Origin of the sequence: Allostigmatella hybrida (assembly GCF_020103775.1) — a bacterium.
GTDB classification, from domain to species: domain Bacteria; phylum Myxococcota; class Myxococcia; order Myxococcales; family Myxococcaceae; genus Hyalangium; species Hyalangium aurantiaca.
On the sequence record NZ_JAHXBH010000001.1, the window covers coordinates 230,687 to 286,910 of the forward strand.

Below are 56,224 nucleotides of genomic sequence, written 5' to 3' on the forward strand. Positions count from 1 at the left end.
GGTGCGCGACATCGCCCGGCTGCGCGACATCCTCGCCCACGAGAGCAGCCTGCTGAACGTCATCAAGACGGAGCTGCACGACATCCGCGCCCGCTACAGCGACAAGCGCCGCACGGAAATCACCGGCGCGGTGTCGGAGATCACCAGCGAGGACCTCATCGCCGAGGAGGACATGGTCGTCACCCTGTCCCACACCGGCTACGTGAAGCGCTCGCCGCTCACCGAGTACCGGGCGCAGAAGCGCGGCGGACGCGGCAAGACGGGGGCGACGACGAAGGAAGACGACTTCGTCACCGACCTGTTCGTGGCCAGCACCCACGCGTACCTCATGCCCATCACCACCAAGGGCAAGCTGTACTCGCTCAAGGTGCACCAGATTCCCCAGGCCAGCCGCACCTCGCGCGGCAAGGCCATCGTCAACCTGGTGAAGTTCGAGGAGGACGAGAAGCTCGCGCAGGTGCTGGTGACGCGGGACTTCCCGGAGAACCGCTTCGTCTTCTTCGTCACCAAGAAGGGCGTGGTGAAGCGCACCGACCTGAGCGCGTTCGCCAACGTGCGCGTCAGCGGCATCATCGCGCTGGGCATCGAGGAGGGCGACGAGCTGGTGGCGGTGAAAATCACCGACGGCAGCAAGGACATCCTCCTGTCCACCGCCCAGGGCATGAGCATCCGCTTCCCCGAGGAGGAGGTGCGCTCCATGGGCCGCCAGGCCTACGGCGTGAAGGGCATCACCCTGGTGGACGGCGACGAGGTGGTGGGCGCCGACGTGGTGGAGAAGGACGCCACCATCCTCACGGTGACGGAGAACGGCTACGGCAAGCGCACCCAGGAGACCGAGTACCGGGTGCAGGGCCGCGGCGGCAAGGGCATCATCGACATCAAGACCACCGAGCGGAACGGCAAGGTGGTGGGCCTGGTGCAGGTGAAGGATGCGGACGAGGTGCTGCTCGTCACCAACGGCGGCATGCTCATCCGGATGCGGGCCCGGGAGATCTCCGTCATCGGCCGCAACACGCAGGGCGTGCGGCTCATCGCCCTGGAGAACGGCTCCGAGAAGGTCACGGGCATCTCCAAGCTGCCCGAGTCCAGCACCGACTCCGAGGAGGTCCTGGAGGGCGAGGGCGAGGGCGAGGCCCCGGTGGCCGGCGAGCCCGAGGCGCAGGCCCCTGGAGCGCCCTCCGAGGAGGCTTCCGAGGAGCCCTCCGGCGGCTCCGAGCCCGAGGGGGGAACGTCCCAAGAAGAGTGAGCCACTCCCAGTCTCTGCTCTCCAAGACGGAGAGCAGAGACCTCGGTTGGGAGGGCGTCTGCCGGGCCCTGGCCAGCCCAGAAGGGCTCCGAAGCAGCACCGGGACGCGAGGTGAGGCAAGATAAGAGCACTCCCATGGGTGACTCCGCTGGCCGGGGGGCTGGCACGCCCCCCCCTGAAGATGACGCAGCCAAGCGCGCGCTGGAGGCCGCCGAGCAGCGGCTTCGCCAGGTGCTGGGCAGCACCGATGGCATCGTCATCGAACTGGGCCTCGATGGACTCTGCCTGGCGGTCTGGACCCGCGACGACGAGCTGCTGGCTGCCCCCCAGGCCACCGTGGTGGGCCGCACGCTGGTGGACATCCTCGGCCCCGAGGTGGGCCCGCCCATGGTGGAGCGCGTTCAGCGCGTGGTGTCCACCGGGCAGTTCGAGCGCTTCGAGTATGCGATGGAGGTGGCCGGGGGGCGCCGGTGGTTCTGCGCCGAGACCTTGAGCCTCTCGCCGCGCCCCAGCGCGACGTTTCTGATCCGCGACATCACCCTGCAGAAGACCCTGGAGCTGCGGTTGATTCAGGCCGACCGGCTGGCGTCGCTGGGGACGCTGGCCGCCAGCGTGGCCCACGAGGTGAGCAACCCGCTGGGCTACATCTCTGCCAACCTCAACTTCGCCCTCAGCGGCATGGCGGAGATGCGCAAGGCGCTGCTCGGCGCCAACGGCGCGGCGCCGGACCTCTCCTTCCTGGCATTGACCCTGGAGGAGTGCCGCGAGGCGCTCGACGAGGCGCGCGAGGGCACCGTGCGGCTGCTCCACGTCACCGGGGACCTGAAGATGTACGCGCGGGGCGAGGACTCCATCGAGGGGTGGGCGAACGTTCAGCAGGCCTTCGAGAGCTCGCTCAACATGGCCCAGGGGACCCTTCAGCTCCGGGCCCGGATCCTCAACCACCTGCAGCCGGTGCCCCCGGTGCGCGGCAGCGAGGCCCGCCTGGGCCAGGTGTTCCTCAACCTGCTGCTCAACGCGGCCCAGGCCATCCCCGAAGGGGCGCCCGAGCAGCACGCCGTGGAGGTGCGCCTGGGCGTGGAGGCGCAGTGGGTGGTGGCCGAGGTGCGCGACACCGGGGTGGGCATTGCCCCCGAGCACCTCAAGCGCATCTTCGATCCGTTCTTCACCACCAAGCCCGTGGGCGTGGGCACGGGGCTGGGGCTCTCCATCTGCTACAGCATCGTCAAGGGGCTCGGCGGGGAGATCTCCGTGGAGAGCACCGTGGGCAAGGGGACGTGCTTTCGAGTGGTGTTACCCTTGCGGGACGGGGCCACGCCGCTGCCCGAGCCCATCTGAACGTCCCCCTCGCTCCGGGCAGGGGATTGGTGTACGCGCGGGGGCGCGATGCCGTTGCTCTCCCTGGACCAGCTCACCTTCCGTTACGCCGCCGGCGGCCCCGCCGTGGTGGACGGGCTCTGCCTCGAGCTGGCGCCGGGCGAGACGCTGGCGCTGACGGGCCCCTCGGGCTGCGGCAAGACGGCGGCGCTGCGGCTCGTGGCCGGCTTCGAGCGGCCCCAGGCTGGCACCGTCACCCTGGAGGGCCGCCTGCTCTCGGGGCCGGGCGTGCGCGTGCCCTCGCCCCAGCGCCGCATGGGCATGGTGTTCCAGGACTTCGTCCTCTTTCCCCACCTGTCCGTGCTGGAGAACGTCACCTTCGGGCTTGATGCGCTGCCGCGCCCGGAGCAGGTGGCGCGTGCCCGGGGGCTGCTGGAGCTGTTCGGGCTGGAGCGCTTCGAGGCGCGCAAGCCCCCGGCGCTCTCGGGCGGCCAGCGGCAGCGGGTGGCGCTGGCCCGGGCGCTGGCCCTTCAGCCCCGGGTGCTGCTGCTCGATGAGCCCTTTGCTCAGCTCGACGCGGCGCTGCGGGCCGTGGCCCGGGGCGAGCTGCGCCGGGTGCTCCAGGCCCAGGGGACGGCGGTGCTGCTGGCCACGAAGGATCCGGCGGAGGCGCTGGCCCTCGCGGACCGGATGGCGGTGATGTGGTCGGGGAAGGTGGCGCAGGCCGGGCCGCCCGAGGCCGTCTATACGGCGCCGCGCAACGCCTCCGTGGCGTGGTTCCTGGGCGGCACCAACCTCGTGCCGGGCACGGGCTTCGGCAAGGGGGCGCGGACGGCGCTGGGGATTCTCCCGCTGCGCTCCGAGGCGCGGGGGCCCGTGCTGCTGTCCCTGCGGCCCGAGAGCCTGCGGCTCGTGCCGGACACGGACACGGTGGCGGTGGGGGGCGCCCTGCGCGCGGAGGTGCTCGCGCGCGAGTTCCAGGGGCACGGGGTGGAGTTCACCGTGGGGTGCGCGGGCATGGAGCTGACGGTGCGCGGGCCCTCGGACTCGCCGCTGCGGCCCGGGGACCGGGCCCGCCTGGAAGTCGTGGGCAAGGCCGCGGTGCTAGAGGATGCGCCGCCCCATGCCCGCCCGCCCTCCTAGGGGCGAGGCACGGCCGGTGCAAGATGCAATGGGCCGGCCCCTCCTGCGTAGAGAGGAGCATGAACGTGATTGGGCTTCGAGGAATGGGTACCCGTTTCTTCGGATACCTTCGGGATGACCGCGTGCCGCTGTGGAAGAAGCTCACCGGCGTGCTGGCGGTGCTGTACTTCCTGTCCCCCGTGGATGTGATTCCGGACGTGCTGCCGCTGCTGGGCTGGCTGGATGACCTGGGCGTGCTGTCCGCGGCGGCCTTCTACATGGTCCGCCAGGTGCAGCAGCACCGCCCGGGGGTGGACGCCCCGGGCGTGCCCAAGGGCGCGTTCTGACCCCCGAGTCCTGAGCGCCTCACCGGGTGGCGAGGGCATCCACGTGCTGGCGCAGCGCCGCCTCGTCGCCCATGCGGGTGCTGAGCCCCGCGAGCGGCTGGGCCGCCTGGGCGATCCGCCCGCGCGTCCGGGGCCCGGCGGCCACCAGCCAGGCCACGCCCAGGGCGAGCTCCACCACCGCGGGCGCGTGGCCCAGGCCCGGGGTCAACTGGAGCAGCGCCTCCACCGCCTTCTTCACCTGCGCGCCATGGAGCGGGTGCTGGCTGGTGATGCCCTGGCGCAGCAACTCCAAGAGGGCGAGCGCGGTGGCGCGGGCCTGGCGCTCGGCCTCCGTGCCCGGCCCCGCGCCGTCCCACAGCCCGCTGGCGAGCTGGCGGGACAGCAGCGTGGTGACGTCCTCGGGGCCCTGCGGCTCCGGCGCGGCGGCCGGCTGCTCGCGGCGGGAGGACTCCTTCACCAGGACGGGGGCTTCGGCCTTTCCAAAGAGGCCGTCGAGGAGGCCCTTCTTCTTGGCGGGCGCGGGCGCCGGGGCCGCGGGGGGGGGCGGCACGGGGAATCCCCCGGAGCCCTCATGGAGCGCCAGCTCGGGCGCCTCCGAGGCATCCAGCGTGGGGAACGAGCCCGTGGTTTCCTCTTCCCGCTGAGCCCGCGAGCGCGAGGCCGCCATGGCCGGGGCCGGGGCGGGGATGCCTCGGGGGGCGCCTCCCCGGGCCACGGGGCTGGGCTTGCGGAGCGGCTTGGGCGCGGCGCCGGGCGGGGGCACCGCCATGGCTCCGTCCTGCTGTCCTTGAGCATGGGCCGTTCCGAGCATGGCCCAGCCCGCGGGCGCATGGACGGGAACCACCCGGGTCTCGGGCTGGCCGGACGCGCGGCGCTCCCCGGTGCGCTCCTCCACCACCACGAAGGAGGTATGGCGCGTGACGAGCTGGTGCTCCACGGCGAGCTGGACGATGCGCTCCTTCATGCGCTGGGCGCGGCGGCTGTCGAGCTCGGCGGCCTCCCAGCCCCGGATGCGCTCGGCGGCCCACCACTTCTCCACCGCGGGCCGGTCCGAGACGGCGGGAAAGTCCACCGGCACGGTGAGGACGAAGGGCTCCGTGCCCGAGCGGCCCCGGAGCGTCACCTTGCCCTGGCCTGGCGTGGGATAGCGGCCCAGCAGCGTCCAGGGCACGGCATCCACCAGCGGGGGCAGCTCGGCGGGGGCCAGCTCCACGCCCTCCACGCCCTCGAACTGCGCTTGCAGCCCGGTGATGCGCGGCGCGAGCGCCCGGGAGAACTGCGCCACGACCTTGTCGTCGATGCGCTCGCCGGGGTGGATGAACTCCACCGCGCCGCCCGTCTGCTGGGCCAAGTCTCGCAGCAGCGCATCGCTCACGTTGGTGCCAATGCCAAACGAGTAGATGCGCGCCGTCTTCCGCGCGCCGAGCACAGCCTGGAGGATCTCCGCTTCGTTGCCCACCTGCCCATCCGTGAGCAGCACCACGACGCCGTCGGGCACGCCCTGCACGGCGGCGAGCATCGGCTGGAGCAGCTCCGTGCCCCCGGCGGCGCTCAGCGCGGCCACCCACCGGTCCGCCTGCTCCAGGGTCTTCTGCGTGAAGACGGCCGGCTCCGGGGCGAAGGTCTGGAAGGAGGTGTCGAAGGCGATGATGTTGAAGCGGTCCCCCTCGCGCAGGTGGCGCAGGCACAGCCGGAGCGCGCCCTGGGCCTGGGGCAGGCTCTCTCCGTCCATGGAGCCCGAGGTGTCCACCACGAACACCACCTCCTGGCGCTTGGGCCCCGCCGCCAGGCCCAAGAGGTCCGGCACCACGGTGAGGGCGAAGGTGCCCGGCTTCTCGCCCTGGCGGTGCGTCACCAGCGGGGTGAGCTGCGTGCTCGTGTCCGGGCTGCGCACGGTGAGGACGAAGTCCCGGTCCAGCGCCACCTCGTCCCGGGCGAACTTCACGCGCACCCGCGTGCCCTCCTTCTCCAGGCTCAGCGCATGGGAGGGGCTCTCCACCACCACCTCCCGGCCCAGGTCCACCTTCAGGTCCAGCTTCAGCCCGTAGCCCACGTTTCCCATGGGAGGCGTGATGCGGTCCGCGTCCGGAACGCGCGGGGTGGGCGAGGCCGTGCCGTGGGCGGTGCGGTCCCCCTGGGGCGCCCCGGGGATGTAGCGCGGGGCCACCAGCGTGGGCAGCATCCACCGCACGCTGCCCTCCTCCACCTGGATGGCCTGGAGGAACTCCACCTCCACGTACGTCTCCTCGTCCGGCAGCAGGTTGCCCACCTGCGCGGTGAAGACGTTGGCGCGCTCCTGGTCGAGCAGCGCGGCGCCGTGGCCCGCGGTGATGGCGTCGTCATACGTGCGGAAGGCCTCCTCGCGCTCCTTCACCACGCCCTGGAGGCGGCGGCCGTTGCACTCCAGGCTGAAGCCGGTGAGCGTCCCGTCCGAGGGCAGGGGGAAGACGTAGACGGCCTCCACGGGCCGGCGCTCGGTGTTGAGGTAGCGCTGGCGGACACGCACCCGCGCGTGGCTTCCGAGCAGCTCGCCCGTCACCTCCACCCCTTGCAGGGGGACCTTCGCCCCGTCGCGGGTGTACAGCCCACAGCCTGGCAGCGCAGTGTTCATCTGGCCTTACCTTCCTTCCGCTTGTTCGATGAGGGCGCGCATGCGTTCCGCCAGCGCGCGGGTCTTCTCGTCCGCCGAATCCGACAGGTGCAGCTCCAACCCCGGGGCCAGCTCCCACCGCTGGTAGCCCTTCGCCGCCGTCCGCCCACCCGAGGCGCCCGGGAGGGACACCGCCGGGGGGGCTTCCGGTTCCGGGGCCACCGGCGGCGGCAGGAGGGCCGTGGGCAGCTCGGCATCGGCCAGCTCCCGTAGCGCCTCGGGGCTCAGGCGGGCCAGCTCCGCCTGGATGGCATCCAGCGGGAGAAACCGCGCCTGGAGCACGCGGATGGCCTTGAGCCGCACCCGATGCTCCTCGCCGTACACCGTGTCCGGTCCCCGGAACGGTGGGGCGGGGAGCAGCCCGCGCTGGACGTAGTAGCGCACCGTGCGGGGCGAGACGCCCACCGCGGCGGCCAGCTCCGCCAGCTTCCACTCGGTCTGTGCGTTCGTCGTGCTCACAGCCCTGACAGTAAGACTCGACAGTTCGAGTGTCAAGATGACAGTGGCTGGAATCTGCCACTGGCGGGTCGGCTTGCCGCGAGGGGCGGGGGAGTGGGAGACAGGGGCATGGACGCACCCCTGGACGTCGACCTCTCCTCCATCCGGGTCATCGGCGCGGCGGTGACCCCCGCGGTGATGGTGTCCGGGTGCGGCATCCTGGCGACGGGCCTGGACAACCAGGTGGCGCGCATCACCACGCGGATTCGGGACATGGTGCGCGAGTGGCGGACGCTGCCCGAGGGGCACCGGCGGCGCGGGGTGCTGCGCCAGGAGGTGGCCATCATGGACCGGCGGCATGCGCTGCTGGCCCGGGCGCTCATGCTGGACTACGCGGCGATCCTGTCCTTCGTGGTGACGTCGCTGCTGTACCTGCTGCAGCGGCGCTTCGGGGTGCCCGAGGTGGCCCCGGTGGTGTCGTTCTCCCTGGGCGTCGTCCTCCTGGGCGGCATCGCCGTGTTCGCCCTGGCCTCGCTGCGGCTCAGCCGCCGGGCCCTCATGCTGGAGAAGCAGGAGCTCTTCGAGGAGCCCTCCCACCCCGAGCCGCCGTGAGGCCACCCCCGGGGGGCATTCGCTGGCGAACGGATGCGGAGCGGGCCGGTTGCCGGGCCTGGGGGCGCTCTCTAGGGTCCTCCCTCTCTCTCTAAGGAGAACCATGCGCCGCCTCGTGCTCATCGCTGCCGCCCTGGCCGTCACCGTCTTCGCCTGCCGTACCACCCAGCCGCCCGGAACGGAGAACCAGGTCCCCATCGACGCGGTGGGCCCCGAGCCGATCCAGACGGTGCCCTCGGAGCCCGCGGGGCCCGCGGGGCCCATCACCGCGCCCGGAGAAGACGGCGGCACCCGGTAAGGGGCAGACTGCGCCCCGTGAAAACGACCATCTACGTCGCGGAGCGGGTGCGGACCCTGGATGCGGCCCGGCCGTTGGCCGAGGCCCTGGCGGTGCGCGGAGACAAGGTGCTCGCGGTGGGCTCGCGCGCCGAGGTGCAGGCGGCCGCGGGGGCGGGGGCCCGGGAGGTGGATCTGGGCGCCGCCATCCTCGTGCCCGGCCTGGTGGATGCCCACGCGCACATCGCGGGCCTGGGGCTCAGCCTGACGACGGCGCGGCTGGAGGGGGCGGGCTCGGTGGAAGAAGGGGTGCGCCGGTTGGGGGCCGCGCCGGACACCTGCTTCCAGGGAGACTGGCTGCTGGGCAAGGGCTGGGACCAGAACGCCTGGCCGGGGCGGGTGTTTCCGGGCCGGGCGGAGCTGGACGCGCGCTTTCCCTCCACGCCCGTGTGCCTCATGCGGGTGGACCACCATGCCTTCTGGGTGAATGGTGAGGCGCTGCGGCGCGCGGGCATCGGCCGGGGGACGGTGGATCCGGACGGCGGGCGCATTGTCCGGGACGCGGCGGGCGAGCCCACCGGGGTGCTCATCGACAACGCGATGGACCTGGTGAGCGCGGTGCTCCCCGAGCCTACGGATGCGCAGCGGGAGATGCGGCTGCGCGTGGCGCTGGAGCGCTGTGCGCAGGTGGGGCTGACGGGGGTGCACGACGCGGGGATGGACTGGGAGTCCTTCCGGAAGCTGCGGGAGTGGGACGCGGCGGGGCACCTGCCGCTGCGGGTGTACGCGATGGCGGCGGGCCAGGGCCCGGAGCGCCACGCGTACCTGGAGAACGGCCCCCACGAGGGGCGGATGCTGACGATGCGCGGGGCGAAGCTGCTGGCGGACGGGGCGCTCGGCTCGCGCGGGGCGGCGCTGCACGAGGATTACAGCGACGAGCCGGGGCAGCGGGGCCTGCTGCTGCTCTCCCCCGAGGAGCTGGAAGCGCGGGCGCGGGCCTTCATGTCGCGGGGCTTCCAGGTGTGCATCCACGCCATCGGCGACCGGGCGAACACGCTGGTGGTGGACGTGCTGATCAAGTGCGCGCAGGAGACGGGGACGCGGGGGCTGCGCCACCGGGTGGAGCACGCACAGATTCTCCGGCGGGAGGACATCCAGCGGCTGGGGGCGGCGGGGCTGGTGGCCAGCGTGCAGCCCACGCACGCCACGAGCGACATGGGCTGGGCGGAGACGCGGCTCGGGCGGGAGCGGCTCGCGGGGGCCTACGCCTGGCGGAGCCTGAAGGACGCGGGGGCGTGCCTGGCGTTGGGTAGCGACTTTCCCATCGAGAACCCGGACGTACTGGCGGGGCTGTACGCGGCGCGGACGCGGCAGGACGCGGCGGGCCAGCCCGAGGGCGGCTGGTGGCCCCACGAGCGGCTCACGGCCGAGGAGGCCCTGGAGGGCTTCACGGTGGGGCCCGCGTGGGCCTCGTTCGCGGAAGGGCGGCGCGGCCGGTTGATGCCGGGGATGGACGCGGACTTCGTGGCGCTCTCGGTGGATCCGGTGGAGGGGCCCGCGGCGGCGCTGTGGGAGGCGAAGGTGCTGGCCACCGTGGTGGCGGGGGCCGAGGTCTTCCGGGCCTGAGGGCTCAAGTGCCGAAGAGGCTGGAGCGGGCGGCCTCGGCAATGGCGACGACGGCGGGGTGGCGCAGCTTGCGCTCGACGGTGATGGCGTAGAAGCAGGTCTCCACCTCCTGGGTACGGCCGACGACGGACACGTCGAACTGGCGGACCACCTCGGCCTCGATGACGGAGGGCATGGCGAAGACGCCGAGCCCCCGCTGGCCGAAGGCCATGAGCAGGGCGCTGTCGTCGAAGTCCCCGGCGACGGCGGGGTGGACCCCCTGGACTTCGAACCACCGGTCCAGGGCCTGGCGGATGGAGCTGGTCTCCGAGGAGAGGAGCACGGGGGCGCCCTCCAGGGAGCGGGGGAAGTCCTTGCGCAGATAGGCGTGGGGGGCGGCCGCGAAGAAGGAGACGCCGCACTTGCCCAGCAGGTGGTTGAAGGTCCGGACGCTGACGGGGTCGGTGCTGGGGGCGTCGGCGAGCACGACATCCAGCTCGTGCAGGGCGAGCGCGGAGAGGAGCTGGGGCAGGGGGCCCTCGCGGCACACGAGGCGCAGGGGGCCGGCGTCGAGGGCGGGCTGGAGGAGGCGCTCGGCGACGACCTTGGGGAGGACGTCGGCGACGCCGACCTGGAGGCGGAGCTGCTGGCCGGGGGGGAGGCCACCGACGACGTTCTTCAGCTCGTTGCCGAGCCGGAAGATTTCATCGGCGTAGCGCATGACGGTGCGGCCCACGTCGGTGAGGACGAGCTTGCGGCCCTGGCGCTCGAAGAGCTTGTGGCCGAGGGACTCCTCGAGGAGCTTGATCTGGCTGCTGATGGTGGGCTGGGCGAGGTGGAGTTCCTCACCGGCCTTGGCGAGGGAGCCCGCGCGGGCCACGGTCCAGAAATAGAGGAGGTGGTGGTAGTTGAGCCAGCTCACACGAACCTCGCCAAAGGGGGCTCCCTGTTATGTCCGGAGAGGGGGCCGGACACCCGGGAGTATGCGGCTTCCGCCCGGGCAGGGGTGGAGAGCAGGCGGGCAGGCGGAAAAAGGGGGGCGGGCGCAGAAGCGCGAGAACGGGCTTGACGGGACCGAGGAGTCCTCGTAAATCGGCGCTGCTTCTCGCAGCGGCCGTTCGCCCAGGTAGCTCAGTCGGTAGAGCAGGGGACTGAAAATCCCCGTGTCGGTGGTTCGATTCCGCCCCTGGGCACAGAAAGTCGAAGAGATTTCAGGGCCTTGGACTCCGGTTCAAGGCCCTTTCTTTTTGCCCGCAGAGCGCCGTGAGCAAAACAACGGCGTGCCCTTCAACTCTCGCCTGTCTCAAGCTGCCCTCGAAGCAGCCAGTCCCCACGTGCGCTCCTTCTGGTTCAGAGCACGGTCTATTGGAATGGTCAGGTCGAGACGCCAATGCGTGACGCGAACAAGCCGAACTTCTTGCTGTGACCCTCGCGCCGGCACCAGTCCTCGATGACGTTCAGGTCCACCTCATGGGCCCGTGCGTGGAAGACGGCGATCGCCTGTTCCAGGCCGCTGAAGTCGTTCCAGAAGAGAAAGGACGCGAGCCGGTCACGGCATGAGTCGGTGGGCGACAGGACGTACAGCACCTCGCCGTCGCGGCGAACGGTGCTCCAGTTCTTGATCAAGTCGTCACCCACCGCCAGCGGCCCGTTCGGAAACTCCAAAAGGAAGTGTGAGAGTGGGTGACGGTAGAAGTCTCCCTTCCTGGTGAAGCCGAGCGCAGCCAGCGCCGCTTCGCCTCCCGTTCCTTTGAGGGTGATCACGAAGTCGAGGTCTCCTGATTGGTACGCCTCCGGCGCATAGTAGGTCGCCGCGCTTCCGCCAGTGAGCACTGCGTGGAAGCCTTGGCGATCCAGTGCTGTGCACACGGCGAAGGCAACGTCCGTGAGCGACGACGTAGGCCCGATCACAAGAGCCCCGGCTTGCCAGCGCGGCGGGGGCGACGCCGTCGCGCGGCGAGTTTGGCCTGAAGGTCCATGTCGTGCGTTCCGAGTTTCCAAAGCAGCGCGCTGAGTTCAGCGTGCGCGAAGTACCGAGGGTTCAGGGAGACCGTACGGGTTCGTCCCATCAACCGGCTGACGATGATCGCCTCCGGCTCGAGCGACGCCAGAATGGATTGGACGGTGTAAGGGCGTACTCCAAGCAGAGCCGCCAACTCGCTGGGATAGGTCTCTTCGAGCAGACGGATGGCTACGAGCACCGCCGTCCGGGTGGAAGTACCGAAGATCCGAGAACCCTCTTCGAGCATGACACAAGTCTACCAATTTTCTTGGCGATATTGCCAAGACTGTTGGCGAAATCGCCAAGTATCTTGGTGATACGGCGCTGATGTCACGAGCGGAGCGGGCAGGGCTGCGACTCAGGACGTTCCCCGAAGACAGCCCCGTGAGCTTCGTTAGGTAGGGCCACAGGTTGCCTACCTAACGGGAAGGAGGGAGCCTCGCTTGGCCGGCGCCTAGATTCTGGCACGGTGCGACCCGATGCATTAGGTTGGATGCCAGAGACCCAACGTCATGGGGTAGGTCATGGAGCCAAAGGTCATCACCATGTTGGAGCGGGCGGGCATCGATACCGCCTCCCCGGAACTGCTCCGGGTGGCCATCGTGCTGGGCGAGCAGGGGCGCATCCTCCCGCTGTCGCAGGATTGGCCCGTGCCCATCCTGGACGGGGAGGATCAGGCGGTCTGGGTCCCCCTGCGCACCATTTCCCAGCTCTGGAAAGGCTCCCGGGTGCCGCCGGACTTCTCCTTCGCGCCTCCCCCCGAGTACGAGCCCTTCTTCACCCTTCTGGAGGCCACCGCCGCGGACTACTGCAGTGCGTTGGGGCGGCCGGAGCGGGACAAGGAGTTCGAGCGGATCTACCGGCGGCTCCGGCGCAAGCCGGACGGCGAAGATGCCCATCCGCTGTTCTCCTATCTCCAGGCCGCCTCGCGCCTCTACCTGTCCTTGTGTGAGGTGAGCCAGGCCGAGTTCGAGGCGGTGGTCAGCCGCCTTCGCCGTTCAGCGAGAACCTTCGCCTTTTCCCTCTTCAGCACGAACTACCACCGGCTCGTGCTGGAGGACATCTACCACGCCTGAGCACCGCATGAGCGAGTACCAATACTACGAGTTCCGGGCCGTGGATCGCCCGCTCACGCCTCAAGAGCAGCGCGAGTTGCGGAAGCTCTCGACGCGCGCGGAGATCACCGAATATCAGTTCACCAATGTCTACCATTGGGGAAACTTCAAGGGCTCTCCAGCCCGGATGATGGAGCAGTACTTCGACGCCCACCTGTACATGGCGAACTGGGGCAGAACCCTGATGCTGCGCTTGCCCCGGAAGGGTTTCGAGCTGGGGGACGCCCTCCCCTACCTGACGGACAAGAGTCTGTCCCTGAGGAAGAAGGGCCCGTGGGTCATCGTGACTTTCAAGGCCGATGACGAAAACGGCGAGGATGTGGAGGGCGAGAAATGGCTCGCGTCCTTGTTGCCTTTGCGCGAGGAGCTACTCTCTGGGGACTTGCGCTGTCTTTACCTCGGGTGGCTGGCGGGCATCCGGGACGAGGAGGCCCCCGAGGAGGCAGAGGCTCCGCCCATTCCCCCAGGTCTGCGCTCCTTGAGCAGCGCACAGGCCGCGCTGGCGGATTTCCTGCTCATTCCTCCGGACGTGCTTGAAGCGGCGGCTCAAGCCAGTCCGCCGTTGGCGCCCCGCGCGCCGAGGCAGGCGCTGGAAGTCTGGGTGAAGGATCTGCCCCTCGCCGAGAAGAACACGCTGTTGGTGCGAGCCATGGAAGGGCAGGAGCCGCATCTGGGGCGGGAATTGCTCCGGCGGTTCCAGAAGGCCACTCGCGGTACCGCGCCGGCCCAGGAACCCGGGGCCCGGAGAACGGTGGAGGCGTTGCGGCGGGAGGCCGAGGTCCTCGGAGGACGGCGGCGGCGGCGTGTGGAGCAGGCGCACGCCGCGGCTTGGACGCGGCGGCTGGAGGCGCTCGCGGCGCGCGAAGAGGACGCCTGGAAGCAGGTGGCTCAGCGGTTCTCCTCCCGGAGTCATACGGAGCACGGCGCTGGGGTTCAGCTCCTCGCGGACCTGAAGGAGGTGGCCCGCCGCCGTGGAACCGAAGAGGCGTTCACCCGCAGGATCCAGCTCTTGCGAGAGCAGAACGCCCGGAGGCGCGGCCTCCTGGCCCAGATGGATCAGGCGGGTCTCTTCCGTTCTTGAGGCTGCTGGCCGCGCCGGGCCGCCTTCGGTGTTCATCGCCCTCTTTCCAGAAATCACATCATGTCCGTTTCATCCTCTTCGCCTGAGAAGACCTCGACACCCCCGTTGGATTGGTTGACCCATGGAATGCTGCAGGAGGCCGCGGGGCCCCGCACGTTCAAGCGCGGGGAGCTCTGCCTCGCCCAGCGGCGCGTTGTCTCGTACGAGGCCGCCGGGGAGGAACTGCACGGCAAGGTCTTGAACCGGCACGGCAAGCCGCAGGAGGTGATCCTCTCCACCGATGCGGATGGCCTCTCCTGCGAGTGTGAATGCACGGCGTTCTGGAGCCACGGCATCTGCAAGCACATCGTGGCGCTGGGGCTCGCCTTCCTGTCGTCCCGGCAGCCTCCGGCAGAGGCCGCCGAGGCGCCTCCCGCGAAGACCGGGCGGCCTCGCACCCCCAAGGCCATCGAGGCCTGGCTGGAGACCCATCAGGTCACCCACGCCCGCCGCGAGTCCGTGTCTGGGGTGTTGCCCCTGCTCCCCTCGAACTTTCGCGGTCCACAGTGGCTCTTGGAACTGGGGCACCTGCCCATCACGGCGGTCCTGGATGGCACGTTGGACTTGAGCCGCCGCGCTCAGGGGAGCCTGCAGCAGGCGCTCCTGGTGGAGGCCGCCTGGAAGTGGCTGGACCTGGAAGCCCGCCGCGTCCGCCTGGGCCTGGAGCATGAGCGGGAGCAGGCCGGTGCGCCTCCTCCGCCCCTCACGGATGCGCGGTTGGAGCCGTGGCGGCAAGTCCTGGCGCAGGAGCGTGCGCGCGTGCGCGCACAGGCCGTTCCGCGTCTTCTGTCGAATCCTTCTACCGTGACCTTTCATGAGCGGCCCCTCCGGCTCTATGTGGAAGAGCCTCGCCGTGTCCCAGAGGCTTCCTGGAGTTCGATGGGGTTTGTCCCCAAGATGCGTGTCTCCGTGGATCCGCGCGCCCTGCTCGAAGGCCGGGCGGGCCTCACCTGCTGGTGCATGCCGGATCAGGCGGCGGCGTGCTGTGTCCATGCCCTCTCGGCCCTGGACGCCTTGCTGGGCTCGCTCTCGGATCCGGAAGCGGCGGCGCGCAACACGCGGCTGGCGGAGCTGCTCTTCGTCGAGCCGGCCCGCCAGCTCCTGGGAGCCATCGAGAAGGTCTCCGCGGAGCCTTCCTTCGAAACGGCCGGGCAGACCCACCGCATCGCCTTCCGGCTGGAAGGGCTCAAGCTGGGCGAGCCCCGATTGCAGCCCTACCTCCAGCGCCGCCTCAAGAAGGGCGGCTTCTCCTCGGGGACCTCCGTGAAGTGGGCGGATGCGCCCGAGGTGCGCGCGGCCCTCTCCTCTCCCGAGGAGGGGGAAGCCCTGGAGTTGTGCGGGGTGCTCTCCCGGCTGCCCCGCTTCACCGAAGGGTATGCGCTCTTGCTGCGCGCGATCCGGTTGCTGGCCCCCGGTGAGCATCTGTTCCTTCCGCCCCGGCTCGATGCGCCCCTGGTGGTGCGCGAGGCCCCCCTGGGCTTCACCTTCGCGGAGGCCGAAGAGGGGTTCTCCGTTCACCCCGCCATCGAGGGCACCGTCATCAACGCCCAGGAGCTGTTGCCGCCGCCCGCGGGCCATGAGGGCCAGTGGCCCTGGATGCTGGCCGAGCCCCTCGTGCCGCGCCTCACCCTGGTGTCCATTCTGCCCGGCGCGCAGGGCCTGCTCGCCACGCTGCGGGAGTATGGCACCCGGCTTCCCGCCCAGGCGCGGCCGGAGCTCTTGCGTCACCTCTCCCGGTTCGAGGCCGCTTTCCCCGTGAGCCTCCCCGAGTCCCTGGAAGCCCGCGCCGTGCCGCCCACGCCCGGGTTCCTGCTGCGGCTCGCGGCCGGGAAAGAGGATCAGCTGGAGGGCAAGCTCCTCGTGCGGCCCTTGCCCGAGGCGCCCCCGTGGCCTCCGGGGGAAGGTCCTCCGGTGATCCGGGGGCTGCGGGCCGGGGAGCGGGTGATGACTCACCGGGACCTGGAGGCGGAGCACGCGGAGGCCCGGGGGCTGCGGGAGCGTCTCGGGCTTCCGGTGGACGGGGCTGCCCCCGGGTTCGTGCTGGAGGGCTCGGAGGCGGCGCTGGACTTCCTGGAGCGCCTGGAGCCGCTCACGGGCTCCTCGCTCCGGCTCGAGTGGGCACATACGCCTTGGAAGGTGTCGAACGCCCCGGATGCCGAGGGGCTGAAAGTCGAGGTGCGGAAGAAGCGCCATTGGTTTGGGCTGGAGGGCTCCGTGAACGTGGAGGGGCTGGCGGTGGAGCTGGCGCCGTTGCTGGAGGCCGTGCTGAACCACCGGCGCTTCGTGCCCTTGGGCAAGGGGCGCTTCCTGCGGCTCTCCCAGTCCTTGCGCGACCGGCTGGCCCCCCTGGCGGATCTCGTCCACCCCACCCGCGAGGGCCTGGAGGTCAGCGCGGCCGCCGCGCCCGTGCTGGACGCTCTGGCCGAGGCAGGGGTGGAGGTGCACGCGCCCCTCGACTGGCGCAAGCTCGCCACGCGGGTTCGCAGGGCCCAGGAGATGGAGTTCCCCGTTCCCCCGGCCTTGAAGGCGGAGCTGCGGGACTACCAGCGCGAGGGCTTCACGTGGATGGCGCGGCTCGCGGAGTGGGGCGGGGGCGGGTGCCTCGCCGACGACATGGGGCTCGGAAAGACTTTGCAGACGCTCACCCTGCTGCTGCACCGCGCCAAGGAGGGCCCGGCGCTGGTGGTGGCCCCCACGTCGGTGTGTTTCAACTGGGCCCGGGAGGCGGAGCGCTTCGCCCCCTCCCTGCGGGTGAAGTCCTACCGGGATGCGGACCGCGAGCGGCTGCTCACGGGTCTGAAGGCGGGGGATGTGCTGCTCGTCAGCTATGGGCTGCTCGTGCGCGACGCCGAGCGCTTCGCCGGCGTGCCCTTTGCCACCCTCGTGGTGGACGAGGCCCAGGCCGCGAAGAATCCGGACTCCGCCCGGGCCCAGGCGCTCCAAGAGCTCCAGGCGGACGCGAGGATCGCGCTCTCCGGCACGCCCGTGGAGAACCGGCTCTCGGAGCTGTGGAGCCTGTTCCGCATCGTCTTTCCCGGGCTCCTCGGCGGCCGGGAGGTGTTCCGCAAGCGCTTCGCGGCGCCCATCGAGCGGGAGGGAAACCGGGAGGCCCGGGCCGCGCTCTCGCGCATCATCCGCCCCTTCCTGCTGCGCCGCACCAAGGCGGAGGTGGCGCGCGAGCTGCCCCCGCGCATCGAGACCGTGGTGTCCGTCGTCCTGTCCGAGGGGGAGCGCCAGCTCTACGAGGCCGCCCGCGTGGCGGCGCTCCTGCAACTGGAGTCCCGCACGGAGAAGGACAAGCGCTTCATGGTGCTGGCGGCGCTCACCCGGCTGCGGCTGCTCGCGTGCCACCCGAAGCTCTGGGACGAGGACTCGCCGCTGTCCTCCTCGAAGCTGGAGCGCATGGTGGAGCGCGTGGAGGTGCTGCGCGCCGAGGGCAGCCGGGCGCTCATCTTCAGCCAGTTCGTCCGGCTCCTGGAGTTCGCCCGCGAGGCGCTGGAGGCCCGGGGCATCACGTGCAAATACCTGGATGGACAGACGCCCGAGTCCGAGCGCCAGGCGCAGGTGGAGGCGTTCCAGCGCGGCGAGGGGGATGTCTTCCTCATCTCGCTCAAGGCGGGGGGGACGGGGCTGAACCTCACCGCGGCCGACCATGTCCTCCACCTGGACCCCTGGTGGAACCCCGCCGTGGAGGACCAGGCCACGGACCGGGCGTACCGCATCGGGCAGACGCGGCCGGTGACGGTGTCGCGGCTGGTGTCCGAGGGCACCATCGAGGAGGCCATCCTCGCGCTGCACGCGGAGAAGCGGGAGCTGGCCCTGAGCCTGCTGTCCGAGGCGGATGGGGCCGCCGCGCTCAGCCCGGAGCAGCTCATGGACCTGCTGCGCTTCACGCCCGGCGCCTGAAGCCCAAGACAGGCGCCCCCCTTTCCGGGAAGATGTGCCCTGTCCGCCATCGAGAGCGCGGGCACGTGGAGGCAGGGCGGATGTGGGCTCAGAAGTGGCTTGGGGTGGGAGCGGCAGTGCTCCTGGCCGGAACGGCCGGAGCGCAGCCCCGGAAGGGCAAGGCGGAAGCGGCCCGGCCGGGCGCTGAAGTCGAGGCGCGGACGTTGAAGAACGGGCTGAAGGTCATCGTCTGGCCGGATCCGGATCTGCCCACGGTGGCGCTCTTCAACTGGTTCCGGGTGGGCAGCCGCAACGAGCACCCCGGCATCACCGGCCTGTCCCACTTCTTCGAGCACATGATGTTCAACGGCGCGAAGAAGTACGGGCCCGGTGAGTTCGACCGCGTCATGGAGGCCGCGGGCGGCAGCAACAACGCCTACACCTCCGAGGACGTCACCGTGTACCAGGACTGGTTTCCCCGCACCGCGCTGGAGACCATCTTCGACCTGGAGGCGGACCGGCTGGCCCACCTCGCCTTCGACCCCAAGGTCATCGAGAGCGAGCGCGGCGTCGTCTACTCGGAGCGGCGCTCGTCGGTGGACAATGACCACACGGGCTCGCTCGCGGAGCAGGTGCAGGCCACCGCCTTCGTGGCGCACCCGTACCAGTTCCCCGTCATCGGCTGGCCCTCGGACATCGAGTCCTGGCGGATGGAGGACCTGCGGCGCTACTTCCAGACGTACTACGCCCCCAACAACGCCACGCTCGTGGCGGTGGGCGCCGTCACCCCGGCGGAAGTGTTCGCCCTGGCGGAGAAGTTCCTCGGGCCCCTCCCCTCGCAGCCCGCGCCCGAGCCGGTGCGCACGAAGGAGCCCGTGCAGCAGGGCGAGCGCCGGGTGACGGTGCGCCGGATGGCCCAGGCGCCGCTGCTCCAGATGGCCTGGCACGGGCTGGCCGCGGCCGATCCGGATGCGCCCGCCCTGGAGATGCTGGTGAGCCTGCTCACGGAAGGGGACTCCTCGCGGCTCCACCGCAAGCTGGTGGAGGAGGAGCAGGTGGCGCTCCACGTGGCGAGCCACTTCGGCCCCTCGGTGGATCCGTCGCTCGTCTGGATTCTGGTGGACCTGCCGCCGGGCGGGGACGTGGCGCGCGTGGAGGCGCTGCTGGACGCGGAGCTGGCGAAGCTCGTCCAGCAGGGCGTCACCGAGGCGGAGCTGCGCAAGGCGAAGAACAAGACCGTCGCGGACTTCTGGCGGGGCCTGGAGACCAACAGCTCGCGGGCCCAGCTCCTGGGCAGCTACGAGGTGTTCCAGGGCGACTGGCGCAAGCTCTTCGAGGCGCCCGCCCGCTACGAGCAGGTGACGCGCGAGCAGGTGCGCAAGCTGGCCGCGCGCCTCTTCGTCCGGGACCACCGCACGGTGGGGGTGCTCGTGCCCACGGACGGCGCGGCGGAGCAGGCGGGTTCAGAGCAGCAGGGGGCAACACCATGAGGACGTGGCTGGGCAGGGTCGTGCTGGCGGTGCTGCTCGTGGCCACCCCGGCGCTGGGGCAGGGCGTGAAGCTGCCGAAGGCGACGGTGCTGGAGCTGAAGAACGGCGCCCGGGTGCTCCTCGTCGAGAAGCGCGGGATTCCCCTCATCTCCTTCAGCGCCTGGCTGCGCGGCGGAAGCCTGGGAGACCCCGTGGGCAAGGAGGGGCTGGCGGCGCTCACCGGCGAGCTGCTCCAGAAGGGCGCGGGCGCGCGCGACGCCCAGGCCTTCGCGGAGGCGGTGGACGGGGCGGGCGGGCTGCTCACCGTCACCTCGGCGCGCGAGGCCTTGCAGGTGGATGGCCAGTTCCTGGCGAAGGACTCCGCGCTGATGGTGGAGCTGCTGTCGGACCTGCTGATGCGCCCGCGCTTCGAGGCCGCCGAGTTCGACAAGGCGCGGGAGCGGATGGCGAGCGAGCTGGCCGCCGCGAAGGACGGGGATCCGCGCCTGCTTATCGGCTCGTACTTCCACGCCTTCCACTTCGCGGGCCACCCCTACGCGCGGCCGCCGAACGGCAGCGAGGCCTCGGTGGCCACGCTCCGGCGCGAGGACGTGCTGGCGTACGCCAAGGCCCAGCTCGGCGGGGACCGCCTCCTCCTCGCGGTGGTGGGCGACTTCGACACGAAGCAGCTCTCCGCCCGGCTGAAGGCCGCGCTGGGTGGGTGGGCCCGGGCGGGCACCGCGGCGCCGGTGGCCCCCGCCTCCCCGGCGGCGAAGGGCCGGCGCGTGCTGCTCGTCGACAAGCCGGACGCCACGCAGACGTACTTCTGGCTCGGCAACACGGGCATTGCCCGGAGTGATCCGGCCCGCGTGGACGTGGGGCTGGCCAACACGGTGCTGGGCGGGCGCTTCACCTCGCTGCTCAACACGGAGCTGCGCGTCAAGTCCGGGCTGACCTACGGCGCCAACTCCCTGGTGCTGCGCGACACGCAGCCCGGCGCGGTGGTGCTCAGCTCCTACACGAAGAGCGAGTCCACGGCCCAGGCCATCGACCTGTCGCTCCAGATTCTCGGCCGGTACCGCGAGGGCGGCATGGACGCGGCGATGCTGGCCTCCGCCAAGGCCTACGCCCTGGGCCAGTTCCCGCCCACGCTGGAGACGGGGGGCCGCGTGGCCTCGAAGCTCGCGGAGCTGGCCTTCTACGGGCTCGACGCGAGCGACGTGGATGGCTACGCGGACGCGGTGCAGGGCGCCACCCGGGAGCGCGTGCTCGCGGCCATCCAGCGCGTGCTCCCCCGGCCGGAGGACCTGACCGTGGTGCTCATCGGCAAGGCCTCCGCCATCCGGGAGGTGGCGCGCAAGTACGGGCCGGTGACGGAGATGAAGCTCTCCGACAAGGGCTTCTCGCCGCCCGCCGCCAAGCCCTGACGGCCGGCGCGGCCCGCTACGGCCCCGGGGTGCGGTGGTGGGCCAGGCAGCGCTGGTAGCGCCGGTCCACGGACTGGGCGAACCACGCCGTGGTGCGCTCCCGGCTCAGCTTCGGGCTCTGGAGCGTCACCTGGGGCAGGCGCGCGTAGGCGGGCGTCTCGCCCGTCACCCGCGCGTAGGTGCTCTTGAGGGCGCGCCACGTCTCGGTCTTCTCGAAGGCGGCCTCCTTCTCCTTGCGCACGTCCTTGCGGAGCTGGCGCTCGCTCAGCTTGGGCGCGTGGCGCTTGCGGAACAGGAGCAGCGCGGAGAGCGTCTGGCTGTCCTCGTCCCGGGGCTCGCCCTGGTCATTATAAAGGAGGAGGTCTCCGTCCAGGACGAGCTTCTTGCCGGTGAGCCGGCCGAGCTGCGCCTGGAGCGCCGCGTTGCGCGAGGCGTAGAAGCCCGCGTTGTAGTCCGCGAAGCGGTAGAGCGGCTGCGCATAGCCGGCGCTGTAGCCGAGCAGCCGTGAGGTGCCGTGGCGCACCCCGCCGCCGCGGGTGTACAGCGAGGCGCGCACCTCCTGCTCGGAGTGCTCGCCGTCGTCCTGCTCCACCGCGTAGCGCACGCTCACCTGCATGGAGCCGGCGGTGGTGATGGGGTTGAGCTCCGCGAGCCGCTTCGAGGTGAACAGCTCGCTGGCCAGGTCCGCCGCGCTGTAGAGCGCCGGGTAGTGGCGCTCGTAGGCCTCCAGCAGCTCGTGGAAGAACTGGTCCAGGTCCTTCTCCGTCTTCAGCGTCTTCAGGCGCTTCTCGAAGGAGAGCTTCTGGCCGGGCGCCTTGAGCGCGAGCAGCGCTCCCAGCGCGCTCCGGCCCACCATGCCCAGCTTCCCGGCGTACGCGTCCAGGCGCCGGCGGATGATGCGCGGCAAGTCTTTCACCGTGGGGTTGGCCAGGAAGCCGGACTCCTGCTCGATGACGGCGAGCACCTGGCACGTGGGCTCCACGGTGGGGGGCACCTTCTGCGCCTCCAGCGCCTCCAGCACGGCCTGGGCCCAGGCGGGCCGGTCCTTCACATGGCTGGGAATGAGCCGCGCCACGCGGGGCGCGGTGAGCAGCTCGGGCTGCGGCGCCGGGGGCTCCGAGGGGCGCACGGCCGGGCCACTGCAGGACTCCAATGTCAGCAGGGCTCCCACCAGGAGGGCCCCTCGCACCGCCCAGGCTTTCATGCCGCCTCGAAACGCGGTGCCCCCCAGGGCGAATTCCGGTGGGCAGTTCCAGAAAGCGTAAGCGCCCGGAAGCCTTCGGCAATCCCGGGACTGTTCTCTGGCGGCTTGCCATGAGGGTGAAATTTTACTGTTCACTGGTAGGGGTAATTGCCCGTGTCTTCGCTCACGTGTCACAACCATCGCGCGGTTCCTGGGGGGAGGTTGCACGGTGAGAAGGAAGATTCTGAGTGCATTCTGCATGGCGTGGTTGGGCGTGGTGTCCGGAGCGTGTGGGGACGGGGAGCGGGGAGCGGCGGTAACGGCCTCTCCCGGAGAGAAGGACACGCGGGCGGATGTCCAGGCCGCGATGCAGGCGCTGAAGCGGGTGCGGGTGCTCGCCACGCACGAGGACCGGGTGCCCGCGTTCATCCAGGGCGACTTCGGCCAGGCCTCGCGCGCGGGGAAGGCCCTGAGCCTTCAGGAGGCCCACGAGGGCGTCCAGGAGGTGCTGCGCCAGGTGGCCCCGGTGTTCCGCCTGAGCCCGGAGGCGCTCTCCCTCCGGCGCATCTCGCGGGACGGGCAGGGCCACCAGTACCTGCGCTATGGCCAGCGGCTGAATGGCCGCGAGGTGGTGGGCGCGGAGCTCCTCCTCTTCCTGGATGCGGAAGGGAAGGCCTACGCGGTCCACAGCTCGGCGCGGGGAGGCTCCCGGGAGCTGGCGGCCGCGCAGCCCAGCCTCGCGGAGGAGGCGGCGGTGGTGGCGGCGCGGCGGGCCACGGGGGCGCGGCGGATGGACGCGCGGAGCGGGGGGCTCGTCTACGCGCGGGGCGAGGACGGGCAGCTCGTGCTGGCGTACGCGGTGCGGGTGACGGGCGTGAAGGACGGGCTGCCGGTGGATGACCGGGTCTACGTGAACGCGATGACGGGGGACATCGCCCTGCGGGATGCGCGCGTCCACACGGCGCTCAGCCGCGCGGTGTACAGCGCCAACAACGGCTACCAGCTGCCGGGCACGCTCAAGCGCGCCGAGGGGGGCACGGCCACGCAGGATGCCCACGTGGACATGAACTACGAGCAGCTGGGGAAGACCTACCAGTGCTACCAGGAGAACTTCGGCCGGGACTCCCATGACGGCGAGGGCGCCCCGCTCAAGAGCTCCGTCCACTACTCCGAGGACGGGAACGGGTACGTCAACGCGTACTGGAACGGCAGCCAGATGGTGTACGGGGACGGGGATGGGGAGATGTCCACCGAGCTGGGCAAGGACCTGGACGTCACCGTGCACGAGCTGACCCACGCGGTGACCGAGGCCGACTCGAACCTCATCTACTCCAACGAGCCCGGCGCGCTGAATGAGGGCTGGAGCGACATCTTCTCCGCCTACTGCGAGAGCTGGACGCGCGGCTGGGCCACCGACGCGGACGTGTGGCTCATCGGCGAGGACGTCTGGACGCCGGCCACCCCGGGCGATGCGCTCCGGTACATGGGCAACCCCACGCAGGATGGCTCCTCGAAGGACTACTACCCCGAGCGCTACCGGGGCTCGGCGGACTACGGCGGGGTGCACTCGAACTCGGGCATCGCCAACCTGGCCTTCAAGCTGCTGGCCACCGGCGGCGCGCACCCGCGCGGCAAGACGTCCGTTCAGGTCGCGGGCATCGGCGTGCAGAAGGCGGGGAAGCTCTTCTACGAGGCCAACGCGAACTGCATGACCGCCTCCTCCAACTTCGCCGCGGCGAAGCTCTGCACGGAGCAGAAGGCGGAGCAGTTCTATCCTGAGGACAAGGGCGCGGTGACGGATGCGTGGGCGGCGGTGGGGGTGAGCGGCGTGGTGGAGCCTCCCCCGGAGGCGGTGGTGCTCAGCAACGGCATCCCCGTGAGTGGCGTGGCCACGGCCGAGGGCTCGAGCCGGTTCTACAAGCTGACGGTGCCCCCGGGGCAGGCGAGCCTGTCGTTCGTGACGAGCGGCGGCTCGGGGGACCTGGACCTGTATGTGAAGCGGGGCGCGGCGGGGGACATGGGCAGCTATGACTGCAAGTCCGAAGGCCCCTCCACCGCGGAGGAGTGCGTCATCGCGGAGCCGGCGGCGGGGGACTGGTACGTGACGGTGTTCGCCTACTCGAGCTTCACGGGCGTGACGGTGACGGGCCGCTACAGCAACTTCCAGGGGGGCACGAATGTGCTGCTCAATGGGGTGAGCTCGGTGGCCTATGGCGGCGCGGCCCGGACGTGGACGTGTTGGACGCTCCAGGTTCCGGATTCCCTGCCGCGGGTGGTGTTCTCGCAGACGGGCGGCGCCCGCACCTCGGGCGACGCGGATCTCTACATCCAATACCAGGAGCAGCCGACGACGCACCGCTACCTGTGCAAGTCGTCGAACAAGGGCAACCACGATGCGTGCACGCTCCCCCGGCCGGTGGGAGGCCTCTACCTGGCCTGCTCGTTCAGCTACAGCGCGTACACCAACGTGACGATGAAGGGCACGTACTGACGGCGTCCTGAAGTGCGCAGGGCACGGGTTCCGGTGAAGGCGTTCAAGCAAACGCCCTTGCCGGAGCCCTTGCCTTTTTCCCCGGCGGGTTATGACTGAACCATATGTTTCAGTGTTCTTCGGGCCTCGACGCGGCCTTTGCCGCGCTGTCGGACGCTACCCGCCGGGGAATCCTCGAACGGCTCGGGCGGCAGGACGGGTCGATCAGCGAGCTGGCCGAGGCCTTCTCGATTGGCGCTTCGTCGAGCACGCCGCCGATGGCGCGCATGGCTTCGAGGGCCGGTTCCGCGAGGTGACGGCCCCCGAGCGCATCGTCCGGACCTTCGAGTGGGACGGCATGCCCGGCCACGTGTGCGTCGAGACGACGACGCTGGAAGACCTGGGCAACGGCCAGACGCGGATCGTCTCGGTGTCGCTGTTTCATACCCAGGAGGATCGCGACGGGATGCTAGGCTCGGACATGGAGACGGGCCTCAGCCAGAACTACGCGGCGCTGGACCAGGTGCTCGCCACGCTGACGGTGTCCTCGATGTCCCGATGATAGCTCGGATGAAAAACACGCGGTGGACGCTCCTTCTCTGGTTGCTGGTGCTCGCAGGCCTCACTACGGGGTGCGCCTCAGGGGCGCATTCCACCGCGGGCCAGTTCGCTGACCCAGGCCAGCCCATCTACCTGGCTCAAATCTCATGCTGGGACACAGAGAGCTGCTGTATTTTGAGGGATCCTCTGTCCGCAGCCAACCGCTGTATGGTCAGCCCAACGAGAATTGCTGAAGTCCTCAACAGCGTGAAGACGGTCTATGGGACGACGCAAGCCGGAACGGCGAGGCTTAAAGAAGAAGCCCAAGCAAAAGAGGACGCCGAGTTTGCCGAAGCTGCCGAAGCCATAGGAGAAGCCACGCCTGAGCCCCCCAACTGCGAGGGGCAAAATCATCACGTCATCTCCAGGCCTATCGCCGAGAAGCTGAAGGATCATGAAACCCTCAGCGGACTTTACGAGCCAAGGGATGAGCGCTACGTGGCCAAGGCGAAGAACAAAGAGTCACACTGCGGCTACCAGCACTGGCACCGCGATGTGGACCTGGAGGTCATCAAGTGGCTCAGGGCCAACAACAAGGCGAAGCCAGAACAGTTTGAAGCGTTCTTACGCGAGATCTACAAACGCCCAGACATGATCAAGAGGTTCCCCCGTGGCTTCGGACCTGCCATCTGATCCGCGCTTCTTCGTGCTTGAGGCTGATGTAGGGGGAGTTCATGACACTCAGTTTGACAGGGTTGAGCCCATCAACCGTGGCAATGCCCCCCATTGCCCCAAATGTGGCGATCCCATCGGCATGAAGGAGTGGTTGCCACCCTACCGTGTCACCCTGGAATTGTATGGCAAAGACCTGGGGGACTTCGCCGATGGAGCGGGTGGTAACAGCTTCCTCCTCTCTGAACGAATGGTGGAAGCATTCCGGACGGAAGGGCTGACTGGGCTTTTGGGGTTCGCCCCCGTCGAGGTTGTGGGAGTCCGCAGGAAACGCAAGGGCTCCCATCCGGCTGTCGTGCCTCGCTACTTTGCTGTCACTGCCTGCCTCGGCCAGGGTGCCGTGGATGAGGCGCGCAGTCGCATCCGCCGATCAGGACCGGTGACATGTCCCGAGTGCCTCTCTACCGGGATGGACTCTGTTCATGGCTTCGCCCTGGATGTGGGAACTTGGCAGGGCGAGGACGTGTTCCGCCCTCGTGGCAAGCAGGGCAGCATTCTCATTTCCGAGCGCTGCGCTGAGTTCGTCAAGCAGCACGGCTTCACAAACGTGAAACTCATCCCCACGGAAGAGTACGTCTGGGACCCGCTCCGCAAGGGTCCACCGGCCTCTCCTTAGCACTTCCCCCCTGACCTCCACACGCAGGAGCGTGCCAAGCCCCTGCGCGCCCAATGTCTCAGGGGAGTGCTAGCGGCGGACCTCAATGTCGCGGGCGATGCTGCCGCCCCCGACGAGATCAAACGAGGCGCGCACCGGCGTGCCCTCGTCCAGCTCCTTCAGGGGCACGCGCTGGCCCTGGCGCAGGCCCCGGCTCTTCTTGTCGATGCGCAGCTGGTACACGTTGCCCTCCGGGTCGCGCACGTGCACGGTGCCCTGGCTCACGCGGCTGATCTTCCCGTCCACGCTGCCCGTGGCGATGACGACCTGCTCCAGCGGCTGGGAGTTGTTCTCCTGGAAGGCCTGCGCCGCGCGGGCCGCGCCCTTGTACCAGTCCTCATCCTCGTTCGCCTGGATGGCCTCCGAGCCGATCATCACCCGGCCCTCTTGGGCCTCGGGGGCCGCCTGGGTTCCCGGGGCCGGTGCGGCCCGCGGGGCCGTGGACGTCACCAGGCCCGGCGCCGCGCCGGGCACCGTCGTGCGGCCCACCGTGGAGGCCGGTGGCTGAGCCACGACCACTGGGTTGGACGGGCTGGCCGTCTGCTCCGAGGACGGCGTGGCCGCCGGCCGGGTGGGGGCCGGGGTCCTCGCGGAGGCCGTGGCGGCCGGTTCCGCGCGATCGCGCCCCTGGCAGCCCGTCAGCAATGCGCACACGCCAATCACTCCCATCCACGCCCGACGCCCCATGCTTGCTCTCCCTGTGTGAAATGCCGTGATCGCGGCAAGGAGCAAGCAGCGTGCCTGGGCCGCTCCCGTCCCGGGTGCCGGGAGAGTGCGGACTGGTGGACAGCCGGTGGGAAGGGTTTTTCCCTCCTGTGGGAGGTAGGGCGCCCTGCTGGAGAATTCAGCCCTCCGGAGTGGGCGGAACGGGCTCCGGCGCCCGCCAGCGGCGAAGCAGGGAGGCGGCGCTTCCGCCCCGGTCCAGCCGGGCGGTGCTCAGCGCGCCCTGGGCATCCAACTCCAGGATGAACTGGAGCGTGGGCTCCCCGCCCAGGTGGTAGCGCAAGTCACCGATGCGCAGCTCCGTGCCGCCCCCGGGCCGGCGCAGGGTGGAGACGAGGGGAAAGCGGGCCCAGGCCAGCGCCTCGCGCACGGTGGCGAGGTTCCGCGCGGACTCGGGCACGGCCCCAGGGCCGGGCCTCGGCCAGCGGCGCTGCTCGTGCGGCGGCTCGCCCAGGGCGACGGTGCCGGTGACGTACTCGCCGGGCAGCACCACCACGTAGCGCCAGGTGGTGAGCGACAGCCAGGCGGGGAAGACCTGCACCTGCTCCGCGCCGGGCCAGGTGCCGCGCACCCGGTGGCCCAGGGCGGCCTGGAACGAGACGCGCAGGCCCAGGTACGCCGCCGCGCCCACCAGCCCCAGCACCAGGGCCCGCCGCCACTGGGCCCGCCGGCGCCACGCCCAGAGCGCCCCCGCGAGCAGCGGCAGCGTCACCCACGGGTCCACCACCATCGACCAGTCGAGCGTCCAGCGCTCCCGGGAGAAGGGCAACAGCACGCGCGTGCCCCAGCCCGTCCACAGGTCGGCCAGCAGGTGCGCGAACAGCACCGAGCCCAGGCTGTAGAGGAACACGGGGCCCACGCGGGCCGGGCGGAAGACGGCCTTGGCCACGAGCGTGGCCGCCGCGGCGATGACGGGGGTGAACACCAGGGCGTGCGAGAGCCCCCGGTGCGCCTGGAGCGCGTGCACGACGGAGTTCTCCGAGGGCAGCAGGTTGTCCAGGTCCGGCAGCTCCGCGGCCAGCACGCACCCGAGCAGCACGGCCTTGTCCGTGGCGGACAGCGGCGCGCCGTTCGCGTCCGGCCGCCGCAGGGCCCCGAGGGCCAGCCCCATCAATCCGTGCGTGAGGTTGTCCACGCGTCAGTCCGAGAGCGCGCGGGACACGGCCCGGACGTGGAGCCGCACGCGCTCGCGCGCCGCGGTGAGCTCCTGGGCATCGGCCGGCATGTAGCCCAGGCACAGCACCACATCGTCCTCGGGCGAGGCCCGCACGCCCAGGCGGGCGTAGTTGAGCGTGCGGGAGGTGGGCTCTCCTTCCGTGTCGGGCGTGAAGCGGCCGAAGATGGGGGCGTGCTCGCCGCGCTCCGGCGCCGTCTCCTTCAAGGCGAACAGGCGCCGCATGGCCTCGAGCGCCGCGGGCTTGGCCATCACGGCCTCGGGCTTCGCCGGGCCCCCCAGCTCCCGCTCGATGAGGCGCAGGCAGCCGCGCACGAACTCCACATCCGTGATGACGAGCCCATAGAGGTACCAGTCCGCGCACGCGGCCAGGACGAGCCGGGCCTGCTCATCGGTGAGCCAGCTGAAGGAGGGGCAGGTGAACGTCTCGCAGATGGAGGAGCGGTAGACGCCGCAGTCGCGCAGATCCACCCCGCCCGTGGCCTTGGGGTGCCCCAGGCACCCCACCTGCCGCTGCCCTTCATCCAGGAACCCGAGCAGGGGACAGACGCGCACGGCGGGGAACAGGGGCGCCTCCCGCCGGGACTCGACGAGCTGCCGGGCAGCCCCCCGCCAGGCGGCGGGCTCCTTCGGGGTGTGGCGGAAATGCTGGGTCTGCTCGGCCAGGCGTTCGGTCAGGGCCGCTCGCGAGTGGTCGCGGAAGTTATAGAGGCCGCAGCAGGCGCCACAGGAGGCGCCCCGGCCGGGCTGACAGAGGTGGAACGAGACGGACACACTTCTTCTCTACCCGGCTCCGCCGTTTAGAACCACTCAGGACGCATGCCCGTGTACGAGTCCTCGCCCGAGCTGCACAGCTTCACCAGGACCTTGATGCGCGGCACCTCGGTGGCAAACCAGTACTGCGCCGCGCGCAGCTTGCCTTCATAGAATTCCTGGCTTTCTCCGCCGCGGGCGAGCCCCTCGCGGGCCGCCGCCGCCTGCGCCAGCCAGCGCCAAGCCACCGCGAGGATGGAGAACAGATCCATGTAGTCCGCGCTGTGGCGGAGCATCGTCTCCACCTCGCCCGCCATGCCCATGGCCCCCAGGGCCATCGTTAGCTCCAGCACCGACTCCAGCGAGGCCTCCAGCGCCGCGCACCAGGGCCCTGGGACGCCGGCCTGGCGGGCGCGCGCCACGGTGGAGAGCACCTCGTCCGAGAAGGCCTGGAGCGCCGCGCCCCCGCCCGCCACCGCCTTGCGCCCCAGCAAGTCCAGGCCCTGGATGCCCGTGGTGCCCTCGTGGATGCTGTTGAGCTTCTGGTCCCTCAGCCAGGCCTCCGGCAGGTACTCGCTCGAATAGCCGTAGCCCCCATGCACCTGGAGCGAGAGGACGTTGGCCTCGAAGCCCTTCTCGGCGGGGAATGTTTTTGCCACCGGGGTGAGCAAATCCAAGAGCAGCCCGGCGCGCTTCCGGGTCTCCTCGTCCGGCGCGTGCGCCGCGAGGTCCGCCTGGAGCGAGGTGGCGGCCAGCAGCGACAGGCCGCCCTCCACGATGGCCTTCTGGCGCAGCAGCATGCGCCGCACATCCGCGTGCTCGATGATGGGCGTCTGGTGCTGGCCGTCCTTGGCCCCGGCGGCGCGCCCCTGCGGGCGGGTGCGCGCGTACGCGAGCGCCTCGTGGTACGCCACGGAGGCGGTGGCCACGCCGTTGAGGCCCACCATGATGCGTGCCTCGTTCATCATCTGGAACATGCAGGCGAGGCCCCGGTGCTCCGGGCCCACGAGCCAGCCGTGACAGTCCCCCTCCTCGCCGTAGTTGAGCGCGAGGCTCGGCATGCCGCGCCAGCCAATCTTGTGGATGACGCCGGCCACCCGCACGTCGTTGTCCACCAGCCGGCCACCTTCCGGGCGGCGCGAGGGCACGGCGAACAGGGAGATGCCGCGCGTGCCCGGCGGGGCCCCGTCGATGCGCGCCAGCGTCAGGTGCACCACGTTGGGGGCGAAGTCATGGTCCCCGCCGCTGATGAAAATCTTGGAGCCGGAGATGCGGTAGCTGCCATCCGCCGCCGGCGTGGCGCGCGCCTTCACGTCCCCGAGGCTGCTGCCCGCCTGGGGCTCGGTGAGGGCCATGGTGCCCGTCCACTCGCCCTGGTACAGGGGCGTCATGAACTGCTCGCGCAGCCAGGGCGTGCCGAAGGCCTCGAGGAGGTGCGCCGCGCCGATGGTGAGCCCCACGTAGGCGTAGGCGCTGAGGTTGGCCGCCATGAGGTACGCGGAGGCCATGGAGTAGAGCGTGAGCGGGAGCTGCTGCCCGCCCACCTCGGGGGGGCGCGAGGCCGTGAGCAGCCCCAGCTCCACCAGCTGCGGGTAGAGCGTGCGCAGGAGCGGGTGGGTATGGACGCGGCCGTCCCGGAAGACGGGGGGCTCGGCATCCATCATCCGGTAGGTGGGAAAGAGCACCTCCCGGGCGAAGCGGCGCACGTTGCCGAGCACCAGCCCGAACGTCTCGCGCGAGTGCTCGGCGAAGGCGGGCAGGGCGCAGAGCGCCGGCGCATCGAGCACCTCGTAGAGCTGGAAGTCGACATCGCGGTCGGACAGGAGCGGGTTGGCGCTGACGGTCATGGCGCCATCTTAAGTGTTCACCAGACCGCCACCAGCCACAGGCCGAGTGTTCTCCACCACATGACATCTGGGCACGGCGGTGGCTCCGGGCGCCCCGAGCGGCGATAGGGGGCACACCACCCGCCGTTCCGGGAGCTCTTTGATGAGGACTGTCTCTTTCCGCCGTGGGCGTGCGCTGCTGCTGGTGGCCTCCGTGGCCGCCTGCAGCTCGGATTCCGACCCCAGCACCCTCTTGCCGCCGAAGACCGAGGTCCCCGGGGAGGGCAACCCGCAGGAGGACACCGCCATCAGCAACACCCTGCGGCCGGAGCTGCTCCCCTTCACGCCGGACCTGCTCCAGCGGCTGACGGTGGCCCCTGGCTTCCAGGTGTCCGTGTTCGCCCAGGACCTGGGCGACCCCCGGATGATGGCCGTGGCCCCGGACGGCGCCGTCTATGTCACGCGCCCCAAGAAGGGCGACGTGGTGCGGCTGCACGACGGCGATGGGGACGGGCGCGCCGAGGCGCCGCTCCCCGTGCTCTCCGGCCTGGAGAACGTGCACGGCATCACCCTGCACGAGGGCATCGCCTACGTGGCCACCCCCACCGAGCTGTATGCCGCCGATGTCCAGGCGGATGGCTCCTGGGGGCCCCGCAGGCGGATTGCCAGCGGGCTGCCCGACGGGGGACAGCACGCCAACCGCACGATGGCGGTGGGGCCCGACGGCAAGCTCTACGTCTCGGTCGGCAGCAGCTGCAACGCGTGCGCCGAGACGAACCCCGAGCACGCCACGATGCTGCGGATGAACCTGGATGGCTCGGGCCGGGAAGTCTTCGCCAAGGGGCTGCGCAACACCATCGGCTTCGGCTGGCAGCCGCAGACGGGCGAGTTCTGGGGCTTTGACCACGGCAGTGACCACCGGGGCGACGACATTCCCCCCGAGGAGCTCAACCGGCTGCTGCCGGGCAAGGACTACGGGTGGCCCTACGCGTACGGGAAGCAGAACGAGGACCCGGTCATCGACAAGCCCAAGAACATGACCAAGCAGGAGTACGCCCAGCGCTCCGAGCCCTCGGTGCTGGACTACCAGGCGCACAGCGCCCCCATCGGCATGGTGTTCTACACGGGCACCCAGTTTCCTCCCGAGTACCAGGGGGATGCCTTCGTCGCCATGCGCGGCTCCTGGAACCGCAAGCCCGCCACGGGCTACAAGCTGGTACGCGTCAGTTTCGAGAACGGGCAGCCCACGGGCTTCAGCGACGTCGTCTCGGGCTTCCTGCTCGAGGGCGGCCGCGCCCACTTCGCCCGGCTGGCCGGGGTGGCGCAGGCGAAGGATGGCTCGGTGCTCCTGGGGGATGACACCGGCGGCGTCATCTACCGGGTGGCCTACCGGCCGTAGCCCCCCTGCGGGTCCCGGGTGCCCCGGGGGATTGGACCCAGGAGCGATTGTCGGCTGGCGGAAAAGTCGTGCTAGGGAGAAACAGAGGGCCTGGACCACACTGTTAGCGTCCAGGGCCCGCCATGAAAGCCACCGAACCGCGCCTGCCAGAGATGGACGTTTCCGCTCTCCCCCCCGGGGAGCTGATGGGGGAGGGCGCCGCGAGCGAGACGTTCCGGCTGCTGGCCGAGACCATTCCCCAGATGGTGTGGACCACCCGGCCGGACGGGTACTTCGACTTCTACAACCAGCGCTGGTACGGCTACACCGGCCTGACGCCCGGCGAGTCCCATGGCGAGGGCTGGCAAGGGCCCTTCCATCCGGACGACTTGCCGGAGGCGCTCCGGCGCTGGCAGCACTCGCTGCGCACCGGCGAGACGTACGAGGTGGAGTACCGGTGCCGCCGCCGCGATGGCGTCTACCGCTGGTTCCTGGGCCGGGCCTCCCCGGTGCGGGATGGCACCGGGCGCATCCTCCGGTGGTTCGGCACCTGCACGGACATCGACGACCAGAAGCGCGCCACGGAGTCGATGCGCTTCCTGGCCGAGGCCAGCTCGCTGCTCTCCTCCGCGCTGGACCACGAGGTGACGCTGGAGGCGCTGGCCCAACTCGTGGTGCCGCGCCTGGCGGACTGGTGCTCCATCGAGCTGTCCCAGCCCGATGGCACCCTGCGCCAGGTCAGCGTCGCCCACGTGGACCCCGCCAAGGTGCGCCTCGCCCAGGAGATGCGGCGGCGCTATCCCAACTCGCCGCAGGACACCCAGGGCGCCATCCACGTGGCCCGCACGGGCATCCCGGAGTTCGCCCCGGAAGTCACCGACGAGATGCTGGTGGCGGGCGCCCGCGACGCCGAGCACCTGCGCCTGCTCCGGGAGCTGGGCCTGCGCTCGGCCATGTCGGTGCCGCTCACCGCCCGGGGCCGCACGCTGGGCGCCATGGTGCTCGTCAACGCCGAGTCCCACCGCCTCTTCACCTTCGAGGACCTGGCCCTGGCCGGCCAGCTTGCCGCCCGTGCCGCCCTGGCGGTGGACAACGTCCAGTTCTACGAGGAGGCGCTCCTCGCCCAGCAGCGCTTCCGCTCGCTCATCGCCGCCACCGCCCAGGCCGTGTGGGTGACGGCCCCGGATGGCACCGTGATGGAGGACTCCGTCTCCTGGCGCGCCCTCACCGGACAGACGTACGAGGAGTGGCGGGGCAGCGGCTGGCTCAACGCGGTGCACCCGGACGACCGCGAGCGCATCGGCGTGGTCTGGCGCGAGTGCATGACGCAGCGGCGCATCTACGAGGTGGAGTACCTCATCCGCAGGCCGGATGGGCGCTACAGCCCGACGCTCGCGCGCGCGGTGCCCGTGCTCAAACCCGATGGGACCATCCGCGAGTGGATCGGCACCCACACGGACCTGGAGGCCCAGCGCGAGGCCGAGGCCGCCGCCCGGCGCCACGAGGCCGAGGCCGCCGCCCGGCGCCACGAGGCCCTGCGCGCCGATATCAGCGCGGCGCTCGCGCAGCCCGGCTCCTCGCTGCAGGTGCTCCAGAGCGCCTGTGAGGCGCTGGTGCGGCACCTGGGGGTGGCCCGGGCCCGGGTGTGGCTGCAGGACCGGGAGGATCAGCTGCTCCACCCGCGGGTCAGCGCGGGGCAGGGAGCCGCCCAGGAAGAGCCCGCGCCGCTGGCGCTGGGCCACACGCCCATCGGGCGCATCGCCCAGTCGCGCAAGCCCTGGGTGGTGCACGATGTGCGGCACGCCTCCAGCCTGGAGCTCGCCGGGCTGAGCCTGCCCCAGGAGAAGGTGTCCTTCGCCGGCTATCCGCTGGTGCTGGGCGAGCAGCTCATCGGCGTGCTGGCCCTGTCCAGCACCCAGCCGCTCAGCCGGGACATCGTGGACGTGCTCGCCGCGGTGGCGGAGATCATCACCCAGGGCGTGGAGCGCCGCCGCGCGGAGGAGGCGCTGCGGCTGCACGCCCAGGAGCTGGCGCGCTCCAACGAGGAGCTGCAGCAGTTCGCCTACGTGGCCTCGCATGACCTGCAGGAGCCCCTGCGCATGGTGGCCAGCTACACCCAGCTCCTGGGCCGGCGCTACCGGGGCAAGCTGGACGCGGACGCGGACGAGTTCATCCGCTACGCGGTGGACGGGGTGAACCGCATGCAGCGGCTCATCCAGGACCTGCTGGCGTACTCGCGCGTGGGCACCCGGGGCCGGGAGTTCAAGCCGTGCGAGATGCTCCAGCCGCTGGAGCGCGCCCAGGAGAACCTCCGGGCCATGCTCCAGGAGACGGGCGGCGCGGTGGAGGTGGAGGGCCGCCTGCCCACGGTGCTCGCGGACGAGTCCCAGCTCGTGCAGCTCTTCCAGAACCTGGTGGGCAACGCGCTGAAGTTCCACGGCCCCACCCCGCCCCGGGTGGTGGTGCGCGCCGAGCCGCAGGGCCCCGAGGGCTGGCGCTTCACGGTGAAGGACAACGGGCTGGGCATCGATGCGCAGTACTTCGAGCGCATCTTCATCATCTTCCAGCGCTTGCATGGCCGTGAGGAGTACCCGGGCACGGGCATCGGGCTGGCCATCTGCAAGAAGATCGTCGAACGTCACGGAGGACGCATCGGCGTGGAGTCGCGGCCCGGCGAGGGCTCCACGTTCTGGTTTACCCTTCCGGCAGCGCCCCCCTCTTCCCAGGGTTCCCCGTCATGACGAGCGAAGACACCGGCAGGCCCATCGAGATTCTCCTGGTGGAGGACAACCCCGGAGACGTGCGGCTGACCATCGAGGCCCTCAAGGAGGGCAAGGTGCGCAACAACCTCTCCGTGGCGCGCGACGGGGTGGAGGCGCTCGCGTTCCTGCGGCGCGAGGGGCCCCACGAGAAGGCCTCGCGCCCGGACCTCATCCTCCTGGACCTGAACCTGCCCAAGAAGGACGGGCGCGAGGTGCTGGAGGAAATCAAGAAGGACTCGGTGCTGCGGCGCATCCCCGTGGTGGTGCTCACCACCTCCAAGGCGGAGGAGGACATCCTGCACACCTACGACTTGCACGCCAACTGCTACATCAACAAGCCGGTGGACCTGGAGCAGTTCATCTCCGTCGTCCGGTCCATCGATGATTTCTGGCTGTCGGTGGTGCGGCTGCCCTCGAAGGTCTGATGGCGATGAGCGGCGAGGAACGTCCGATGCGGCTGCTGCTGGTGGAGGACAACGCCGGCGATGCGCGCCTCATTCAGGAAGAGCTCAGGGAGGTGGACGCCGCGCGCTTCAAGGTGCTGCACGTGGAGCGGATGGTCCAGGCCGAGAAGGCCCTCATTGAGCAGTCGCCGGACGTGGTGCTGCTGGACTTGTCCCTGCCGGATGGGCACGGGCTGGGCAACATCTCGCGCCTGCTCCAGGCAGGCCCCTCGGTGCCGCTGGTGGTGCTCACCGGCACGGACGACGAGCGGCTGGCGGTGCAGGCCGTCCACCAGGGTGCTCAGGACTACCTGGTGAAGGGCCAGGTGACGGGGCCGCTCCTGGTGCGCGCGCTGCGCTATGCCATCGAGCGCAAGCGCGTGGAGGAGGGGCTCAAGCGCGAGGAGGCCCAGCGCCAGACGGCGCTCTTCCGCGAGCAGTTCCTGGCCATCCTCGGCCACGACTTGCGCAACCCCCTGCAGGCCATCTCCGGCAACGCGGACCTGCTCCTGCGCTACGGGGGGCTGGCCGAGCCGCAGCGCAAGGCCGTCAACCGCATCTCCATCTCCGCCGAGCGCATGGCGCGGATGATCAACGACGTGCTGGACTTCACCCGGGCGCGGCTGGGCGGGGGCTACCCGGTGACGCGCGCGCGGGTGAACCTGCACGACGTGCTGCGGCAGGTGGTGGAGGAACTGGAGGTGGCGCACGCGCAGCGGAACTTCGAGCTGAGCCTGTCGGGCAACGGATGGGGCGAGTGGGACGCGGACAGCATCGCCCAGGCGGCCTCCAACCTGGTGGGCAACGCGGTGCAGTACTCCCCGGAGAACACCCCGGTGTCGGTGGCCGTGCGGGACGAGGGGGAGGGCATCCGGGTGGAGGTCCACAACGAGGGAGCGCCCATCCCGGAGGAGCGGCTGCCGTACGTGTTTGATCCGTTCGTCCGCGGCACCGAGGGGGCGAGCAAGGCGCGCACGGGGCTGGGGCTGGGGCTCTACATCACCCACGAAATCGTCCGGGCCCACGCGGGCACCCTGCGCGTGACGTCCACCGCCGCGGAGGGCACCTGCTTCTCGATGTCCCTGCCCCGGGCGGCCCCGCCCGCCTGAGCGCGGCGCGCGCCCGGCCAAGGGGCAGGCAAGGGAGCATCCGAGGGGCAGGCGCCGTCCTGCCCGGGGATGACCATGTTGGGGAGGACGGGGATCGCGGAGATCCTCCTCTCTCGAACGGAGGTCACGGCATGATCATCATGGGTTTGGTGGTCTTCAGCTTCCTCATTCTCATGGCCGTCCTGCTGGCCACCATCCTCTTTGGTGCCGCGGCGCGGGAGTCGGAGAAGGACATGCAGATGCGCACCGAGTGGGCACGCCAGGAGGCGCAGAAGTCCAACGTCAGCCTCACGGATGAGCCGTACCGGGACCACACCGTCCCGGTGTAAGTCCCCGGGGAGTCTCCCCGGGAAGAGCTTCCCGGGGAGCGCGGGCGCCTAGCGGGGCCGGGGGCTGTAGTAGCGCCGCAGCCAGCGGCACAGCCCATCCAGGCCCGGCATGAGCACGCGCTCGGTGACGTTGATCTGATCCAGCTTGTCCCGCACTTCCCACTTGAGGGAGGCAGGGATGATGAGCCGGCGCACGCCGCGCTCCTGCTTCTCCAGGAACGTGTCCAGGCGCAGCTGCGGGCCGTTCATCACCGAGAAGAGCGCGAACTGGTTCACGATGCGCTCATCCAGCGAGGGCGGCTCAAGGAAGAGCACGAAGGGGTGCTGGGCCAGCCGGTCGAAGGAGGCCAGGTCTCCCGCGCCTTCCGCGAGCATATCGGCGGTGAAGACGTCCGCGCCCTCGGTGCGCAGCTGCGCCTGGAGCGGCTCGGGCAGCAGCCGGTTCGTCTCGTGGTAGTCCACGCACCACATGGCCCCATCCACCTTGTGGAAGTCAGGGTTCTCCGTGATGAAGTGGAGCGCGACGTAGGGGCTGAACGTCCAGTCCAGCAGCCGGGTCGGCAGCCCATGGTGCTGGGCCAGGGCCAGCCAGTCCCAGACGGTCTCACACGACGGGGCGAAGTGGCCGCGCGCGTACTTGCGGAAGGCGCGCAGCAGGCCCCGCTCGTGGTCCGAGAAGGAGCCCTGGTCCCGGTTGAGCGAGGTGGACAGGTCGTGGTTCTCGTCCGGCACGCCCCGGAAGGCGAAGCGGGACCGGAAGCGCCCGATGGACTCGTTCCACGACTCGGCGAACAGGGCCTCTTGCAGTTCCGTCCAGTTCTTGACCCGGTGCTCTTTCATGACGCGAACGGGAGTGGGTACCGGGTGCCGGGAAGCCACTTCGGCGCTCCCCGCCAGCACCGGTGCGCGGGGCCGAAGTGCTGCCGGAACCCCTCGGTGCTGAGCGAGAGGAACGACAGGCCATCGGCCTCTTCGAGCAACGCCTGCCGCCGGCCGTGCGGGGAGGACTCCGGGGCGCTCAGCAGCTCCCGGACGGCCTCGCACGTGGCCGCGTCCACCCCGGCCTCCGTTAGCAGCGCGTGCGTCTGCTCCCCGGCGCCCGGCGACGGCACGTCGAGGTCATGAAAGAGGGCCGCCAGCTGGGTGGCCAGGTCCGCCTGGGGCTCCAGCCATAGCACCCACTGCCAGGTGTCCAGCGCGTGCTGGTAGCGGGCGCACGCCTGAGGCTGGTCCAGCGCGTACTGGGCGCGGTGCCGCTCCAGCAGGTGGTCGAACAGCGAGCCGGCGGAGTCCGCGTTGCGCTGGCCGACGAGCCCCTGGTAGCGGGTGAGGATCTCCAGCGCGCTCCGCGCGAGCCCCGCATCCTCCGTGCTCACCAGGTGCAGGGCCATCCGCTCCGTGCCCGCGGCGGTGAAGACCCGCGGATCCCACGTGAAGGGGTCAAACCCCGGGGCCCGCCACTCCTCCACCTCCAGGCGCAGCACCTGGGCGCCTTCGCCCGAGGCCAGCGCCTGGATGGCGACGGCCGGAAACCGGGCGGCCAGCTCGGCCCAGCCCCGCTCGGCCTTCAGTGCTTCCACATCGAGTTCGGACAGCAGCAATTGGCGCAGCATCCCGCCTCCCTCCAGGCCCCCCCGATGGGCCACTCATGCTCATACTGGGCGTGCCTACGTGTGACTACAACGGACCCTGCTCCGGAGAACGGGGCGAACGTAATGCAGCACACAGGCAACGCCCGGAACATTGTCCTCAAGGGCGGGGTGGGCGCGGCGGCCTGCCGGCAGGCTCAGGGCCGTCCAGTATCCGACGGTTGGTTGAAGGCGTAGGCATCCGCGCCGGGGGCCTTGTCGGCCTGCATGAGCGGGCAGCGGGTGCAGGTGAAACTCTCCCAATCCTTGCGCACGGCCACGTCCACACAGCCGCTGTAATGGCGGCAGTAGACGTTGCGGTGCTCCTCGATTCGATCCGAATGGAGGGACTGGTGAAAAGCGGTGGGCCGCGGTTGAGCGCAGGGCATGTGGCGTCAATCCAGGAGGTAAGGGGTCGCCCCGTTGAGTACCGACTACAGGCTGTGGGGGGACCTCATTCCCAGGCAGGAAGCCCTGCCGGCCGAGGCCACCGCGCAGCCTGCTTCATGTAATGACGGTGGGGCGGTCCTGCCGCTGGCTCACACCCGGGGCGTCGCGCCTGCCCGCAGGACGGCCGCTGCCAGCACCTCGTACGGCTGGCAGCCCACCACCCGGGCTTCCCCGATGAAGAAGGTGGGGATGCTCTTCACGCCCGTGGCGGCGGCCTCCGCGCGCACGGCATCCACGCGGGCCAGGAAGGCCGGCGAGTCCATCACCGTGCGGGACTCGTCGGGCGGCAGGCCCGCCTGGGCGGCTAGCTGGGCCACGGACTCCGGGTCCTCCAGGTCCGCGTTCCGCCGCCAGTAGGCCTCGGTGGCCACCTGGTGAAAGGGCTCCAGCAGGCCCCGGTCGCGCGCCCACTCGGTCACGGCGAGCACCCGGCGCGTGTTGTTGACCCGCTCGGGCACCTGCATGTTCTTGAGGCCGAAGCCCTCGGCGAAGCCCTCCACCTGGGCGCGCATGGCGCGGGAGCGGCCCGGGAACAGCCGCTCCATCGTCGTGCCGCCGGGGGGCGTCTCCGGGTGCAGCTCGAAGCCCCGCCATTCGACTTCCACCGCGTACTCCCGGCGCAGCCGCAAGAGGGTGCTCTGCTCGGCGATGAAGCAGAACGGGCAAATGATGTCCGAGTACATGCGGATGCGCAGGGTCATGCGGTTCTCCGATGGATGAGAGCGCAAGGTGAGGGGAACAGCATCGCGCTCCGGCCGGCGCTCCAGGCGGGGGCCGCCCTGTGGGGACAGGGACGGGTTGCCTCTGGGGCGCCGAACCTCCAGGGGAGGATTCTTCGCACTGCCAGGCAGCCGCTGTCTATGCCTACCTGCTGGGACATGCGGCCGCGGCGCGGACAATCCTTCACCCGGGAGGCACTTTCCCAGAAGATGCGGCCCGTGTCCGCGCCCGTTCGACTCCGCCCGATGGTTCCTGCTCCGCCCCGCGCTCTTGCCGCCCTGGCCCTGTGTGCCCTGCTCTTCATGAGCGGCTGCACCGCCTATAGCCGCGCCGTGAGGGAGGGCGACGAGAAGACCTCCCAGCGCAAGTGGACGGAGGCCGAGGCGGCCTACCAGCGCGCGCTCGCGGCGGACCCGGGCTCCTCCGAGGTGACGGTGAAGCTGCGCGCCATGCGCAAGGGCTGGAGCCAGGAGGTGTTCGAGGAGGCCGGGCGGGCGCATGCCAGCGGCAACCTGCCCCTGGCCCAGTCCCACCTGGTGCGCGCGCTGGAGCTGGATCCGGAGAACGAGTCGGCCCGGAAGCTGCTCACCCAGACGCTGGAGGCGCGCGTGGCGGTGGCGCAGAAGGCGCTCCAGGAGGACCGGCTGCAGGAGGCCCGCGCCGAGTTCGACGCGGTGCTCGCCGTGTCGCCGGAGCACCCCGTGGCGCGCAAGGGCGTGGACGCGGTGCAGGTGGCGTGGGCCAAGCGCTGGTTCAAGACGGCGCAGCAACTGGAGGAGGACGGCAAGCTGGGCAACGCGCTGCTGGCGTACCTGCGCGCGGACCAGGAGCGGGTGGGGGCCACGGCGGCCCGGGAGCGCGCGGAAGGCGTGCGCCAGCGGCTGCGCGACGAGGTGGCCTACCTGGTGGTGACGCCCCAGGTGGTGGACAAGGCGGAGTCGCCGGACGTGGCGCAGCGCCTGGCCGGCGGGCGCCTGGCGGCGATGCTGCCCAAGCAGGTGCCCATCCGCGTGGTGACGGAGGTGCCCGAGTCCCGGGTGGGCGTGAAGCTGGACGTGGTGCTGGAGCGCGTGCTGCCGCTCAAGGCGGTGGAGCAGTCCCAGCGCAGCCACCGGTACCTGGCCGGCAACCGCTCCGTGCCCAACCCGCGCCGCAAGCAGTTCGAGGAGAAGCTGCTGCAGACGGAGCGGACGCTGGAGGAGGTGGAGCGCAAGCAGTCCGGGGTGCTGCGCGAGTACCTGCGCCACCAGGCGGAGCTGACCACCCTGCGCATGGCGGCCGAGCGCTGCCGCGAGCGCGAGCGCCAGAAGTGCCTGGAGGTCATCCAGGACTGTGGCAAGGCGGCCAGCGAGCTGGACAAGCCGGGCCAGGTGCCCAGCGAGTGCAACCCGGCGGAGTGCGCGAGCGGCGCGTGCCGGCAGGAGGAGTCGCTGCTCGCGCAAAGCACCACCGCTGTGAAGGCGCTAGAGGTGGGGGTGCAGGTGGCGCTGGAGAAGTCGGAGACCCAGCGGCGCGAGGTGCAGCGCGGCCGGGACACCGTCTTCCGCGAGCCCATCACCGTGGAGGAGCCGATGTACTCGGACTTCACCTACGACGTGGAGCTGCACCGGCTGACGGTGAAGGCCACCGTCACCTCGGTGCTGAGAGACTTGACGGCGCCCCAGGCGGTGCAGGCCCCCGTGACGCAGGACTACGACGTGGTGCACGAGGACCTGGCCCACAAGGGCTACGACCGCTATGGCGTGCTGGCGGACCCCGTGCAGCTGCGCGACGAGCTGGAGCTGCGCGTGGAGGTAGGGGACAAGGCCATGGAGGACCTGTCCAAACGGGTGCGCGAGCGCTTCGATGTCTACCGGCAGAAGCGGGTGGAGGACGCGCGGCGCGGCATGGTGCGCCCCGGTGCGGAGGATGTGGTGGAGACCGCGGTGCGCGTGCTCCTGCTCACAGCGGATGCGCCCCCGGCGGACATCCTCCAGCCCATGGCCCAGGCGCGCGGCCTGAAGCAGCCCGAGGCCCTCTTCGGCAAGTAGGCCCCTTCCCCCGCGGCCGGCCCGCCGGGCGGGTGGAATCTTCTCACGTCCGGGCATCCAACGCGTTAAGTAGGGTGGCAGAGGCCCTACGTGACACGACCGATTCCGCCGCCCGGCCCGCGGGATGAACCGCTGGACGACACCACCATGTTCGAACGCTTCGTCCTCTTCGAGGAGGAGGTGCTGAACATCGGCCGGCGCTACTTCCAGGCCCTGGGCGTGGCCCAGGGCGTGAGCGCCCTGGTGGAGGACCTGAGCGAGGGGCGCCTGCCCTGGGAGAAGGGCCGGCGGGTGCTGAGCCACGTGCCCTACCTGCTCATCGAGTCCATCGTCCAGCGCACCGGCTTCGCGCGCTTCGGCGCCCTCACCGCGGATCCGGCGTTCGTCGCCCTGCGTGGCCAGAGCCTTGCCCACGTCCTCCAGCGGCGGGGGACCTTCCCCCCGGCGCTGTACCTGAAGGCGCTGGATGCGTTCACCTGGAATGCCCTGCGTCACTGGCAGCTCGTGGCCCATGACCTGGGCGGGCGCCACGCCTACCAGGTGACGCCTTCGCTCGCCGCGCTCATGCGCCAGCCCGAGCTCCTGTCCCGGCCCTGGCGGACGCCCCGCCTGCCGGTGCCCGCCCTGCTGCTGGTGGTGCCCCCCGAGGCCGGGCTCCTGCTGACCCAGCGGGGCTTCCGGCCGCACGCCGTCACCGAGCTGTACGTCATCGAGTCCCCTCCGCCGGAGCACCGCTGGTCCGTGTGGATCCACGCCCCCATCGACGCGAACTTCGCCGAGTCCCTGTATCTCGAACTGCCGCTGCCGCCCGGCGGCTCGCTCGAGGCGGGAATCGCGCACGCGAAGGATCTCTTTCTGGACCGTCCCCCCCGGGCGCTGGGCTGGCAGGAGTGCGTGCGGTGGCTGGCGGCCACGCTGCGCACGCTCGCCGAAGGCGAGGCGCGGCTCCAGCCGGGCCCTTCTCCGCGCAGGGGCCTGCTGAGCGCGGTGAAAGGGCTGCACTGACGGGCCCAGGCAATCGTTTGAGGCGGACGCCGTAGACCAGGGTGAATGCTTTGAAAGAGGGCGTCATGAACTTCAGCTACCTGGAACACGACATCGACCCTAACTACATCGCGATGTTCTTCGTCATCGCCGCGTACCTGTCTCTCCTGACGGTGTTTGTCGTTCCTTTCTGATCAATCCTCGTGGGCGCTCACGCCCTCGAACTTCAACCGCAGGGCTTCCAGGTGGCGGCGCCGGTCCTGGGCCACGGCCAGGTGCCACCCCGCCACGATCAGGCCCAACACCAGACAGCCGCCCCAGAGGGCGTTGCGCCCCAGGTGGTCCAGCACCCAACCGCCCACCGCGGGGGCCGCGCAGCCGGCCAGTCCCCACAGCATGTAATAGGCGCCCTGGTAGCTGCCCCGCTGCTCGGGCGGCGCCAGGTCCGCCACCACCGAGAGGGACACCGCGCCGTGGAGAATCTCGCCCAGGGTCCACACCGCCACGGCGAGCGCGGCCAGGGGCAGGTTGACGGACAGGGCGTGCAGCCCGAAGCCCACGCCGATGAGCAGCCCCGAGGCGGCCAGCACCGCCGAGCGGCGCCACCGGGTCACCCACGTGCTCACGAAGGGCTGGAGCAGCACGATGAGCGTGCCGTTGACCGACATCACCAGGCCGAACTGGGCCGTGGTGAACCCCCGGTCCTTCAGGTCCAGCGAGAGCGACACCATGCTCTGGAAGAAGATGAAGGCCCCCAGGAAGGTGGGGAGGGCAAAGCCCCGGAAGACCTTGTCCTTCAAGGGCGCCAGCATGGGACGCAGCGAGGGCAGGAACGCGCGGGCGGACGTGCCGCGCGGGGCACCGCTCTCGGGCACCCGCCACCAGACGAGGCAGCCGTACACGAAGGTGGTGGCGGCATCCGCGATGAACAGCAGGCGGAAGCCGGCCTGGGAGGCCCACCCCGCCAGCGGCAGGGCGATGGCGAACCCGATGTTCACCACCCAGAAGAGCAGGCCATAGGCCCGCACGCGGTCCTCGGGGCGCACCACGTCCGCGATGGTGGTGGAGACCACGGGCCGGTACATCTCGCCCAGGACGCCCAGCGTGAAGGCGGCGAGGTGGATCCACAGGAACGTCTCCGCGAAGCCCAGGAACAGCATCCCCACGCTGCCCAGCCACAGGCTCAGCACCAGCGCGGCCCTTCGCCCGAGCCGGTCGGCGATGGCCCCGCCCAGGGGCCCGGACAGCACCGCGCCGGCGCCTTGCAGCGAGGCGACGAGGCCCGCCTGCTCCGCGGAGAAGCCGCGCTCGCGCGTCAGGTAGATGGCCAGCAGGGGCGTCACGAAGCTGCCCAGGCGGTTCACCAGCGTCCCCGTCCACAGGAACCAGAACGTCGCGGGGAGGCCTCCCGCGGCGGCACGTACCTGGGCGGTGACGCGGGCGGCAAGGGAGGGGGAGGCCATGGCGGTGCGCAGCATGGTCCGCCGCCTCCCGGACCTTCAAGCCTCACGCACGGGCAGGGCTTTGCTGCCCGGAAGGGCGGCCGGGTGACATGGCACTGGATGTTCCGGGCCAGATGCAGCACAACGCGCCCGTGCTCCCCCTGTCCGGACTCCATCCCCTGACGCCCGGGCGCCCGGAGGCCGCGCCATGGTGACCGTTCTCTCCCTGCTGGGCGTGTGCCTGGTGCTCGGGGCGCTCGCCCGCCGCAGTGGCCGCTTTCCACCGCAGACGGCCGCGGTGCTCAACGCCTTCGTGCTCTTCATCAGCCTGCCCGCGCTGGTGCTGGGCGCGGTGCACCGGCTGGAGTTCCAGCCCTCGCTGCTGGTGGCCGCCCTCACCCCGTGGCTCCTCTTCCTGGGCGCGTGGGGGCTCTGCCATGCGGTGGGGCCGCGCCTGGGGCTGGGGCGGACCTCCATCGCCTCGCTGGTGCTCACCGCGGGCCTGGGCAACACCGCCTTCGTGGGGCTGCCCATGGCCGAAGCGCTGCTGGGCCGGGAGGGGCTCTCCGTGGCCGTGGTGGTGGATCAGCTGGGCTCGTTTCTCGTGCTCGCCACGCTGGCCACCTTCGTCGCCGCCCGCGCCGCCGCGGGCGAGACGCCGCCGGACCTCACCACGCTCCTGCGCAAGGTGGTGGTCTTCCCGCCCTTCGTGGCGCTCGTGCTCGCGCTGGTGCTGCGCCCCTGGGCGTTTCCCGACTGGGTCGAGACGCTGCTGGGGCGGCTCAGCGCCCCGCTCACCCCGCTGACGCTCTTCTCGGTGGGCTTCCAGCTTCAGCTCCGGGGCCTCCGCTCCCGCCTGGGCGCCCTGGGGCTGGGGCTGGGCTACAAGCTGGCGCTGGCGCCCGCCCTGGTGATGCTGGGGATGTGGTGGGTGCCGGGCATGGCGCCCGTCGTGCGCGAGGCCACGCTGCTTCAGAGCGCCATGGCGCCCATGGTCAGCGGCGCCATCCTCGCCTCCGAGCACGACCTGGATGTGGAGATCGCCGTGCTCATGGTGGGGCTGGGCATTCCCTTGAGCTTCGCCACCGCGCCGCTCTGGCTCTGGCTGGCGCGGTGAGAGGCCCCAAGGGCACTACGCGTTGGCCACGGCGGAGTAGGACAGCTCGAGCCCCTCGCCGCGCACCTTCATGCGCGGCCGGGACAGCCAGTGGCACGTGGGGCAGTAGCTGTGCGCGCCCGAGGGGGTGGCCCGGATGCTCACCTCACCACCACACAGCAGGCAACCTTCGGACAGGGTGAATTCCGCGAAGCGCCCTTCGCCGATGAGATCTGGGATTGAAGTCATGCCCTTGACGTAACGCAGGATTCGCACTTCACAAGCTGAACAATGTTCCTTCCCCCTGGGCTGGGGGCAGGCGGCCAGGCGAGCGCATCGGCAATTCTTACGCCCTGGGAACCGCAGTGCTCACCGGCGCACACCCCAAGCCCCTGGAAGCCCGTGCGCGGCTTGGCACGCCTCTTCCATGGAGGAGCCCTCCAAGGAGGGGATGGTGCGAATGGTCGACATCGAGCGGGTGGCGCTCCTCCATGACGGGGATGGGTGGGCGGTGGACGTGGTGCTCAAGGGGGGCGGGGAGCGGCGCTACCGTTACGGCAGCGAGGCCCAGGCGCGCTACTTCGCGGCCGTGTTCTCCATGGGGCCAGGCGTGCTGCCCCCTGCCTCGCACCATGTCTTCCGGCGGCGGCCGAAGTCCCGGCGGAGGGCGCTCCCGGCGCGGGTCGCCGGGTAATTTCCGCTACCCAGGCGCGGGGGATTTAGAGAGGCTGGAGATCCGTTCGCAGGGAGAGAAGCCCATGAGCAATCAACCCAAGCCTTTCGTCATCCCCAGCCGGCAGCCGGTCACCAAGGAGCCGGATCCGGGGGGCCGCTGGTCGCCGCAGTTTCCGGACATGATGGGCTACAAGAGCCAGGGCGGCGGCAAGGTCCCCGACGACTACCAGTGGAACACCAACCCGAAGCAGTGGCAGGAAGAGCTGACGGTGGAGTCGCTGGCCCGGCGCTACGACGCGCTGCGCGTGCTGCCCCCGAAGCCCGCGGCCCCCGCGCTGCCCGAAGGCACCAAGCCCGAGGGCTCCAAGTAGTTCAATGAAAGGGCAGTGCGGCGAGGCGCTCGCGGAACAGCTCCAGCGTCTCGCGCAGCGCCGCGTCCTCCAGGCCATCGCCGGAGGCCCGGCGGTGCTTGCGCAGGAACGCGTCGAAGGTGGCCGAGCGGCCGGAGAGCGCCCCGGCCCGGTCCATCGCCTCCAGGAGCACGCGCTCGGCGCCCGGTGAGCCCAGGGCCAGGTGCATGGAGACCTGCTCCAGGCGCGCCCCACAGGCGGCCCAGACGCCCCGGTCATGCGCGGTGAGCAGCTGGGTGGTGAGCGCCTCGGCCACCTGCTCCAGCATCTCCAGCAGGGGGTGAATCCACCCGGCCAGGGCGCCGTCCTCCAGGCGGGGCTGGCCCCCGGCCTCGCGGAGCTGGGCGCGCAGTTCCACCACGCGCTGCTTGTCCCGGGTGCGCAGGGTGAGCGAGGCGGGCATGGCCGAGAACGCCCCCAGGCTGTCCTCCAGCTGGCGCGCGAGGGCGGGCAGCCCCTCCGGGGGCGTCTTCGCCGCGCGCTCGAGCCGGCCCTGCAGCGAGCGGCGCAGATCCATGGTGGCCCCGCGCAGCGCCACCGCCGCGTTCACCTGGTGCGTATGGCCGGGCACCACCTCTTCCCGGCGCACGTCCTCGAAGGCCGCCGCCGTCAGGTAGACGAGGTCCCCGATGCGCGAGCGGAAGTCCAGGCGGAAGGTCTGCAACTCCGTCATCAGCCCCCACCGGTTGCTCACCACCTCCGGCAGGCGGACGCGCTCGCCCAGGTCCGCCACCCGGCGCGCCAGCCGCGCGGCGCTCGCCTGGAGCAGGGCTTCGACTTCCTGGGTGAGCCGCTCGTCGGCGCTGGCGGGCGGGGGCCTCCAGCCCTGGCCGGTGCCCGCCGCGCGCGCCTCCCCGGGGAACTGCTCGCGGATGACGGCGATGAGGTGGTTGACGCCCAGGAGCGTCTCGCCGATGGCGGGCGCCATCGTCTCCCAGAGCGAGAGATCCGCGCCGTCCGGCTCCACGCTGGTGGGCTCGTACTTGACGATGTTGAGGTGGCCCAGCCGGTCAATGGCCCGCGCCGCCGCCCGGTAGACGCGCTCCAGCCGGTCCGCCAGGTGGCGGTCCGTCAGGGCATCGAGCAGCGTCTCCAGGCGGGCGGGAAGCGGCTCCAGGGGGGGCGGGGTCCGGGCCGCGGGCATCTCAAGGACCGCCGTCGGTGGCGGGCGTGGGGGCTGGGGCCTCCGCGGGCTCGCCCGAGACGTCCATCTCGGAGAGCTGGCCGTGCTCTCTCAGGAAGGCCTGGACGAGGCTGTCCACCTGGTCGGGCTCCTTGTTGAGGAGCATGGCGCTCGCCGCGCGCGTGCGGGCCTCCAGCGCCGTCTCGCCCAGGGCCTGGTGGATGCGGGTGAGCGCCACGTGGACCTCGGGATCGAACGGGTTGGTGGACAGCGCCTCCTGGTAGGCCGCCTTCGCCTTCGGGTAGTCCTTGCGGAACAGCAGGATGCGGCCCAGGTGCACGTTCGTCTGGGGCGAGCCGGGGTGGACCCGCAGCGAGCCGCGCAGCACCTGCTCGGCCTCCTCCAGCCGCTTGAGGTGCAGCAGCGCCAGCGCGTACTTGTTGGACACCGATTCGTACTTGTCCCCGACGATGGCGTGCGCCTTGGCGTACTCCTCGGAGGCGGCCAGCATCCGGTTGCGCTCGCGCAGCAGCTCGCCCAGGTGCGCGAACTTGCGCGCGGGCACCTCCGTCACCTCGACGAAGTCGCCGAAGGAGATCTCCTTGCCCTTCTTGGGGTCCTCCTTGTCCTTGCCCTTGTCGTGCTCCTTGAGCACCACTTCGTCGCGCGGCAGCAGCTCCTTGGGGAAGGGCTGCTTCTTGATGTGCGCCAGCCAGGACTTCTCGAACAGGGCAAAGGGCACGCCCATGGCGGCCTCCACCGCCTTGCGGTCCTGCTGCCCCTTGCGCAGCTCCTGGATGATGGTGCGCAGCCCCGCGGTGCCCTTCGTCTGGTGCACGTAGTCGATGGCGTAATAGACCTCGGCGAACGCCGTGGCCGCGTCCTCCGCGGTGGGCAGCATGGCGATGGACGGGTGCATCTTCTCGAAGGGGATGAGCGTGTCGGCCTTCACGCGCCGGCCCAGCAGCGCCAGCGTGGAGGGCGTCATCGCCATGCCGGCCTTGCCGCGCCAGCGCGACTCCATGAACTTGGCCAGCCCCTCGTGCAGCCAGATGGGCACCGTGTTGTGGCTCATCTGGCTGACCACCAGGTGGATGTACTCGTGCGCCAGCGTGTCCTGCCAGTCGTAGCCGCGCGCCACGGCCTTGGGGCTCGTGAGCATCAGCTTGCTGAACTTGCAGATGGCGATGGTGCCCGTCGTTTGAATCTGCTCGTAGGTGAGGGTGCTGACCTTGGACAGCTCGCGGGCGTTGTTCACCAGCTCCACGCGCACCTTGCCGGGCGGCGTCCACCCCAGGTCCTCCACCATGGCCCGGTAGGTGGCCTCCAGCGTCTCCAGCGCGTAGGGCACGAGGATCTCCTCCTTGCCCTTCGGGTAGAAGAGGATGAAGTGGTCGCTCTCGGTGCGCTGGTGGTTCTTGAAGATGCGCTGCGTGTCCTTGGCCAGCCGCAGGTAGCTGCCGGGCTTGTCCTCCACCCGCGCGGCCTGGAGCAGCTCCACCGCCTCGGTGTACTGCCCCTCCTCGAAGGCGATGCGCCCCTGGAAGTACTTCAGCGGCTCGATGTCCGCGGGGACCAGGTCCTCCAACTGCGTCAGCTCGCGGCGCGCGCCCACCACGTCCCAGCCGTCCAGCGACTCCTCGATGCGCGTCAGGCGCGATTTGACCTCGCTCTTGAGGTCCTCGTCCGCGTGGGCCGGAGGCGTGGCCAGGAGCAAGGCCAGCAGGGCCAGGGTGGCCCCGAGCCCGTGTCCCCGCCCGCCGCGGTGGCGCGCCTCGCGCGCGGAAGCATCCCGGTTCCGGCTCACTTCACCAGCTCCTCGTAGTAGCGCTTCACCTGCTCCCGGTAACGCTCGGGGGCCCCTTGCTTCATCGCGTCCAGCAGGTCCTTGCGGAACTCCTTGGGGGCCTGGAAGGCGTCCTCGTCGGGCAGCTCCACCTTGTCGCGCGGATCATTGCCGTTGCCCTCCCGGCCCCGGCCGCCGGCGCCCATGGGCAGGGGCAGCCCGCCCTTGCCGCCGCCCTGCTGGCTCTCGCGCATCTGCTTCTGGAAGCGCCGCAGCCCATCGAGCGCCGCCTGCTGCTCGCCGTAGCCCCGGCCCGGGTCCTGCCCCTGCATCCGCTGGGCGGCCTCGCCCATGCGCTGGCCAATGCCCTCCATCTGCTCGCCGGCCTCCTTGCCGAACAGGGGCGCCGTCTGCTCCATCTCCTCCATCTGCTGGCGCAGCCCCTGGGCGCGCTGCTCCAGGGACTGCTGCTGCTGGCCGAGCTGCTGGAGCTGCTGCCGGTCCTGGGCGCTCATCTGCGAGCCCGGCTGGGGGAAGAGCGACTGGAGCTGCTGGTTCACGTCCTGCACGCGGTTCGCGTCGCGCTGGAGCCGCTGCGCCTTCTGGGCGGACTGCTCGCGCGCGTCGGGCGGGTTGCCGAACATCTCGTCGAGCTGGCGCTGGCGCTCGCCCAGGGCGGCGAGCTGCTGGGCCATCTCCTCGGCGCGCTGGGCGGCCTCCGAGGCCAGGTCGAAGTCGTCCTGCTTCAGCGCGTTCTTCAGGTTCTCCAGCTGGGACTGGGCCTCGGCCATGGGGGCCGCGGAGCGGCTGTCGAGCTGCTCGGCGCCCAGCTCCGAGTAGCTCTTCTGCACCTGCTCCACCTGGCGCATCAGGTCGTCCTTCATCGCCTTGCCGCGCTCGGAGATGCGCTCGCGGTTCTGCTGGCGGGCCTTGTCGCGCAGGGCCTTGGTGGCCTCGGAGACCTGCTGCTGCTCCTGCACCGTCTGCTGCAGGTCCTCCATGAACTTGCCGAACTTCTCCGTCAGCTCCGGGTACTGCTCGCCGCCGAACTCCTGCTGGGCCTCGTTGAGCGACTCCATCATCTGGTCCATCTGCATGGAGAGCTCCTGGAGCTTGGCCATGGCCTCGTCCACCTTGCCCTCGCGCATGAGCCGCTCCACGTCGTCCAGCGCGCTGGAGACGTCCTGGTCCTTCATCATCTCCTCGAGCGCCTCGGCGTTGAGGTGCTCGTCGCGGATGCTCTTGCGCAGCTCGGCCATGCGCCGCACCAGCTCCTGGATGCGCTCGCGCATCTGCTGGATCTGCTGCATCACCTGCTGCCGGGCCTCGTCGCTGGGGCTCTTCTTGTACTCCTCCAGGAGCTGCGTCAAATCTCTCCGCTGGCTGTTGAGCTCCTCGGCCAGCTCGCGCAGCGCCTCCAGCTTCTGCCGGTCGAGCAGCGACTCCAGGTAGAGGATGTTCTTCTCCGTCTCGGTGATTTCCTCGTTCACCGCCCCGGTCAGCCGCGCCCCCGTGCCCCAGTCCTCGCCGCGCATCTTCTGGGTGCGCAGGTAGATGCGGCGCAGGTCCTGCGTGGTGGTGAGCCTGCGGACCATGCCGTCCGAGACGTTGTTCAGCGCCGAGACGAGCTCCACCGGGACGTCGCGCTCGCGCGACAGCTCCTGGGCCAGGGCGCGCATGTCCGAGACGAGCTGCTGGCCGCTGGCATCCACCGCCTGGCCCGCGGCGATGCGCTCGATTTGCTTCTCCTTCGCCCGGTCCGGGCTCTCCAGCCGCTCGGCGAGGTGGTCCACCAGCCGGCCCCACATCGCTTCGATCTTCTCCAGGGCGGCGCGGCGGTGCTCGGCGGCGCTGTAGATGCGCAGCGCCAGCGTGCGGCTGACCCCGCGCTTGGGGCCCTCCACCGCGTCGTTGTCCTTCGCCTCGATGTAATAGGTGATGCGGTCGCCGGGCTTCGCGTTGAGCGTGTGGACCTTCCACGCATGGAGCCCCTGGGTGCGGCGGCCATCCTCGCGCTTGAGCGGAATGCGCTGCTCCTGCGCCGAGCCGGGCATGCGGTAGACGAGCGCCAGCTCTCCCAGCCCGTAGTCATCCGAGGCGGTGTACTTGAGGGAGACTTCCTGGTCCGGGTCCACCTCCAGCTCCGTGGCCGGGGTGAGCAGCGCGACTTGAGGGGCCGCGTCCGCCTCGACGGTGAGGGCGATGCCGGGCCCGACGGCCAGGGGCTTGGTGCGCGAGCCGTAGAAAATGAAGTGGTAGGTGCCGGTCTTCTTCGCCACGAAGGAGCCCGTCAGCTCCCGGTTGCCCGTGACGGTGAGCGGCAGGGTCTCCCCGTTGATGCTCAGCTCCGCGCGCTCCACCTCCCGGTCCGAGCGCGTCTTGAGCAGCACCTCGGTGCCGGACGGGGCGCTCACCTCGCCGTTGGTCCCGGCCACGGTGCGCGGCGCCAGCCCCGTGTAGGCCGGGTAGCGGTACGTCAGCTCGATGTCGCCGGTGATGGGCTCCAACTGGGCGGAGGCCTCGACGTCCCGGCCCGCCTCCCACGCCTTCACCGCGCCCGTGCGCCAGCGGCCTCCCGCGAGCGCCAGCACCACGCCCACCACCAGCACCAGGGCGCCCAGCCCCTGGCCGGCACGCTTCACCCGGGTTCCGTCCACGACGCTGGCGGGGCTGACCCGGCGCGTCCGGACATCCATCTGCGAGAGGAACGCGTCCGCGAGCTCCGCGGAGTGGTGCTGCGCGCCGTCCCCACGGCGCAGCTCCACGGCGGCGAGCACGTCCAGGGACAGCTCCGGCCGCCGCTGCCCCACCAGCCGGGCGGTCCGGACATCGTCGCCCACCATCTTCCGGGCGAACCCAAGGCTCCAGGCGCACGCCGCCGCCACGGCCGCGGGCAGGGTCAGCAGCAGCACCCACCGGCCGAGCAGCGGCCACACGAGCGCGAGGAAGCCGCCCGCGAGGGCCAGCACCAGCAGGGTGCCCGTTCCCAGCAGGGCCCCTTCGAGCCAGAGCTGGCGGCGCTGGTGCGCACGGACCCCGGCCAGCAGGGCCTCCACCTCACGTCCGCGCCGGCTCCTGATGGCAGGGGCGGGTGGCGGCGGCGGGAAGGGGGGCGAAGGGGGAAGGTCCGGGCCTGGGCTCTGCGGGGTTTCCAGGTTCAATGTCTCGTCCGCTCAGTGGCGAGGCAACCCGTGGGGAGGGCGCCTATTTCCCAAATCTCTATCAACGTCCCCCCGCGCGGGCCGCCCGGCACCCCTCCCGGTGTCCAATGCGGACAGTGCGGCGGGCGGGATGTTCAGCCGGCGTCCGTATCCGTCCGCGTGGACGGCTCCAAGGGCATGGCGCCGGTGGAGAGGCCGCCCAGCTCCGTGGCGAGCGCGGTCAGCATGTCCTGGGTGTGGAGGATGTGCGGGCGCGACATGCGCGACAGCACGCGCTGCACGGCCGACTCCACCGTGCCCGTGGAGGGCACATCCAGCGTGCGGCCCGCCTCGGTGAGGGCGAAGAGCGCCTTGCGCCCATCGAGCGGATCCGACTTGCGCTCCAGCAGGCCCCGCTTCTCCAGCCGCTTGAGCACGCCCGTGAGCGTGCTGGGGTGCACGTGGAGAATCTGCGCCAGCGCGCCGGCGGTGATGCCCGGGAAGCGGCCCACCAACCGCAGCACGAGCCGCTGCGGGCCGGTGACGCCCAGGTTCGATTCCATCCGCTTGGAAGTCGATTGCAGGCCGTGATCCACCGCCCACAACAGGCGCATGAACTCGAGCACCTCTCCCAACGGAGGCCCCTGGGTCTTGGCCCGTGTCTCCGATTCCGTCCCGCCGCTCTCGTCCAGCTCCTTCATGCCCTCAGTTTCCTTCAACTCCGCCTCCATGTCGCCCGTTGCAGACATGTAGCTCAGGCGCCCTGCACCGGTTCGAAGATTCACTACCTGCCGGGCCGGTACAAGCCTGGCCGCTTGTCGCCCGATGGGCCCGGAACACATCCAACGGCCAGGATCATCGTTTTGACTCAATGCGTCAAAAGCAAGAGGGCTGCCAGGAGACAGCCCTCTCGCACCCTCTTACCCCTTCGGCTTCGGGGGCGGGGGCTCGGCGCTGGCCTTCTGTTGGGTGAGCGTCGAGGGGCCCGTCACCGTCAGGTACGGCTTGAGCTTCTGGAACTTCTTCTTGCCGAAGCCCTTCACCTTCACCAGCTCCTCGGGCCGCTGGAAGCGGCGCTTGGCCCGCTGCGCGAGGATGCGCTGCACGGCCTTCATCCCCACGCCGGGCAGCCGGTCCAGCTCCGCCTCCGTGGCCTCGTTGAGGTTCACCACGCCCGTGTACTGGGTGCGCGCCTTGCCGCGCGCCTCCGCCACGCTGGAGCCGAGCAGTCCCAGCCCCAGCACCACCCCCCACGCCATCCGCCGCACGGGCCCCCTCACGGGTGGCCTCCCATGAGCTCCGGCTCGAGCCCCGGGCCGGGCGCGTACCGGCCCCCCGGCGTCTGCGCCCCGTCCCGCCGCTCCGCCGCCTCGCGCACGTGCAGCTTCCCATCCAGCGGCAGCACATCCAGCAGCACGTTCAGCGAGCCGTCCTTGTTCACGAAGGCGCTGCCCGCGCGCACCCAGATGCTCCCGCCCTTGCCCTCCCGGATGGAGAACACCGCCAATCGCTTCCCTGCCGTCAGCATCGTCCGCCCACTCCTTCACGCCCGCCGGGCCACCCATGGCCCGGCCGCCTCACCGGCTCTGGCCGCCTGAGGCCACCGGCGCCTGGAGCACCCTTCGTGCCAGGCCGTGCTCCCTCGGGGCAGGGCGGAAGAACCGTCCCGCGCGTGGCCTCTGCGTCCACGAAACGGGATGCGAGGTCTGGACGGGGCGCACCTTGCCGCACCTTTGTCCTCTCCCAGGAAGCGCCATCACCCTTTTGGACAAGGGCGGGGCTGGACGCTCCCTTAGGGCATGCACAGCTTCCGGCCTCCGCTTCGACCGAAGGGTGTGCCTTGGCGCTCAAGTTCTCCATCTTGGCCTCGCAACTGCTCGCCGATCGGCAAACGGTGCTGCGCTCCGTCTCCTGGCCTGTGCTGGTGTGGGAGTCGCCCGTGCAGCGGTGGGATTTCCAGGCCAACGCTTGCCCCGTCACGCCGGCGCGGGCCCGCGGGCCCCAGGGGGCGCTGGAGCTGCACGTGCTGGAGCTGCGCGAGCGCTTCCCGGCGCGCAACGAGCTGAAGCTCGGCCGCAGCCTGGACAATGACGCGGTGCTCGAGGACCTCACCGTCTCGCGCACCCACGCCTTCTTCCGCAAGGAGCCGCACACGGGCGTGTGGCACGTGGTGGATGCCGGCAGCCACAACGGCACCTTCGTGGGCGGCGTGCTCATCGTCCCGGGCCGGCCCACGCCCCTGTTCGACCGCTCCGCGCTGCGCTTCGGGCGCGTGGAGGTGAGCTTCCTCCAGGCCGCCGCCTTCGAGCAGTACGTCCACGCGCGCCTGACGCCGCCGGCGGCGCGCTTGACGCACGTGGGGTGAGCCCCTACAAGGGGCACGCCCTTGGGTGCCCACACCGGGCACGCAAGAGGGAAGCCGGTGGAAGACCGGCGCGGTCCCGCCACTGTGAGTGGGCAGCCGAGCCCATGAGCCAGGAGACCTGCCCAGGGGTCCGGGCGCCCCGGTGAGGGCTCCGGTTGGCCTTCTCTCTTCGACAGAGAGAGTGGAAGGCGGAGCATGGCGTGGCCCGCGCGCGCCGGGCTGGCAGTGTGCCTGGCGCTCAGCATGAGCAGTTCCGTGAAGGCCCAGGAGACCGCCGCCCCGGCCGGTCCCGAGGTGCCCGTTTTCTCCGTGCCCGCCGTGGAGGTCCACGCGGCCCCCGTGTCCGAGCCTCCGGAGTCGGCGGCCCAGCGGGACCCCAGCGGCGCGCTCACCGTCATTGAGACGGCGGACTTTGGCGGGGCGGCCCGCGACGCCGCCGAGGTGCTCGCCACCGCCCCGGGCGTGGCGGTGCAGGACAGCGGCGGCTACGGCCAGAGCAAGAGCCTGGTGGTGCGCGGCGCCGCGGCCAACGGGACGCTCGTGCTGCTGGATGGCATTCCCCTGAACGGCGCGGGCGGCATCGCGGACCTGTCGCGCGTGCCGCTGGCGCTGGTGGAGCGCTTCGAGGTGCTGCGCGGGGGCGCGGGCGCCCGCTACGGCTCGGGCGGACTCGGGGGCGTGGTGAACGTCGTCACGCGGCGGCCCGGCCACGAAGTGCAGGTGGCGGGGGAGGCCAGCTATGGAAGCTGGGACACCGTGCGTGGGTGGGGGATGGCCTCGGGGCCGGTGGGGGAGGGCGAGGCGTTGCTGCTGCTCCATGGAGGCCGCTCCACGGGGAACTTCCGCTTCCGCTTCGATGCGAGCCCCGCGCTGCCGGGAGATCCGCTCGTCGAGCGGCGCCGCGCGAACAACGACGCGCGGGGGGCCGGCGGGCTGCTCCGGCTGAGGCACGGGCTGGGCGAGACGCTGGAGCTGGATGCGCTGCTGGAGCTGTCCGCCGATGACCGGGGGCTGGCGGGCACCGCGCAGAACCCGTTGCCGGACGCGAGGCAGGAGGCCGGGCGGGTGGCGGCCAGCGTGCGGCTGTCGGGCGAGTCCAGCGGAGTGCAGGGCTCGGCGCGGGCGTGGTTCCGAGGGGACCGCATCGGGCTGTCCAGCGGGCCCTTGGTGACACAGGGCCACCAGGTGCAGCGCGTGGGCGGCGTGGAGGCGGAGGCGCGCACGCAACTGGGCGAGCGGCACGGCGTCTCGGCGGTGGTGACGGTGTCCACCGAGGACGTCACCGGAGCGGAAGGTGCCCCGGGAGAGGACTCCCGGCCGGGCTGGTGGCGGGCCAGCGCCATGCTGATGGACGAGGTGAGCCTGGCAGGAGAGCTCCTGCGCCTCATTCCCTCGGTGCGGTTGGAGCGCGCGGGGCCGTACACGCTGCTGTCCCCGAAGGTGGGCGCCACGGTGAAGCTGCCGGAGGGCTTCGCGCTGCGGGCCAACGTGGGACAGGCCCACCGTGCGCCCTCCTTCCAGGAACTCTACGTGCGCCAGGGGTTGCTGTTGCCCAATCCCTCCCTGAAGCCCGAGCGGGTGCTCTACATGGACGCGGCGGTGGTGCACCGCACGGAGCATTCGCTGGCCTCGGTGGGCGGCTTCTACAGCCTCTACGAGAACCTCAT

Annotated in this window: 51 protein-coding genes, 1 tRNA gene and 1 riboswitch (2 of these 53 cut by a window edge); of the genes, 30 read left to right on the forward strand and 22 right to left on the reverse strand. The window is 70.8% G+C overall.

The window, feature by feature from the left end; genetic code table 11:
* The 4 genes from gyrA to KY661_RS00885 form a co-directional block, all read left to right on the forward strand.
* On the forward strand, positions 1 to 1,246 hold the end of the coding sequence (gene gyrA / locus KY661_RS00870) for a DNA gyrase subunit A (RefSeq protein WP_225408369.1). It extends 1,544 nt beyond the left edge of the window; only the last 1,246 of its 2,790 coding nucleotides appear in the window; its start codon lies off the left edge, out of view; its stop codon occupies positions 1,244 to 1,246.
* A gap of 135 nt (positions 1,247 to 1,381) precedes the next feature.
* Entirely contained in the window at positions 1,382 to 2,584 is a 1,203-nt protein-coding gene (locus KY661_RS00875; RefSeq protein WP_225408370.1) for a sensor histidine kinase, read from the forward strand.
* 48 nt (positions 2,585 to 2,632) lie between these two features.
* Entirely contained in the window at positions 2,633 to 3,706 is a 1,074-nt protein-coding gene (locus KY661_RS00880; RefSeq protein ID WP_225408371.1) for an ABC transporter ATP-binding protein, read from the forward strand.
* 83 nt (positions 3,707 to 3,789) lie between these two features.
* Positions 3,790 to 4,032: a YkvA family protein gene (locus tag KY661_RS00885; protein ID WP_225408372.1), complete on the forward strand. Its 243-nt coding sequence runs from the start codon at positions 3,790 to 3,792 to the stop codon at positions 4,030 to 4,032.
* A 19-nt stretch (positions 4,033 to 4,051) separates the two neighbouring features.
* Here KY661_RS00885 and KY661_RS00890 read toward each other — a convergent pair whose 3' ends face one another.
* Both KY661_RS00890 and KY661_RS00895 read right to left on the reverse strand, forming a co-directional pair.
* Positions 4,052 to 6,643, reverse strand: coding sequence for a VIT domain-containing protein (locus KY661_RS00890; protein ID WP_225408373.1), 2,592 nt, complete (start codon positions 6,641 to 6,643; stop codon positions 4,052 to 4,054).
* Between the two features lie 6 nt (positions 6,644 to 6,649).
* On the reverse strand, positions 6,650 to 7,141 hold the full coding sequence (locus KY661_RS00895; protein ID WP_225408374.1) for a MerR family transcriptional regulator: 492 nt from the start codon (positions 7,139 to 7,141) through the stop codon (positions 6,650 to 6,652).
* A gap of 108 nt (positions 7,142 to 7,249) precedes the next feature.
* On the opposite strand from KY661_RS00895, the gene KY661_RS00900 reads away from it, so the two are divergent.
* The 3 genes from KY661_RS00900 to KY661_RS00910 all read left to right on the forward strand — a co-directional run bounded on the left by KY661_RS00900 (position 7,250) and on the right by KY661_RS00910 (position 9,634).
* A complete protein-coding gene (locus tag KY661_RS00900; protein WP_225408375.1) occupies positions 7,250 to 7,732 on the forward strand; it encodes a DUF2721 domain-containing protein in 483 nt (160 codons plus the stop codon).
* 103 nt (positions 7,733 to 7,835) lie between these two features.
* Positions 7,836 to 8,030 (forward strand): hypothetical protein, encoded by a 195-nt coding sequence (locus tag KY661_RS00905; protein WP_075009825.1) that lies wholly within the window; start codon positions 7,836 to 7,838, stop codon positions 8,028 to 8,030.
* 17 nt (positions 8,031 to 8,047) lie between these two features.
* Complete coding sequence (locus KY661_RS00910; RefSeq protein ID WP_225408376.1) at positions 8,048 to 9,634, forward strand: amidohydrolase; 1,587 nt, start codon at positions 8,048 to 8,050, stop codon at positions 9,632 to 9,634.
* Positions 9,635 to 9,638: 4 nt separating this feature from the next.
* On the opposite strand, the gene nhaR is transcribed toward KY661_RS00910, so the two are convergent.
* Positions 9,639 to 10,535 (reverse strand): transcriptional activator NhaR, encoded by an 897-nt coding sequence (nhaR, locus tag KY661_RS00915; protein WP_225408377.1) that lies wholly within the window; start codon positions 10,533 to 10,535, stop codon positions 9,639 to 9,641.
* A gap of 198 nt (positions 10,536 to 10,733) precedes the next feature.
* Between nhaR and KY661_RS00920 the strand changes: the two genes are divergently transcribed.
* A tRNA-Phe gene (locus KY661_RS00920) sits at positions 10,734 to 10,806 on the forward strand.
* A gap of 181 nt (positions 10,807 to 10,987) precedes the next feature.
* On the opposite strand, the gene KY661_RS00925 is transcribed toward KY661_RS00920, so the two are convergent.
* Positions 10,988 to 11,377 carry a hypothetical protein gene (locus KY661_RS00925; protein ID WP_225408378.1) on the reverse strand — a complete coding sequence of 130 codons (390 nt, stop codon included), beginning with the start codon at positions 11,375 to 11,377 and terminating at the stop codon, positions 10,988 to 10,990.
* A gap of 143 nt (positions 11,378 to 11,520) precedes the next feature.
* On the reverse strand, positions 11,521 to 11,862 hold the full coding sequence (locus tag KY661_RS00930) for a helix-turn-helix domain-containing protein (RefSeq protein ID WP_225408379.1): 342 nt from the start codon (positions 11,860 to 11,862) through the stop codon (positions 11,521 to 11,523).
* 277 nt (positions 11,863 to 12,139) lie between these two features.
* On the opposite strand from KY661_RS00930, the gene KY661_RS00935 reads away from it, so the two are divergent.
* The 5 genes from KY661_RS00935 (at position 12,140) to KY661_RS00960 (ending at position 20,631) form a co-directional block, all read left to right on the forward strand.
* Positions 12,140 to 12,691, forward strand: coding sequence for a hypothetical protein (locus KY661_RS00935; protein WP_225408380.1), 552 nt, complete (start codon positions 12,140 to 12,142; stop codon positions 12,689 to 12,691).
* 7 nt (positions 12,692 to 12,698) lie between these two features.
* Positions 12,699 to 13,811 (forward strand): hypothetical protein, encoded by a 1,113-nt coding sequence (locus tag KY661_RS00940; protein WP_225408381.1) that lies wholly within the window; start codon positions 12,699 to 12,701, stop codon positions 13,809 to 13,811.
* A 126-nt stretch (positions 13,812 to 13,937) separates the two neighbouring features.
* Entirely contained in the window at positions 13,938 to 17,756 is a 3,819-nt protein-coding gene (locus tag KY661_RS37135) for a DEAD/DEAH box helicase (RefSeq protein ID WP_263436602.1), read from the forward strand.
* 80 nt (positions 17,757 to 17,836) lie between these two features.
* On the forward strand, positions 17,837 to 19,225 hold the full coding sequence (locus KY661_RS00955; RefSeq protein WP_225408382.1) for a M16 family metallopeptidase: 1,389 nt from the start codon (positions 17,837 to 17,839) through the stop codon (positions 19,223 to 19,225).
* Positions 19,222 to 20,631, forward strand: coding sequence for a M16 family metallopeptidase (locus KY661_RS00960; protein WP_225408383.1), 1,410 nt, complete (start codon positions 19,222 to 19,224; stop codon positions 20,629 to 20,631). The genes KY661_RS00955 and KY661_RS00960 overlap by 4 nt, the downstream gene beginning before the upstream one ends.
* Positions 20,632 to 20,647: 16 nt before the next feature.
* On the opposite strand, the gene KY661_RS00965 is transcribed toward KY661_RS00960, so the two are convergent.
* Positions 20,648 to 21,835, reverse strand: coding sequence for a DUF1615 family protein (locus tag KY661_RS00965; RefSeq protein ID WP_225408384.1), 1,188 nt, complete (start codon positions 21,833 to 21,835; stop codon positions 20,648 to 20,650).
* Between the two features lie 238 nt (positions 21,836 to 22,073).
* Between KY661_RS00965 and KY661_RS00970 the strand changes: the two genes are divergently transcribed.
* From KY661_RS00970 to KY661_RS00990, 4 genes are all read left to right on the forward strand, one after another.
* Entirely contained in the window at positions 22,074 to 24,305 is a 2,232-nt protein-coding gene (locus KY661_RS00970) for a M4 family metallopeptidase (RefSeq protein WP_263436603.1), read from the forward strand.
* 91 nt (positions 24,306 to 24,396) lie between these two features.
* Positions 24,397 to 24,846, forward strand: a complete 450-nt coding sequence (locus KY661_RS37500; protein WP_317987199.1) for an SRPBCC domain-containing protein — start codon at positions 24,397 to 24,399, stop codon at positions 24,844 to 24,846.
* Positions 24,847 to 25,091: 245 nt separating this feature from the next.
* Positions 25,092 to 25,517, forward strand: coding sequence for a Wall-associated protein precursor (locus KY661_RS00985; protein ID WP_225408385.1), 426 nt, complete (start codon positions 25,092 to 25,094; stop codon positions 25,515 to 25,517).
* Positions 25,495 to 26,172: an imm11 family protein gene (locus KY661_RS00990; RefSeq protein WP_225408386.1), complete on the forward strand. Its 678-nt coding sequence runs from the start codon at positions 25,495 to 25,497 to the stop codon at positions 26,170 to 26,172. The genes KY661_RS00985 and KY661_RS00990 overlap by 23 nt, the downstream gene beginning before the upstream one ends.
* A gap of 69 nt (positions 26,173 to 26,241) precedes the next feature.
* On the opposite strand, the gene KY661_RS00995 is transcribed toward KY661_RS00990, so the two are convergent.
* From KY661_RS00995 to KY661_RS01010, 4 genes are all read right to left on the reverse strand, one after another.
* Entirely contained in the window at positions 26,242 to 26,898 is a 657-nt protein-coding gene (locus KY661_RS00995) for a hypothetical protein (RefSeq protein WP_225408387.1), read from the reverse strand.
* Between the two features lie 157 nt (positions 26,899 to 27,055).
* Positions 27,056 to 28,069, reverse strand: a complete 1,014-nt coding sequence (locus tag KY661_RS01000) for a metal-dependent hydrolase (RefSeq protein WP_225408388.1) — start codon at positions 28,067 to 28,069, stop codon at positions 27,056 to 27,058.
* A 3-nt stretch (positions 28,070 to 28,072) separates the two neighbouring features.
* Positions 28,073 to 28,882, reverse strand: a complete 810-nt coding sequence (locus KY661_RS01005) for a hypothetical protein (protein ID WP_225408389.1) — start codon at positions 28,880 to 28,882, stop codon at positions 28,073 to 28,075.
* A gap of 26 nt (positions 28,883 to 28,908) precedes the next feature.
* Complete coding sequence (locus KY661_RS01010) at positions 28,909 to 30,708, reverse strand: acyl-CoA dehydrogenase (protein WP_225408390.1); 1,800 nt, start codon at positions 30,706 to 30,708, stop codon at positions 28,909 to 28,911.
* A 142-nt stretch (positions 30,709 to 30,850) separates the two neighbouring features.
* Here KY661_RS01010 and KY661_RS01015 point away from each other — a divergent pair, with 142 nt between their 5' ends.
* From KY661_RS01015 to KY661_RS01035, 5 genes are all read left to right on the forward strand, one after another.
* Positions 30,851 to 32,086, forward strand: a complete 1,236-nt coding sequence (locus KY661_RS01015; RefSeq protein ID WP_225408391.1) for a PQQ-dependent sugar dehydrogenase — start codon at positions 30,851 to 30,853, stop codon at positions 32,084 to 32,086.
* Positions 32,087 to 32,208: 122 nt separating this feature from the next.
* Positions 32,209 to 34,806, forward strand: coding sequence for a PAS domain-containing protein (locus KY661_RS01020; protein ID WP_225408392.1), 2,598 nt, complete (start codon positions 32,209 to 32,211; stop codon positions 34,804 to 34,806).
* On the forward strand, positions 34,803 to 35,252 hold the full coding sequence (locus KY661_RS01025) for a response regulator (RefSeq protein ID WP_225408393.1): 450 nt from the start codon (positions 34,803 to 34,805) through the stop codon (positions 35,250 to 35,252). The genes KY661_RS01020 and KY661_RS01025 overlap by 4 nt, the downstream gene beginning before the upstream one ends.
* Before the next feature lie 5 nt (positions 35,253 to 35,257).
* Positions 35,258 to 36,379 (forward strand): hybrid sensor histidine kinase/response regulator, encoded by a 1,122-nt coding sequence (locus KY661_RS01030; protein WP_225408394.1) that lies wholly within the window; start codon positions 35,258 to 35,260, stop codon positions 36,377 to 36,379.
* A 131-nt stretch (positions 36,380 to 36,510) separates the two neighbouring features.
* Positions 36,511 to 36,708 (forward strand): hypothetical protein, encoded by a 198-nt coding sequence (locus KY661_RS01035; protein WP_225408395.1) that lies wholly within the window; start codon positions 36,511 to 36,513, stop codon positions 36,706 to 36,708.
* Between the two features lie 48 nt (positions 36,709 to 36,756).
* Here the strand turns inward: KY661_RS01035 and KY661_RS01040 are convergent, their stop codons facing one another.
* The 4 genes from KY661_RS01040 to KY661_RS01055 all read right to left on the reverse strand — a co-directional run bounded on the left by KY661_RS01040 (position 36,757) and on the right by KY661_RS01055 (position 39,487).
* Complete coding sequence (locus KY661_RS01040; RefSeq protein WP_225408396.1) at positions 36,757 to 37,548, reverse strand: FRG domain-containing protein; 792 nt, start codon at positions 37,546 to 37,548, stop codon at positions 36,757 to 36,759.
* Positions 37,545 to 38,321 carry a DUF4202 domain-containing protein gene (locus tag KY661_RS01045; protein ID WP_225408397.1) on the reverse strand — a complete coding sequence of 259 codons (777 nt, stop codon included), beginning with the start codon at positions 38,319 to 38,321 and terminating at the stop codon, positions 37,545 to 37,547. Before KY661_RS01045 ends, KY661_RS01040 begins: the two co-directional genes overlap by 4 nt.
* Before the next feature lie 173 nt (positions 38,322 to 38,494).
* Entirely contained in the window at positions 38,495 to 38,725 is a 231-nt protein-coding gene (locus KY661_RS01050) for a hypothetical protein (protein ID WP_075009848.1), read from the reverse strand.
* 150 nt (positions 38,726 to 38,875) lie between these two features.
* Positions 38,876 to 39,487 carry a DsbA family oxidoreductase gene (locus KY661_RS01055; protein ID WP_225408398.1) on the reverse strand — a complete coding sequence of 204 codons (612 nt, stop codon included), beginning with the start codon at positions 39,485 to 39,487 and terminating at the stop codon, positions 38,876 to 38,878.
* Between the two features lie 228 nt (positions 39,488 to 39,715).
* Between KY661_RS01055 and traC the strand changes: the two genes are divergently transcribed.
* The 3 genes from traC to KY661_RS37140 all read left to right on the forward strand — a co-directional run bounded on the left by traC (position 39,716) and on the right by KY661_RS37140 (position 42,714).
* Entirely contained in the window at positions 39,716 to 41,536 is a 1,821-nt protein-coding gene (gene traC, locus KY661_RS01060) for an outer membrane exchange accessory lipoprotein TraC (protein WP_225408399.1), read from the forward strand.
* A gap of 90 nt (positions 41,537 to 41,626) precedes the next feature.
* The gene (locus tag KY661_RS01065; protein ID WP_225408400.1) at positions 41,627 to 42,541 is read left to right on the forward strand and encodes a hypothetical protein; all 915 of its coding nucleotides are present in this window, start codon (positions 41,627 to 41,629) and stop codon (positions 42,539 to 42,541) included.
* A 41-nt stretch (positions 42,542 to 42,582) separates the two neighbouring features.
* The gene (locus KY661_RS37140) at positions 42,583 to 42,714 is read left to right on the forward strand and encodes a hypothetical protein (protein WP_263436604.1); all 132 of its coding nucleotides are present in this window, start codon (positions 42,583 to 42,585) and stop codon (positions 42,712 to 42,714) included.
* Here the strand turns inward: KY661_RS37140 and KY661_RS01070 are convergent, their stop codons facing one another.
* On the reverse strand, positions 42,715 to 43,998 hold the full coding sequence (locus tag KY661_RS01070; protein WP_225408401.1) for an MDR family MFS transporter: 1,284 nt from the start codon (positions 43,996 to 43,998) through the stop codon (positions 42,715 to 42,717).
* Between the two features lie 172 nt (positions 43,999 to 44,170).
* Here KY661_RS01070 and KY661_RS01075 point away from each other — a divergent pair, with 172 nt between their 5' ends.
* Positions 44,171 to 45,079 carry an AEC family transporter gene (locus tag KY661_RS01075; RefSeq protein ID WP_225408402.1) on the forward strand — a complete coding sequence of 303 codons (909 nt, stop codon included), beginning with the start codon at positions 44,171 to 44,173 and terminating at the stop codon, positions 45,077 to 45,079.
* Positions 45,080 to 45,094: 15 nt separating this feature from the next.
* On the opposite strand, the gene KY661_RS01080 is transcribed toward KY661_RS01075, so the two are convergent.
* On the reverse strand, positions 45,095 to 45,307 hold the full coding sequence (locus KY661_RS01080) for a hypothetical protein (protein ID WP_075009851.1): 213 nt from the start codon (positions 45,305 to 45,307) through the stop codon (positions 45,095 to 45,097).
* A gap of 202 nt (positions 45,308 to 45,509) precedes the next feature.
* Between KY661_RS01080 and KY661_RS01085 the strand changes: the two genes are divergently transcribed.
* Complete coding sequence (locus KY661_RS01085; protein WP_143101604.1) at positions 45,510 to 45,752, forward strand: hypothetical protein; 243 nt, start codon at positions 45,510 to 45,512, stop codon at positions 45,750 to 45,752.
* Positions 45,753 to 45,816: 64 nt separating this feature from the next.
* Positions 45,817 to 46,104, forward strand: coding sequence for a hypothetical protein (locus KY661_RS01090; protein WP_075009853.1), 288 nt, complete (start codon positions 45,817 to 45,819; stop codon positions 46,102 to 46,104).
* 1 nt (position 46,105) lies between these two features.
* On the opposite strand, the gene KY661_RS01095 is transcribed toward KY661_RS01090, so the two are convergent.
* The 6 genes from KY661_RS01095 to KY661_RS01120 form a co-directional block, all read right to left on the reverse strand.
* On the reverse strand, positions 46,106 to 47,287 hold the full coding sequence (locus tag KY661_RS01095) for a hypothetical protein (RefSeq protein WP_225408403.1): 1,182 nt from the start codon (positions 47,285 to 47,287) through the stop codon (positions 46,106 to 46,108).
* Between the two features lies 1 nt (position 47,288).
* Entirely contained in the window at positions 47,289 to 49,073 is a 1,785-nt protein-coding gene (locus KY661_RS01100) for a peptidase MA family metallohydrolase (RefSeq protein ID WP_225408404.1), read from the reverse strand.
* Entirely contained in the window at positions 49,070 to 52,108 is a 3,039-nt protein-coding gene (locus KY661_RS01105; protein ID WP_225408405.1) for a DUF4175 family protein, read from the reverse strand. Before KY661_RS01105 ends, KY661_RS01100 begins: the two co-directional genes overlap by 4 nt.
* A gap of 239 nt (positions 52,109 to 52,347) precedes the next feature.
* The gene (locus KY661_RS01110; RefSeq protein WP_225409162.1) at positions 52,348 to 52,893 is read right to left on the reverse strand and encodes a MarR family winged helix-turn-helix transcriptional regulator; all 546 of its coding nucleotides are present in this window, start codon (positions 52,891 to 52,893) and stop codon (positions 52,348 to 52,350) included.
* A gap of 219 nt (positions 52,894 to 53,112) precedes the next feature.
* Positions 53,113 to 53,472, reverse strand: coding sequence for a ComEA family DNA-binding protein (locus KY661_RS01115; protein WP_225408406.1), 360 nt, complete (start codon positions 53,470 to 53,472; stop codon positions 53,113 to 53,115).
* The gene (locus KY661_RS01120; RefSeq protein ID WP_075009859.1) at positions 53,469 to 53,720 is read right to left on the reverse strand and encodes a hypothetical protein; all 252 of its coding nucleotides are present in this window, start codon (positions 53,718 to 53,720) and stop codon (positions 53,469 to 53,471) included. The genes KY661_RS01115 and KY661_RS01120 overlap by 4 nt, the downstream gene beginning before the upstream one ends.
* 312 nt (positions 53,721 to 54,032) lie before the next feature.
* Here KY661_RS01120 and KY661_RS01125 point away from each other — a divergent pair, with 312 nt between their 5' ends.
* A complete protein-coding gene (locus KY661_RS01125) occupies positions 54,033 to 54,557 on the forward strand; it encodes an FHA domain-containing protein (RefSeq protein WP_075009860.1) in 525 nt (174 codons plus the stop codon).
* Between the two features lie 6 nt (positions 54,558 to 54,563).
* Positions 54,564 to 54,697, forward strand: a riboswitch (cobalamin riboswitch).
* Between the two features lie 55 nt (positions 54,698 to 54,752).
* On the forward strand, positions 54,753 to 56,224 hold the 5' portion of the coding sequence (locus KY661_RS01130) for a TonB-dependent receptor plug domain-containing protein (RefSeq protein WP_225408407.1). It continues 502 nt past the right edge of the window; 1,472 of the gene's 1,974 nt are visible here — the first part of the coding sequence; it begins with the start codon at positions 54,753 to 54,755; its stop codon lies off the right edge, out of view.

Bases quoted from the DNA above. Each gene is read 5' to 3' on its own strand.
- KY661_RS00875 (WP_225408370.1), top strand. From the start codon at position 1,382: ATGGGTGACTCCGCTGGCCGGGGGGCTGGCACGCCCCCCCCTGAAGAT.
- KY661_RS00880 (WP_225408371.1), top strand. From the start codon at position 2,633: ATGCCGTTGCTCTCCCTGGACCAGCTCACCTTCCGTTACGCCGCCGGC.
- KY661_RS00885 (WP_225408372.1), top strand. From the start codon at position 3,790: ATGGGTACCCGTTTCTTCGGATACCTTCGGGATGACCGCGTGCCGCTG.
- KY661_RS00890 (WP_225408373.1), bottom strand. From the start codon at position 6,643: ATGAACACTGCGCTGCCAGGCTGTGGGCTGTACACCCGCGACGGGGCG.
- KY661_RS00900 (WP_225408375.1), top strand. From the start codon at position 7,250: ATGGACGCACCCCTGGACGTCGACCTCTCCTCCATCCGGGTCATCGGC.
- KY661_RS00905 (WP_075009825.1), top strand. From the start codon at position 7,836: ATGCGCCGCCTCGTGCTCATCGCTGCCGCCCTGGCCGTCACCGTCTTC.
- KY661_RS00930 (WP_225408379.1), bottom strand. From the start codon at position 11,862: ATGCTCGAAGAGGGTTCTCGGATCTTCGGTACTTCCACCCGGACGGCG.
- KY661_RS00935 (WP_225408380.1), top strand. From the start codon at position 12,140: ATGGAGCCAAAGGTCATCACCATGTTGGAGCGGGCGGGCATCGATACC.
- KY661_RS00940 (WP_225408381.1), top strand. From the start codon at position 12,699: ATGAGCGAGTACCAATACTACGAGTTCCGGGCCGTGGATCGCCCGCTC.
- KY661_RS37135 (WP_263436602.1), top strand. From the start codon at position 13,938: ATGCTGCAGGAGGCCGCGGGGCCCCGCACGTTCAAGCGCGGGGAGCTC.
- KY661_RS00955 (WP_225408382.1), top strand. From the start codon at position 17,837: ATGTGGGCTCAGAAGTGGCTTGGGGTGGGAGCGGCAGTGCTCCTGGCC.
- KY661_RS00960 (WP_225408383.1), top strand. From the start codon at position 19,222: ATGAGGACGTGGCTGGGCAGGGTCGTGCTGGCGGTGCTGCTCGTGGCC.
- KY661_RS00965 (WP_225408384.1), bottom strand. From the start codon at position 21,835: ATGAAAGCCTGGGCGGTGCGAGGGGCCCTCCTGGTGGGAGCCCTGCTG.
- KY661_RS00970 (WP_263436603.1), top strand. From the start codon at position 22,074: ATGGCGTGGTTGGGCGTGGTGTCCGGAGCGTGTGGGGACGGGGAGCGG.
- KY661_RS37500 (WP_317987199.1), top strand. From the start codon at position 24,397: ATGACTGAACCATATGTTTCAGTGTTCTTCGGGCCTCGACGCGGCCTT.
- KY661_RS00995 (WP_225408387.1), bottom strand. From the start codon at position 26,898: ATGGGGCGTCGGGCGTGGATGGGAGTGATTGGCGTGTGCGCATTGCTG.
- KY661_RS01010 (WP_225408390.1), bottom strand. From the start codon at position 30,708: ATGACCGTCAGCGCCAACCCGCTCCTGTCCGACCGCGATGTCGACTTC.
- KY661_RS01015 (WP_225408391.1), top strand. From the start codon at position 30,851: ATGAGGACTGTCTCTTTCCGCCGTGGGCGTGCGCTGCTGCTGGTGGCC.
- KY661_RS01020 (WP_225408392.1), top strand. From the start codon at position 32,209: ATGAAAGCCACCGAACCGCGCCTGCCAGAGATGGACGTTTCCGCTCTC.
- KY661_RS01025 (WP_225408393.1), top strand. From the start codon at position 34,803: ATGACGAGCGAAGACACCGGCAGGCCCATCGAGATTCTCCTGGTGGAG.
- KY661_RS01030 (WP_225408394.1), top strand. From the start codon at position 35,258: ATGAGCGGCGAGGAACGTCCGATGCGGCTGCTGCTGGTGGAGGACAAC.
- KY661_RS01035 (WP_225408395.1), top strand. From the start codon at position 36,511: ATGATCATCATGGGTTTGGTGGTCTTCAGCTTCCTCATTCTCATGGCC.
- KY661_RS01040 (WP_225408396.1), bottom strand. From the start codon at position 37,548: ATGAAAGAGCACCGGGTCAAGAACTGGACGGAACTGCAAGAGGCCCTG.
- KY661_RS01045 (WP_225408397.1), bottom strand. From the start codon at position 38,321: ATGCTGCGCCAATTGCTGCTGTCCGAACTCGATGTGGAAGCACTGAAG.
- KY661_RS01050 (WP_075009848.1), bottom strand. From the start codon at position 38,725: ATGCCCTGCGCTCAACCGCGGCCCACCGCTTTTCACCAGTCCCTCCAT.
- KY661_RS01055 (WP_225408398.1), bottom strand. From the start codon at position 39,487: ATGACCCTGCGCATCCGCATGTACTCGGACATCATTTGCCCGTTCTGC.
- traC (WP_225408399.1), top strand. From the start codon at position 39,716: ATGCGGCCCGTGTCCGCGCCCGTTCGACTCCGCCCGATGGTTCCTGCT.
- KY661_RS01070 (WP_225408401.1), bottom strand. From the start codon at position 43,998: ATGCTGCGCACCGCCATGGCCTCCCCCTCCCTTGCCGCCCGCGTCACC.
- KY661_RS01075 (WP_225408402.1), top strand. From the start codon at position 44,171: ATGGTGACCGTTCTCTCCCTGCTGGGCGTGTGCCTGGTGCTCGGGGCG.
- KY661_RS01080 (WP_075009851.1), bottom strand. From the start codon at position 45,307: ATGACTTCAATCCCAGATCTCATCGGCGAAGGGCGCTTCGCGGAATTC.
- KY661_RS01085 (WP_143101604.1), top strand. From the start codon at position 45,510: ATGGTGCGAATGGTCGACATCGAGCGGGTGGCGCTCCTCCATGACGGG.
- KY661_RS01090 (WP_075009853.1), top strand. From the start codon at position 45,817: ATGAGCAATCAACCCAAGCCTTTCGTCATCCCCAGCCGGCAGCCGGTC.
- KY661_RS01095 (WP_225408403.1), bottom strand. From the start codon at position 47,287: ATGCCCGCGGCCCGGACCCCGCCCCCCCTGGAGCCGCTTCCCGCCCGC.
- KY661_RS01110 (WP_225409162.1), bottom strand. From the start codon at position 52,893: ATGAAGGAGCTGGACGAGAGCGGCGGGACGGAATCGGAGACACGGGCC.
- KY661_RS01120 (WP_075009859.1), bottom strand. From the start codon at position 53,720: ATGCTGACGGCAGGGAAGCGATTGGCGGTGTTCTCCATCCGGGAGGGC.